The organism is Roseburia sp. AF25-13LB (assembly GCF_003478915.1).
GTDB classification, from domain to species: domain Bacteria; phylum Bacillota; class Clostridia; order Lachnospirales; family Lachnospiraceae; genus Roseburia_C; species Roseburia_C amylophila.
This window is the reverse complement of the sequence record NZ_QUFO01000006.1, coordinates 57,991-115,661: the sequence shown is the minus strand read 5'-3', so window position 1 is coordinate 115,661 and position 57,671 is coordinate 57,991. Positions and strand designations below refer to the sequence as shown.

Sequence of the window (57,671 nt, the reverse complement as noted above, 5' to 3'; positions counted from 1 at the left end):
CGACACGTTTTACATATTTCTTTAATTCTTTGATATAATCTGCTTTGGTATTCAGGCAGTCATTTACTACTACATCCGGCTTCCATCCCTGCACGAATTCCATGAATTCTTCGTCACTCTTAATGGTATGTACCGGCATATTTGCTTCCTGCAGTTTCTTCAGTCCCGGCTCATGCTGCTCTTTTGTTACAAAGAGAAGCTCCTGTCCGGTCAGATTATATGCCAGTGTCAGACAATGATAAATATGTCCCATTCCTAACTCTTTGTATCCGTCTGCCCGAAGAATAATCCGTTTCTTTTTCAGTTCATGCTCACACAATACCCAGTCGGAAGCTGCATCAATATCCACCGCCTCACGCTCCGGCATCTCATAGACAGAAACCTTCTTTCCAATACGGCTGTTTACCTCCATACATTCTCTTCTTGTAATCAGAAATGCACCTGTCTCAAGATAGTTCGGCGGTAACTGCTGACGGTTCAGACGTTTCTCATAATTCGGCACATAGCAGCCATCCTTCTTCGCCCAGATAAATGTGGCTTATTTACTACACTGATATAAGTATCATCGGAAGAAGCCAAAAAGCTTTCCAACGCCTTGTCCAAGGTATCAGAAGAAAGTAACGGTGATGTTACCTGTAAGGTAATTACCACATCATACTGAATCCCTTTCTTCTTTTCCATAGTGCAGACTGCATCATAGATAACCGGGTCTAATGTCACGGCATCCTTTGCCAGTTCACTATCTCTGGTCATGGTCTCTACACCATAAGAAGAAGCTATTTTCAAAATCTCTTCATCATCAGATGAAACTACAACATCATCAATGCTTGGACAATTCTTTGCATTATGAATTGCATAATAAATAAGTGGTTTTCCATTCATCAAACGGACATTTTTCCGTGGTATTCCTTTTGAGCCGCCACGAGCCGGTATTACTGCCAAGACCATTGTCCTTCCTCTCTTTCCAATCTAATATTTTGATATATTACCCCAACAGTTCTTTCTTCAAGTTACTCAATGCATTAGACTTCCATATCATCTCCGTTGGGACTTTTTGTTCTTCCTTGTTCATGATTTCATTTAGCACAGAATTTCCATCATCAGCAAGTTTAGCATAACCAGCTTCAATAATGTCTTTCATTGTTTCATACCGATATGCCTTATATATAATTGTTTTCACACCAAATGCCATTCCTTCATAAATAGCTGTGCTAAATACCCCTATTTGATGCGTGGATATTGAGAAATAGTAATACAGATCTTTTTCATTATTATCAACCACTTCTATTTCAGAATCAACCAACTCTGGATATATTTTTTTCCAACTTATATATTCATTTGGATGTAGCTTATAAATAATTCTTGCAGAAATTCCCTTTTTTCTAACTAATTTTTTTAATTCTATTGCTAATTTAACCAATGCTTCTCCTACTGGGCCTTGAGAAAGAATTAAAATAGTTGGAAAATACTTTATTGTTTTCATTGTAGTAACACATTCCTCAAGATGGGGATTTCCTATCGCCACCATTTTCCCAGGATAACACGTTGTCTGGTTCCAATATTCTCCAAATGTAAGCACTTCATCAGGAATAAAATCATCTTTTTGGGGAATATTATACTGTATATTCATTATAATATGTAAAATAGCCCGTTAGACTTCTATTAATACAATCTATAACCTCTGCGTCAGTTAAATCTGTACCCAACTTCTTATTTAGAATAGCCACCTGCCTTTTTACTATGTTTTTTCTTCTTCATAAAAAAATGTCTTTTTTTCAAATTTATCAAACGCTTAATTTCCATATAATCAGAATAGGCAAGACATCTTCTCCCTATATCTTTTCTAAATCTTACTAGAGGGTGCCTAAACAAAGAATTCACTAAAACGTAAAGCCCACTCTTGCTTTTCTTTAAATGACATTTCCAAATTATGATCCGGATGTGCTTGTCCTATATGTTCTCCCCTTTTTATTTTTAATGTCCAAAACTCCTTTCTGCATCCGCAAACATCTCTATTATATTCATTTTCATTCTGCTTTAAAACTTCTTGTAACACATCTCATACTTTTTAAAAGCCTCTAATTTAATTAATAATATTGCTGTTTGAATAGTATCTAATCTTGAATTTACACCAATTCTTATATTATCATATTTCCTTTTCAATGTACACTTAATGAACGTAATCCTTGTGCGCCATCTTCTAATATCTTCATTCCATATGGATTAGCTATATTTCTTAATTCTATATGATCAGCTGGTTGACCAAACAAATCCATTGCTACAATCACTTTTTCAACAGTTTTAATCGTATTATATCACATAAAATACTGCGAAAACTGAAAATACAATGATTAATGTATTGGAAAACCTTTCGATTTTGCAATGAGTTTTTCATTTAAGGAATTTAAAAAACCTGCCATCAGTGTAGCGTAAAAAGAAGATAAAATATGAAAGAAGAGGCAATCGAGCTTAATCATTTAGCAGAATGCCGGTGAAGAGATAAAAGAATGATATAAACTTGTAACTGCAGATAATGACCATAACGGCGTAGGAGAAGCCATTCAATACGCACAATATGTCGGAATAATACGATGGAAAATAATTGCACTGACAAAAGCCGCAGCGTTATAATTTTAAGGAAGAAGCAGTGGCAAAGGAGGAGCAATTATGGACAAGCAACGGTATATGATTTCAGATGCTGCAGCACTTGTAAATGTAGAATCCCATGTACTTAGATACTGGGAAGAAGAGTTAGAACTTACGGTACCCCGCAACGAAATGGGACACCGTTATTATACAAAAGAAAATATTGAGCAATTCATGAAGATAAAAGAATGGAAAGAGCAGGGATATCAGTTAAAAGCAATCAAGCTTCTGATACATAATAGTGGCAGGGAAGATGCACCGGAGCTTTTGGCGGCAGCAGCATCGGAGCCGGCAAAGCAGACCCTTTCCACGGAGGTAGAGGACAACACAAGGCGGCTGGAACAGTTTCAGCATATGATGTCGCAGATTGTAAAGGGTGCGATTGCAGAAAATAATCAGGCACTTGGCAAAGAAGTCAGTGAGCGGGTAAGAGATTATGTACTGAAAGAAATGAATTATCTAATGCGTGAGCAGGATGAGGCAGAAGAGGAACGCTATAAGAAACTGGACGAGCTGATTCGCCAGAGCCTGAAGGCAAAGGGAAAGAAAGAGAAGAAGCTGTTTCATAAGAAACAGGAATGGAAACCGAATGAAGTATAGCCTTCACAAATGAGGGCATAACTACGAGATTCTCGCTTTGCGAGTTTCCCGCATAAAAAAAGAAGCTGTGTGGCAAAACCAACAGCTTCTTTTGAATTAAGTACGAAAATTATTCCTGGCTGATAGCTCCTGTAGGGCAAGCACCTGCACAAGTTCCACACTCGATGCAAGTATCAGCAGCGATTTCGTATTTTCCATCTCCTGCAGAGATAGCTCCAACTGGGCATTCGCCTTCGCAAGTACCGCAGCTTACACATGAATCAGAAATTACATATGCCATTTTATCGTCCTCCTTTAAAAATAATAAACAATGTATAGGCTAGAATTCTAGCTTGCAATTATTTTAATACAAAAAATTATGATTTACAATACCTCTTCCGCATGTACTAAAGAAAAAGCAATCGTGTATATAATTACGGACAAAAGGGAAAACTAATTGCATATTTTATCGGGAGGGATTATAATAACACCATTGATAACAAGAAGGAGGAAAAAAATATGGCACAGATTAATAAGGATACCATGATTGGTGAATTACTTCAGATCGATGAGAATATTGCACCGATTCTTTTAAACATAGGAATGCATTGTTTAGGATGCCCATCTTCACAGATGGAGACAATTGAACAGGCAGCAATGGTTCATGGAATCGAGCCACAGTCTTTAGTTGATGAAATCAATGATTTCCTTGCAAAAGACGCTAAATAAGAAATAAATATAATGAGAAAGACCAGAACAGTCCGATAATCGAATGCCGTAAGGCTTGAAAATATTGTGCGTTCTGGTCTTTTTTTGTAGTCGTGCATCCGTAAGAAGCTGTCAGTGACAGGTTCTGCAGATTATAATAATACAGAAATAGTGTGATAGAAAAAGTGAGTTTTGAAGTTAAAATATACAGGTAAGATTGTATAAAATATACAAATATTTATAATTCGTTTTGATAATAATTCATATTGACAGAAAAAATGAAAAATACTAAGCTTTTAATAGTTATTGAAAACAAGAGGAGAGGGAGTTATGATGACAAGAAAATTCTTAGTTGCGGTTATCGCTATATTTGATATTCAAAGTCTTGGATATCAAATTTTCCAGAATAAAATCATATAGAGAAATGTAAGCAGAGGATTCCGGTTCTTTAAGTAAAGAAAAGAGAATTCTATTTTGTGATATTTAAATTTATTTCCAAAATATTGGAAATTGACAAATGATGCAAGTCCGTTTGCTGTTTCTGTAAAAAATGAATCACAGGCGCGCAGCACATTCTCATACCATAACAATATCTGGAAGGTACACATCTTAAAGAATGGAAAGAACTTATATATATTGCAGGTGGGGTTAGCCCCACCTGTAAAAGGAGTAGATATGAAAATAAATAACTGCAAAAAAGTTATTAAAACAATTGCCTTTTATACAGTAGTAATAATATGCATAGCAATTTTATGGAAACAGGCTCATCTGCCATATGAACGGACAAAATATCAGAGTGTAGCGGAAAATACAACAGAAAGGGAACAGAGTTCAGTATCTTTTCCGGAAGAATATAAAAAAACAGTGAACGATAGTTTTGTGTTTGATGCAAAGATAATTACAGGGGAAAATATTGATTATGAAAATTTATATGCATCAACAGCAAGCATTGTTTATCCGGATGCGGATAAGTGGAAAACAATGTTCTTAAAGGATAATTTAAACTATGAAGAAAGCTGTTTTGAAACAGAAAGCCGAAATGGGGACAGGTTGAATGCCGAAGTTTACGATAATGAATCAGAAGGATTTTTACGTTTAGATGCCGAACAGGGACTTTACTGGAAAGAACCGTTAATGAGATATTTAGTGCAGGTACTGCATATGAATGGTGAATATGGAGCAAAGGATCCCATGGATAATGAGCGTGTGTTTCGGGACGCAGATGATTTGACTGGTTTTAGCAGAGAAGAAGCATGGGAAAATGCATGTGAACAAATGAGCATGCTTGGAATAGAAAAAAGCAGTCTGCAATATGATGAAAGCTATTGTATGCACGCAGAAGATTTAAAAGAGCAGACGCAAATATTACAAAAGGATGGCAGTTTATCTGCACAGGATGCAAAAGAAAGCTGGTCAAAGGACGAGGAGGGTTATCTATTCTATTTCTCTCAGACTTTACAGGGAATTGAAATTTTTCGGTATGAAAATATCCGGGATTATCCGGGAATGTATGGCGATATGCAGGTGTATGTAATGAAAGATGGATTAGGGGAACTTCAGATTCCTGTTTTATATTCCTGCAAATTAGAAAAAAAGAAGTTATCACTGGTTTCTTTTGATAAAATTGCAGAGGTTTTAGAAAAGAACTATGGAAGTGTTATTACGGAAGACCCATTAACTGTTCGTAAATGTCAGCTTGTAATGTATCCATTACAAAAGAAAAAAGGGGTATATGATATGGTACCGGTATGGATATGCCAAATTGGAAAATATCAGGGAGAAGGACGAAATGAATCATTTAATTATATTCCAATTAATGCTGTCACAGGAGAAGAGATGGTTGAACTGGAGGTAGAGTAGTAATATGCTGAAAAAATATTTAAAAATGGATTTATACAGGGTATTTACTTCAGCACCATTTTGGCTTGGAGTGATAGGGGTATATATTACGATGAATCTAATGGCGAAGGTTGGACAACCGGCAATAGATGTTATTAGCAGATATAAAGTTATGAAATTTCAGAGTGTTACAATTGCAATATTTGCATTTAGCAGCTTTGCATATGGAAATGCATTAAGAGAAGATCAGGAACATCATTTTTGGCAGAATGAAATTTTGCGTGGAGATTTAAAGAGTTATATATGGTCAAAAGTATTAAGCGGATTTCTGGCAGCAGATATTACTGTTTTCGCAGGACAGTTACTCTTTTTTCAGCAGGATAGTTTTTGGCATCCCCTGCTGATGTTAGAGGATGAATTTTTTACAGCAAATGGTGTCGATTTGCGTGGGAATTGTTTTGGATGGTTTGCAATGCATGGAATGCCAATATTATATTTGGTTTTTTCTGCAATTATATTTGGATTGTTAGGAGGCATTCTGTGTCTGGTATCCATGCTGCTGTCTCTATTGGCTAAGAATCAGATGTTTGCAATCTGCATTCCTATGGCTGGTTATTATTTTATAGTTACATATCTTGGCGTATTATTTCCACAAGGTGGTATTTGGGATTGGAATTCTCTGTTTATGTTTTCTACAGATGTATTTGGAAATGCATGGATAAGTCTTGGATACATATTCTTAATGACAATACTTTGTGTTATCGTATTGGGTAATTTGATTGCAGCCAGAGTAACAAAAGAGATAAGGGGGGAAAGTATGTGAATTTGCAGTCAAAAATACAGAATCTTTATTGTAGAATGAAGTCCATGCGTTTTTTGACATTACTTATCATTTGGGGATTTATGGTAGATGATATGTTAAGACTCTACCGGAATCTTGCAATGGAATTGAACGTAAAAGACAGTTTTGCAATATTACCTTTTATTCAAAATGATGATTTCTTTATGAAGGTTGTACTTTTAAGTGTATTATGTTTTTATTCGAATGCTCCATTTATGGAGAGAAATGAATTATATTTTGTACAGCGTATAGGAAAAAAGCGGTGGGGAAGTCGAAATATTTTTTATATTTTCGGAAGCAGTATTTTATTAGCTGTAATACTGGTATTATTAAGCATTTTATTGAACTTTCCGGCAGTTGATTTTAGCAATTCATGGGGAAGTCTGTACAGGACGGTTTCTGTTTATGGTATGGAAAAATATCAGATTCCGCTGATTGTGGATACAAAAGTAATGTCAGCATTTACACCCTACCAGATGATGGGGCATGTAATTTTAATGGATATATTAGCATTTGCAGTAATTGGAATGCTATTATATACATTAAGTCTTTATGTTAGAAGAGTAGGTGCATATATAGTCACTATTCTGCTTATTTTCTTTTCTACAATGGTAAACTATCTGGATGCCGGTGCAAAATTAGGACTTATATATTTTTCACCATTTTCATGGGAAAATGTGGGAAATTGGAGATATGGATATGATTTGAGTAAACCAAATTTTGTATATATCTATGTAGGTTATTTTCTGATTCTGTTTCTGCTGGTGGTTGCAGGTCAGAGACAGATTCAGAGAATAGACTGGATAAGCAGGGAGGAATAGCTATGGCAGAGGTTATTAAAGTAGAACATATTGAGAAATCTTTTAAAAAGCATAAAGTATTAAAGGATGTATCATTGACTTGTGAAAGTGGAAAAATATATGGAATTGTAGGGTATAATGGTTCAGGAAAATCAGTACTTTTTAAGTGCATTAGTGGATTTTATCTTGTAGAAAAAGGAACAATAACAGTTCGTGGGAAAATGGTTGGAAAAGATATGGATGTGGTTCAAAATTTGGGAACAATTATTGAAGAACCGGCATTTATAAAGCAGTACAGCGGACTTAAAAATCTTGAACTGTTATATATGATTAATCATAAGAAAAATCGGGAATATGTAAAAGAAAGTATGAGAAAAGTCGGACTTGATCCGGAGCTAAAGAAACCGGTAGGAAAATATTCTCTGGGTATGAAGCAGCGTCTTGCAATTGCACAGGCAACCATGGAGAACCAGGATATTCTTATTTTAGATGAACCGATGAATGGGTTAGATAAAGATGGGGTTGAACAAATGAGAAAATTGTTTCTTTCTTTTAAAGAAGAGGGAAAAACTTTATTGCTGGCAAGCCATAACAGGGAAGACATCGAATTGCTATGTGATGAAGTATATGAAATGGAACATGGAAGGTTACATAAAATAGAAGAATAGAGAATAAGAAAAAGGAATTGCTTCTGTCTCATGTGATATGAGGCAGAAAGGCAGTTCCCTTTTCATTTACGCGTACGCGGAAAATATACAAAATGTGTTTCCCACAGTTGTGCGGTCAGATTACTGCAGGGCATATATCTTCTGACCTAGATACCAGCAAGTACCTGTAATGCCTGCTCTTTGATCAGAGGCAGGAAATGCTCATCGAAGTAAGCCTGCGAAGCACGGCTGTATTTCTCGGTGGAAGCGTATTCCGATAAGATGTTGCAGACCTTATTGAAATCTTCCGGAGAATGGTGTCCCTTGTGCAGTACCAGATAAAAGGCACTCTTATTCGGATTCTTGTAAAGGAAATTCCGGTCGTTATAAAAGCCATTTAAAATACGGGCAAGATTGCTGATTTTCTCTAAGCTGTCGAAGACGAACAGCCGGGTAATATCTACCACCGGTTCTACGACAGGCTTCGGAGCAGGAGCGGCAGCCTTCTTGACAGGAGCTTCTGCCGGGGCAGCAGCCTTCACTGACTTGGCAAGTTCGCTCTTCTGCTTCTCCTGAAGCTGTTTGAAGAAGCCTAAAATATCATCGGCTCCGGCTGCAGGAGTGTTCTTTGCATCTGTAAAATCCGGATATTCATTTTCATCCGGCTCTGAAAATTTGGAAAACCGGGTGTCTAACTCTTCCGGGTATTCTACCTTGGTAATAATAAGCAATACTGTATCTTGTGTCAGGGGAACGGCTTCTATCATAAGAGGCATATCCTCGGCTTCAAATCCAAATTCATAATTCGCCTGCTGCATCATGTCACGAAACAGGGACTTTGCTTTCTCCGTGCCATATGCTAACTCACTCAGCTTCAGATGGCGGTCATCTAAGTCTGCTCTGGTAAGTGTGCAGCGAATCTGGTTATCATTCACTTTTTCAATTTTCATAAAAATCACTTCCTTATCTATAGAAAATTGTATGAAGTTTACGCCTATATTATAATGGAATGCAAAATACTTGTAAACCCGGTAAAAAATATTAAAGTTTTCTAAAAAGTCTAAAAAAACAGATTTTCTATTGCAAAGCATAATTGCTTTGTGCTATAAACTATTCCAAGAGATGCGTTCCGGTTCCTTTGAAAGAAGGAAGGGGCGGAACATATAGAAACACAAATTTTGTTTGACAGATACGAGCTGTTGTCGGAGTTAGGAAGCGGCGCAGCAGGAAAGGTGTATCTTGCCAGACATCTGAAGTTGGAGACATATCGTGCAATAAAGTGTATTTCAAAGACACGTTCTATGCCGTCTTCAATTCTTTCTGAAGCGAACATTCTCGCTAAGTTACGACATCCCGGAATTCCAATTGTATATGATATAGAGGAAGACGAAGCCTTTTATTATATCATTGAGGAATATGTTGAAGGGGAATCGTTAGAGAAGTTGCTTTGGAATACGTCAGTTTCCCAGGAGTATATGATACAGATTGGCATACAGCTTTGCGGAATCGTTTCATTCCTGCACAGCCAGAAACCATTTCCGGTATTACATCAGGATTTAAAACCGTCACACATTATAGTATGTGGGAATCAGGTAAAATTAATCGATTTTGGAATTGCATCATATATTACCAGTCGTGGAAAAAATTATCAGAACTATGGAACAAAAGGTTTTGCGGCACCGGAGCAGTACGGGGAATATGAACTGCATACGGCAAGCGATATTTATGCAATCGGGGCTATTTTTTCACTTTATATTAAGAAGCATTCCCACAAAAGCAGCCCGGCATTCCGGCATATCGCACAAAAAGCCACAAGAAAAAATCCAAACAAGCGTTACAAAAGCGCCGGGGAATTACAACAGGCACTGACCCGTGCGTTAAAGCAGAAGGGGAATCGGAAAGAGCATCTCTTAAAAAGCATATCTGTTGTGGGGGCAGAATCCGGAGTCGGAACCACCCATATAGCCATTGCACTGACTTCATTTTTTAATGCGGGGGGCGCAAATGCCCTGTATCGGGAAATTCAGTCCGAAAAGAGGGAAAAGATAAGTAATGTGGTGGAACAAATTGGGCGGAGCCGTGAGGCAGAGTGCGAAGAAGATATCGTCATCTGCCGGAATTTCCGGGGAAGTGAGTCTATCGGCAGCGGGGAAGATACACTCATTTTCGATTATGGAGCTGCAGTGGAAGAAGCCTGCATGGAAGAGGCTGAGATTACAGTACTCGTAGTGAATCTGTCTTTGTGGAAGCGGGAGGCTTCCATGAAAGCCTGGCAAACGTTACGTTGTGTACCAAATCTTAAAATTATCTGTAATCACAGTAGCCCCATGGAGGCGAGAGAATTTGCAGCTTTCATCGGAAGAGAAGTGTACTGTTATCCGAGGGACACAATGCCATTTGATGGTGGCAGAGAAAAGGAAGCATTCTTCACACAAATGCTTTCGAAAGAAGGGAGAAGATAACAAACCATGGAAGAAAGAAAAAGTATCGGAATATTTGGTGTGCAGCAGGGCGTGGGTGTGACGCATCTGTGCACTGCGCTGACCCATTACTGTGCGGACTGCCTGAAAAGTCACACGGCATTGGTGGAATTAAGTGGAAATCACGAATTGGAAGAACTGCAGAAACAGCAGCAGGGTAAATGGGGGCGGCCGGACAGAAAACACTATTTTGCAAATGCGGGAAGTGATAATATGCCGGAATATATCCGACAGGGCTATGAATATTACATCATAGACGGTGGAAGTGAGTTTTACAGGATTCGTCGGGAATTCTTGCGCTGTGACCGGAAGCTGATTCTGGTTTCCTTAAGTCCATGGAAACGAAAGGAATTAGAGTATTTTATGTCCGTCATATGGGAAGAGGAAAAGTATTTGGATAACGTGACGTTTCTGGCACAGTTTGGGATGAAAAAAGATAAAAAAGATTTTCAGAAACAATACCGCATACCAATCCATACCCTTCCTTTTATGGAGGACCCGCTTCATTTAAAAGAAGCAGAGCGCCTGTTTTTAAAAACTTTAGTTTAACATATCACGAACGCTTATCCTTTTGGAAAAGGAAAGTAGAAAGCAGGCATGTAAATTTAACAGAAACCAAAAACAAAAAAAGATGAATAAATAGAAATATATGCTTTTGATGTGAGAAGGTTACCCTGAATGCTTACTCACACCGCTGCAGAATGCAGCACAATGTAAAGAAAAAGAAAGGTAAGAGGCACAGACAAAAATTATAGTCTGTGCCTCTTTTTACGCGGGAAATTCGCAAAGCGTGTTTCCAGGTGGTTTTTACTTGAAATTTTCCCACCAATGACGTATGCTTATGGCAAAGAAAACAAAAATGGAAAACCATAAGAAAATAGAACAGTAAAGTACAGGAGGACGCAGGCTTGGAGAGAACGCAGCGAACGAACAGACCGACAAATGGAAATAGAAATAGAAACAGGAACTGCAGACGGAACAGAAAAAACACGAAATTAGCACCGGTTATTGTGGTAATCGTATTGATATTACTGGTGTTGCTGATTGCCGTAGGAACGAAAATCATTCAGAAATATATTCCGAGTAAAGAGCATCAGGATATGACAGAATATTATCATTTACAGGCGGATGATGATATTTCGCTGGTGGTGGATCATGAAGTGTTAGAGACACCAGGCAAATATATAGACGGCGAAGTATATGTGGATTATGAAACGGTACATGACCGCTTCAATGACCGTTTTTACTGGGATGCCAATGAAAATGTATTGCTTTATACACTGCCTGATAATCTCGTTACCGTGGCAGCAGGCAGCAATACTTATCAGGTAGGGAAGGAAAACCAGAGTGCAGATTATACAATTGTCCGGAATGACAGCAATACCATGTATCTTGCACTTGATTTCGTAGAGCAGTATACCAATATTACCCACGAAGTATATGAAGGCCCGAATCGTACCGTAATCAATACCGTGTGGGGGGATGTGGATACAGCACCGGCGAAGAAGGCAACACAGCTTCGTTTAAAGGGCGGTATCAAGAGTCCGATCGTGAAAGACTTAGAAAAAGGTGAGACCCTGACAATTTTGGATGCAGGTGACAGCTGGACCAAAGCCATGACAGAAGATGGTGTTATCGGATACCTTAAGAATAAGTTCGTAGGAAAAGTAACCACTGAAACCTTGAACAATGATTTTACAGAGCCGGAATTTACCCATATTTCCAAGGACTTTACCATAGAAATGGCATGGCATCAGGTGACAACAAAGGATGCCAACAGCACCATTGCAACGGTATTGCAGAATACCAAAGGAATCAATGTAATCGCACCGACCTGGTTCTACTTAAATGATAATAACGGTAACATTGCAAACCTTGCATCGCTGGATTATGTAAACTACTGCCATCAGAATAATATTGAGGTCTGGGGACTGGTAAGCAATCTTGAAAATAAAGAAGTGGACACAGCTGCTGTTCTGACCCATACCTCTACCAGACAGTATCTGGTCAATCAGATTATTTCAGCAGCAATCCAGTACGATTTGGATGGAATCAATCTGGATTTTGAATCCTTAAACAGTGAAGCAGTAGGAGACAGCTATATCCAGTTTATCCGCGAACTTTCCTTAAAATGTGCAAACAACGGCGTGGTATTATCCGTGGACAACTATGTGCCGAGTGCTTATACCGCATTTTATGACCGGGAAGAACAGGCAAATTTTGCTGATTATGTAGTGATTATGGGATATGATGAGCATTATGCCGGTTCAGATGAAGGATCTGTTGCATCCATTGGATTTGTAACCAACGGAGTAGCCGATACCTTAAAGGAAGTACCTGCAGACCAGATCATTCTGGGATGTCCGTTCTATACAAGAATATGGGCAGAGACACCAAAGGCAGATGATGAAGAAGATACAACAGCTGCAGCAGCAGAGGATTATGTACCATATGATTTGACCAGCGAAGCTGTTGGTATGGATACGGTACAGAAACGTCTGGAATTAAATGGAGCAACGCCGACCTGGTCGGAAGAAGATGGGCAGAATTATGCAGAATATGTAAATGATGGGGTTACCTATAAAGTCTGGATAGAAGACGCAACTTCTCTTGAGAAGAAGTTAGAAGTCATGAAGTCAAATAAACTTGCGGGAATATCTTTCTGGAAGCTTGGCTTTGAGACAGACAGCATCTGGGATACCATTATAAAATATACAAATAACTAAAGTGTAAAACCGCAAAGGAGAGGCCCGTGAAAAAGTTGTTATGGATATTTCCGAAGAATTCTCCAAGGATGGCGACAAAGTAGTGGAAGCCGGACAGGAACTGAAACGGATTGTAGTAGAGATTACCGAAGAAATTGCGAAGTTTAAAGTAGATTAACAGATAAAACAGGATAATTGAGCCGGCACTTTCATATTTATTATAAAGAAAAAAATTAGGAAGTGTGGTTTGAAAAAAAGAATGGAATTATATATGGCAGTTCTTCTACTGGTGGCAGTATGCCTGTTATCAAAAGAAGGAGCAGTGCTGGTAAGCAGCATGCGGGCAGCAGAAGAAAAGCCATGTATCGTTGTGGACGCAGGCCATGGCGGTGATGACCCGGGCAAAATCGGGATTCACGGCGAACTGGAAAAGGACATTAACCTTGCCATTGCAAAGAAGGTAAAAGCCCGTCTGGAAAAAGAAAATATAACAGTGATTCTGACCCGGGAGACAGACGAAAGTCTTGATAAAGGGGAGAGCGGCAGCAAAAAGGTGGCAGATATGCGTAACCGCTGCCGGCTGATTGATGAGGCGAAGCCGTTATTTACCATAAGTGTCCATCAGAACAGTTATACGGAAGAGTCCATAAGCGGAGCTCAGTGCTTCTATTTTGGACAGTCCGAGGAGGGCAGAAAAATTGCCGGGATTATGCAGGAAAGCCTGCGGTCGCATCTGGATACGGAAAATAAGCGGGAAGCAAAAGCCAATGAGAGTTATTATCTCCTGAAAAAAACGGCATATCCTACGGTAATCGTAGAATGCGGCTTCTTAAGTAATTCTGAGGAGGCCGCGAAATTATCTACCGGGGAATATCAGGAGGCAGTGGCAGAAGCTATTGCAGATGGAATTCTAGACTGTCTGGGCAATGAAACAGCAGATACAGAAGAAGCCGGCATGAGTAATGAGACTGCAGATACAGAAAAACAGAAAGTGAAACAGCATTGAAATGCATCAGAAATAAAGAAAGATTACAAAAAAGATTCCAGCCATAATGGTCTGGAATCTTTTGCGTTCTTATATTTTTTCCGGGTTTAGCCCATCACAGAAAAATGATAGAGTGTCTTGGAACGGAAATTCTCGCCTGCTTTTAAAACAACAGAAGGGAAATGTTCGATATTAATTGCATTTGGATAATGCTGTGTCTCTAAACATACTGCGGAATATGGCGGATAATCTTTGCCATCAATTCCTTTCTGATGAAGGGTATAACAAGGGACATAGAGCTGTACACCCGGCTGGTCGGTAAAGCAGGTCATCCGTATGCCGCTTTCCTTAGACTGTAAAACAGCCGCCTCTCTTAAGCCATCCCCGTTGATTACAAAGTTATGGTCGTAAGTACCACCTAATTTTAACTGGGCATTGTCACAGTGAATGCCGTCACCGATTTTCTTCATCTCACGGAAATCAAATGGGCTTCCCTCCACAGAGAGAAATGCACCGGTAGGACACTGTGTGTCATCCAGTTCTGTAATCGCATCTGCATCAATGCGTAATTCCTGATCTAATACGGTACCGTTTCCTTCCCCATTCAGATTGAAATAACCATGGCTGGTAACAGAGAATACAGTATCCTGATCACAGGCTGCATCGTAAACAATAGATAATTCATTGTCTTCAGACCATCCGTAGGTAACGGAAACTGTAAGGTTACCCGGATAACCTTCTTCTCCATCCGGAGAAATGCGGGTAAAAGTAACTTTATCATCTGTAATTTTTCCGGTCCATACACGCTGACCAAATCCCGTAGGACCACCATGCAGGTGGTTTGGCCCATTATTAATGGCAAGATTGTATTCTTTATCATTTAAGGTAAAGTGCCCTTTGGCGATACGGTTGGCGCATCGACCGACAACAGCTCCCAGGCTGGCATCATCAGCAAGATACTCATCGGCATTCATTAAGCCTAAAATTACATCGGTCAGTTTTCCCTCTTTATTCGGAACCATAATCTTAATAATACGACATCCATAATCCGAAAGTGTAACGGAAGCACCGGATGCATTTTCAATAGTATAAAGGGAAATCGGCTTATTATCTTTGGTCATGCCAAATTCGCTTTTTGTAATTTTCATCTGGAAACTCCTTTCCATAATATTCTAGTGAACATACTGATTATGCCACACTTAGGGCTACATAGCAAGTAGGAAGTGCGGTTTTCGGGTGTTTTCGATTTTCGATGGAAATGGATTTTGAAAACAATTCCAGTTCTTGAACACATAAAGGGAACGTGATATAATAGGCGTTATGAAAACAGAAGTGATAAAAATAGATCAGAATAATATGGATACAGAAGCACTGGAACGTGCAGCCGCAATTATCCGGGATGGAGGGCTGGTGGCATTTCCAACTGAGACGGTATATGGACTGGGCGCAGATGCACTGAGTGCAGAGGCATCGAAGAAAATTTATGCGGCAAAGGGAAGACCATCTGATAATCCTTTGATTGTCCATGTGGCAGAATTTTCAGACATGGAGAAAATCGCACAGGAGATGCCGGAAGAAGCAAAGAAACTTGCAGATGCATTCTGGCCGGGCCCGCTGACCATGATTGTGCGCAAGAATGATAAGGTTCCATATGAAACTACAGGGGGGATGGATACGGTGGCAGTCCGCATGCCAAATCACCCGGTTGCACTGGAACTGATCAGGAGAAGCGGTGGATATATTGCGGCACCGAGTGCCAATACATCCGGTAAACCGAGTCCGACTCTGGCAGAGCATGTAGCATTTGATATGGATGGCAGAATTCCGATGATACTGGATGGGGGTCCTGTGGGAATTGGAATTGAATCCACGATTGTTGATCTGACAGAAGACATACCAATGATTTTAAGACCGGGCTATATTACACCGAAAATGTTAGAAAAGGTAATCGGGGAAGTGAAAATGGATCCTGGAATTATTGCTTCGGATTCGCTGCAGAAGCCGAAAGCACCGGGAATGAAATATAAGCATTATGCACCGAAAGCAGATTTGATTCTGGTAGATGGAGAAGAAGAGAAGGTAGTAGCAAAGATTAATGCTTTGACAAAGGAAGCGGTTCTACTGGGGAAGAAGGTAGGAATCATCGGAACAGACGAAACGATAGACCGTTATCCGGAAGGCGAAGTGGTAAGTATTGGTGCACGCAGTGATGAGGATGCAATTGCAAAGCATTTGTATAAACTGTTGCGGGACTTTGATGAGAAAGAAGTAGATATTATTTACTCTGAGAGTTTTGCAACTCCGCGTATTGGGCAGGCAATTATGAATCGTCTGCTGAAGGCTGCAGGACATCAGGTGATTACAGTTTAGAGGAGGTTTTTATGAAGCCATACAATCGCATTGTATTCGTGGCAGAAAGCGGAACATGCAGGGCACCCATGGCGGCCGGTATTTTTCGGGAATATTCCCTGAATCATCCGGTAGAAGTGCTGGTGAGAGGCCTTGTGGTATTATTCCCGGAACCACTGAATCAGAAGGCAGAAGCTGTTATGATAAGCAATGGCATTAACATGGAAGGTTTTATGTCAAGCCAGATTACAGCAGGGGATTTTGGCGAAGATACATTGGTGCTTACAATGGAAGCACAGCAGAGACAGAAATTATTGGAAATGTTTCCGGAGGCGAAGGAAGAAAATGTCCAGGTACTGACGGAGTTAGTAGGGGATGAACTGGAAATCTTAGATCCTTACGGCGGCACACTTCAGTCATACGGGCTTTGCTTTGAGACCATGAATAAGAGTATAAAAAAATTAGTGAAATTATTAAACGAAGGAGAATGATATGTCAAAAGTATTTGTAATGGATCATCCACTGATTCAGCATAAAATCGGCTGGATAAGAAGAAAAGAAACGGGTTCTAAGGAGTTCCGTACATTAATCAGCGAAATCGCTATGTTAATGTGCTACGAGGCAACCAGGGATTTGAAACTTACCGATATCGAAATCGAGACTCCAATCTGCAGGACAACTGTAAAAGAGTTAAAAGGAAAGAAACTGGCAGTGATACCAATCTTGCGTGCAGGTCTTGGAATGGTAGACGGAATGCTTGCAATGATTCCTGCAGCAAAAGTCGGACACATCGGACTTTACCGTGACCCACAGACATTAAAACCGGTAGAATATTACTGCAAGCTTCCGGAGGATTGCGATGAGCGTGAAGTATTTGTTGTAGATCCGATGCTGGCAACCGGTGGTTCTTCTATAGCAGCCATCCAGATGTTAAAAGACAGAGGTGTAAAGAACATCCGCTTTATGTGTATCATTGCAGCGCCAGAGGGCGTAAAGGCAATGCAAGAAGCACATCCGGACGTAGACATTTATATCGGAGCATTAGATGAGAAATTGAATGAGCACTGCTATATTGTACCAGGACTTGGTGATGCAGGAGACAGAATATTCGGAACAAAATAAGTTCGAAGATATATGAAATGTGAAGGGTTCTTAAGTTGAAAGGCTTGAGAACCTTTTTTACATTACTGTCTGGCGCAGTCCACATCCTTCACTTTGAATACGGCATAAAGCCTGCAAGGGACACTAAGAATTTCGAAAAAGATACAGTCTATTCCGGCAACCGGTGCAAATTCACATCCATGTTCATCTGCACCTCACCGGCACATCCCTGTGCCGGTGTTGCCTAGAAACAGGCGAAATTCCAAGTGCCCCTAACAGCCTTTATCATGTATCCCAAGTGAAGGAAGCGGGCTTCGCCCCGGCAAGTACTTTATTCAGCTAAGAACTGTGTCATTTCCGTAAAAATCTCACAGAAACCGTATAAAACCATAAAAAAATATGGTAAAATAGCAACAGAAAAACCGCAGCAAGGAGGAAATAAAATGAGCCAGAAACGGGAAGACTATATTAGTTGGGATGAATATTTTATGGGCGTGGCAATGTTATCCGGAATGCGCTCCAAGGACCCGAATACACAGGTGGGAGCCTGCATTGTCAGTGAGGATAACAAGATCCTTTCCATGGGATACAACGGACTGCCGAAGGGCTGCTCCGATGATGAATTTCCGTGGGTGAGAGAAGGAGCACCCCTGGAAAATAAATATTTCTATACTACCCACAGCGAATTAAATGCAATTTTAAATTACCGTGGCGGTTCGTTGGAGGGAGCGAAAATGTATGTGTCCCTGTTCCCTTGTAATGAGTGCGCCAAGGCAATCATTCAGGCTGGAATCAAGACTATCGTATATGACAGTGACAAGTATCAGAATACACCGGCAGTTATTGCTTCCAAAAGGATGTTAGATGCGGCAGGCGTGCGCTACTATCAGTACACCCACACCAACCGGGAAATAAATATTACCTTGTAACGACTGGAGAAATAACGAACAATGGCAGAGGTTTACAACCAATTGAACAAATGACGAAGGTGCAGGAAAAACCCACTGGTAATATTTGTTAAAATTATGTAAAATTGTAAAATGATAAAGCTGATTTATAGACATTTTTCATAAAATGTTTATAGACAATTTATGAAAAAATGATATAATGAGCTTAGTATTTGCAGAGCGTTTCACGAAAATGTAAGGGAAGGAGCTATTCATGAAGAACAGAAATAAAATGTATGATTCCTTGATTTTAATCATGCAGTTCGGTATCAACATGATAGTTCCTATTTTTTTGTGTATTGGACTCGGGGTTTTTATTTATCAAAGATATGGACATCCGTGGCTGGTGATTCTGCTCTTTTTCCTTGGTGCGGCAGCGGGATTCCAAAATTGTTACCGGATGGCACAGAGGCTTTGGCAGAAAAAAGACACGGGAAAGGTTAAATCAGATGTTAAAAAGGATAAATGATGCATTACCGGAATTGATTCTGGGAATCCTTATATACGAAATTGTGGTGGAATTTACCGGTATCTGGTTTGTAAAGGACAAATTGGGATATTCCATCGGCCTTCTGATTGGAGCAGCAACCGCAATCGGAATGGCAGTCCATATGGCAGTGGTTCTGCGGGACAGTATGGATATGGCAGAATCCGGAAGGACAAGACGGATCGCATTGCAGTATGTGCTGCGGTATCTCGTAGTTGTAGCAGTCTTTTTTGTTACGGCATACTTTGAAATAGGCAATGTGATGGTAGCATTTGTGGGAGTAATGGGATTGAAGGTTGGAGCTTACGTTCAACCCTTTACACATAAAGTAATTTTAAAACTTTTAGGGAGAGGTGATGAATCTTCTTAGGGTGAAGAAAAATATAATATAAGGAGGTGAAAGCGTGGATAACGGAATTTTAGCAGCGGGTGCCCAGGATATAGATTTTATGATTCATGGACTGTTTTCCTATAAGATTTTCGGACATGAGGTATGGATTACTACTTCTCATGTATGTATTCTGATAATCATGCTGATACTGATTGCCTTTTCATTTATTGTAAAGCATAAGATGAAAGCGGCAACGGAGGTACCGGGCGGATTTCAGAATGTAGTAGAACTTATGGTGGAAAAATTAGATGGCGTGGTTGACGGTGTCATGGGGAAAAATGCACCGAAGCTGGTGAATTACATCAGCACCATTTTTATCTTTATTCTCATGAGTAATATATCTGGATTATTCGGGCTAAGACCGCCTACCGCAGATTATGGAACGACACTGGCGTTGGGACTTATCACCTTTTCGCTGATCCATATCTGCCAGATAAAGTACCAGAAACCAAAGAAAATCTGGGAAGATATGTGTTCGCCGTTACCACCATGGCTGCCACTGTGGCTGCCAATCAATATCATCAGCGAGATTGCCGTGCCGATTTCCCTGTCACTTCGTTTGTTTGCAAACGTATTATCAGGAACCGTAATGATGGCATTGGTCTATGGACTGTTGTCCAAGATTGCAATTGTCTGGCCGGCAGCGCTTCATGTGTACTTTGATTTGTTCTCAGGAGCAATTCAGACGTATGTATTCTGTATGTTGACTATGACATATGTGAACCAGCAGATGGAAACAGAATAGAACAGTATAAGGAGGATTTATAATTATGAACATTACAGGACAGGATTTAATTTTAGCATGCTCAGCAATTGGTGCAGGACTTGCAGTTATCGCAGGTATCGGACCTGGTATTGGACAGGGTATTGCAGCAGGACACGCAGCAGCAGCTGTAGGCCGTAACCCGGGAGCAAAAGGAGATATTATGTCAACCATGCTTCTTGGACAGGCAGTAGCAGAGACTACCGGTCTTTATGGTCTGTTGATTGCAATGCTTCTGCTTTTCGTAAAACCACTGGTATAAAGTGCGAAGAAATGATTACGAAAAGAAAGGAGGCACAGCAGGAAGAAAATGACCAGATTATTTAATCTTGATTTTCAGTTATTGCATGATACCATCCTTATGGCGATATCCGTTTTCGTATTGTTTACCGTAATGTCTTATAACCTTTTCGAGCCGGTTCGTAAGATGTTAAAGGGACGTCAGGAGAAGATAAAGACGGAACTGGAATCTGCGGCAAGCGACCAGGCAGAAGCAGCAGAATTAAGACAGCAGTATGAAGAGAAGCTTAAGAACGTCGATAAAGAGGCGGAGGTTATCTTAAGTGAAGCCAGAACCAAAGCCCTGCGCAATGAGAACCGCATCATTGGCGAGGCAAAGGAAGAGGCTGCGCGGATTATCCGGCGTGCCAATGAAGAGGCAGAACTGGAGAAAAAACGCGTGATGGATGAGATGAAACAGGAAATGATAGAAATTGCATCTATGATGGCAGGCAAAGTGGTAGCCGCATCCATTGATACAACAATACAGGATGCCCTCGTGGAAGAAACCTTGAAAGAGATGGGTGATACAACATGGCAAAATTAGTTTCCAAAACATACGCAGATGCATTGTTTGAACTCGCCGTGGAAAAGGGATGTGAAGATGCCTGGTTAGAAGATGCGAAAGCACTTCTTGAGATTCTCCATGAGAATGAGGAACTGGCAAAATTGATGAATCATCCACAGATTGTAAAAGAAGAGAAGCTTCAGATTATTGAAAACATATTCAAGGGAAAGACCGCGGACGAGATCGTGGGATTGATGTGCCAGCTGATAGAAAAAGACCACTTTAAAGATATGGAAAGCGTATTTGCATGTTTTGTGGATTCCGTAAAAGAATATAAAAATATCGGAACGGCATATGTCATTTCTGCGATAGAGCTGTCAATGCAGCAGAAAGACGAAATCGTAAAGAAACTATTAGAAACCACACATTATGTAGAAATTGAAATGAATTATGAGGTGGATGCATCACTCATTGGAGGAATGGTCATCCGCATAAAAGACAGGGTAGTGGACAGCAGTATCAAAACCAGGCTGCAGAAGCTAACCAGTGAATTATCCAAAATACAGTTGAAAGTAGGTGAAACCGCTTCATGAAATTGAAACCAGAAGAAATCAGTTCCGTTATCAAAGAGCAGATCGAGCGGTATGCATCCCAGTTGGAAGTGGCAGACGTAGGAACTGTCATTCAGGTGGCAGATGGAATTGCACGAATTCACGGCCTTGAAAATGCAATGCAGGGAGAACTTTTGGAATTCCCGGGCGAAGTATATGGAATGGTGCTGAACTTAGAGGAAGATAATGTAGGTGCGGTTCTGTTAGGAGATAAGCGTTCCATCAACGAAGGTGATACCGTAAAGACCACCGGACGTGTAGTAGAGGTTCCGGTCGGAGATGCATTACTGGGACGAGTAGTAAATGCGCTGGGTCAGCCGATTGATGGAAAAGGACCGATTGAGACGGAGAAATACCGCCAGATTGAACGTGTGGCATCCGGTGTTATTTCCAGAAAATCTGTAGATACACCATTACAGACCGGTATTAAGGCAATCGATTCCATGGTGCCGATTGGACGTGGACAGCGTGAGCTTATCATCGGAGATAAGCAGACCGGTAAGACGGCAATTGCAATTGATACCATCATTAACCAGAAGGGACAGGGCGTAAAATGTATTTACGTTGCCATCGGTCAGAAAGCATCTACCGTAGCATCCCTGGTAAAAACATTAGAAGAATTCGGTGCATTAAGCTATACCACAGTTGTTGTATCAACAGCAAGTGAGCTGGCACCATTACAGTATATTGCACCGTATGCAGGATGTGCAATTGGTGAAGAGTGGATGGAGAACGGAGAGGATGTATTAATCGTTTATGACGATTTGAGTAAACATGCTGCTGCATACCGTACCCTTTCCTTGCTGCTTAAGAGACCACCAGGACGTGAGGCTTATCCGGGAGACGTATTCTATCTGCATTCCAGATTATTAGAGCGTGCAGCAAGACTTTCCGATGCTTTGGGTGGAGGTTCCCTGACTGCACTGCCGATTATCGAGACACAGGCGGGAGACGTATCCGCATACATTCCGACCAACGTAATTTCCATTACAGACGGTCAGATTTATCTGGAAACAGATATGTTTAACGCTGGTTTCCGTCCGGCAATCAATGCAGGACTTTCCGTATCCCGGGTTGGTGGAGCTGCGCAGATTAAGGCAATCAAGAAGATTGCAGCACCAATCCGAGTAGAGCTGGCACAGTATCGTGAGCTGGCAGCATTTGCACAGTTTGGTTCCGAGCTGGATGCTGATACCAAAGAGAAATTAGCACAGGGTGAAAGAATCCGTGAAATGTTGAAACAGCCACAGTATCAGCCGATGCCGGTGGAAAAACAGGTAGCAATTATCTATGCTGCAACCAAGAAATATTTACTGGATATTCCGGTGGATGAGATTCTGTCATTTGAAAAAGCATTGTTAGAACTGATTGATACCAAGTATCCGGAGATTTTTGAATCCATTCGTGAAACAAAACAGTTAGACGAAGAAACAGAGCAGAAATTAATTACAGCAATTGAAGCATGTAAGAAAGATTTCAAATAGGCATGTAATATGGTAAAAGGCGGTGAGAGACTATGGCGTCCATGCGTGATATAAAGCGGCGCAAAAGCAGTATTTCCAGCACACAGCAGATTACAAAGGCCATGAAGCTTGTTTCTACCGTAAAACTGCAGAAAGCGAAGGGACATGCAGAACAGGCAAATCCGTATTTTAATTATATGTATCAGACCGTAACTTCCATGCTGGCAAAGAGCGGTTCCATCAATCACCCGTACCTTACCGGGAAAGATTCCGAGCAGAAGGCAGTGATTGTAATTACCTCGAACCGTGGACTGGCAGGAGGCTATAATGCGAATGTCGTAAAGCTGATTACAGAGAGTGACCTTCCAAAGGACAGGCTTTCCATTTATGCAGTTGGTAATAAGGGAAGAGAGTCCTTAGAACATAAGGGATATTCCATTGTAAAGGGACTTCCGGAGCTGATAGAGGCACCGACTTATGATGAGGCGTCCGCATTGGCAAGGGAAGTGCTGGCAGCCTATGAAAAAGGTGAAGTTGGCGAAATTTACCTTGCTTATACACATTTTAAGAATACGGTGGTACATGAGCCGAAATTAATCAAGCTTCTTCCGGTGGATATCGAAGATATGCCGGAGCAGGAAGAAGACAATGTGCTGATGAATTATGAACCAAACCAGGAGGAGGCGCTTAATTTAATCATACCAAAGTATGTAACGAGCCTTCTTTATGGAGCACTGGTAGAAGCAGTAGCCAGTGAAAATGGTGCAAGAATGCAGGCAATGGATTCTGCAACCAGCAACGCAGAGGATATGATTAGTGACCTGTCACTGAAGTATAATCGTGCCCGTCAGGGTTCTATTACACAGGAGCTGACAGAGATTATAGCCGGAGCATCGGCAATTTCCTGATCATATTCATAAGAATAGAGAATAAGGAGTGATAGAAAAAGATGGCAGAAACAAATATTGGAAAAATCACTCAGATAATAGGTGCTGTATTGGATATTAAATTTACCGAAGGAAAGCTTCCGGCAATCAATGAAGCAATCCGTATTACCAGAAAAAATGGTGAAGTTCTGGTAGTAGAGGTATCACAGCATTTAGGAGATGATGTCGTACGTTGTATTGCCATGGGACCTACCGACGGATTAATCCGTGGTATGGATGCAGAAGCAACCGGTGCACCGATTTCCGTGCCGGTAGGCGAGCATACCTTAGGCAGAATGTTTAACGTATTAGGCGAGCCAATTGACAATGAGGCTCCACCACAGGATGTGGAATATATGCCGATTCACCGGAAAGCACCAAGCTTTGATGAACAGGCAACTTCTACAGAAATGTTAGAGACAGGAATCAAGGTTGTTGACCTTCTCTGCCCTTACCAGAAGGGTGGAAAAATCGGACTTTTCGGTGGTGCAGGAGTAGGAAAAACCGTATTGATTCAGGAGCTGATTCATAATATCGCAACCGAGCATGGTGGATATTCCGTATTTACCGGTGTAGGTGAGCGTACCCGTGAGGGAAATGACCTTTATTATGAAATGAAGGAATCCGGAGTTATTGATAAGACCACCATGGTATTCGGTCAGATGAACGAGCCGCCTGGAGCACGTATGCGTGTAGGTCTTACCGGACTTACCATGGCGGAGTATTTCCGTGATAAAGGTGGAAAGGATGTACTGTTATTCATTGATAACATTTTCCGTTTCACACAGGCAGGTTCTGAGGTATCCGCACTGTTAGGACGTATGCCTTCCGCAGTAGGATATCAGCCGACCTTACAGACTGAGATGGGTGCATTGCAGGAGCGTATCACTTCTACCAAGAATGGTTCCATTACATCCGTTCAGGCAGTCTATGTACCGGCGGATGACCTTACTGATCCGGCTCCGGCAACTACATTTGCCCATCTGGATGCCACTACTGTACTGGATCGTTCTATCGTAGAGCTTGGTATTTATCCGGCAGTAGACCCACTTGGTTCTACATCCAGAATCCTTGACCCTCGTATCGTAGGACAGGAGCATTTTGAGGTAGCCCGTGGAGTACAGGAGATTCTTCAGAAATATAAAGAATTACAGGATATTATTGCAATCCTTGGTATGGATGAGCTGTCAGAAGAGGACAAGCTGGTAGTAAGCCGTGCAAGAAAAGTACAGCGTTTCTTGTCACAGCCATTCTTCGTAGCAACCCAGTTTACCGGTCTTGATGGAAAATATGTACCGGTAGCCGAGACCATCCGCGGCTTCCGTGAAATCTTAGAAGGAAAGCATGATGATGTACCGGAGAGCTATTTCCTGAATGCCGGAAGTATTGACGAAGTACGTGCCCGTATGAAGTAAGGGGTGAAGCCATGGCAGACGAGAAGAAAGCATTTGAGGTAGAAATCATTACCCCGGAGAGAATCTTTTATACCGGGGAAGCAACCATGATAGAATTCAATACAACAGAAGGAGAAATCGGTGTCTATCCGGACCACATTCCGCTGACAACGGTGCTTGCTCCCGGTGTTGTGACCATTACCAATGGCGAAGATGTAAAAGAAGCTGCGGTTCATGCAGGCTTTGCAGAGATTTTGGGCGATAAGGTAACACTGCTGGCAGAGATTGCCGAGTGGCCGGATGAAATCGATGAGAAGCGTGCCGAGGCAGCAAAAGAGCGTGCCGAAGCCCGTATTGCAGCTAAGGCTGCAGATACAGATATGCTTCGTGCGGAATTTGCATTGCGTAAGGCGTTGGTGCGAATTGAAGTGAAACACTAAAAACGGTGTATACAAAAGATAAAATATGATGTAAGGAAGATACCCTCTTTACCGTAGAAACCGGCAGAGAGGGTATTTTTTACTTTACAGGAAATTACTTTCCTGTAAAGTAAAAAACGCTCCGCGAGGATGCACACTGCGGCGTATAAGGTAGATGTCGCAAGCGACCGCCGCAGGCGCGAGAATGTGCCGAGGCACATTCTTTGTTTCCCTTACAGGAAACTGTTTTCTAGTAGAGTGAAAAAGGGGGATATGTTTTAAGAAAGGTTTCTACATAGTTTATAATAATTTAAGAAAATATTTATACCATACCATAGGGGAAAGCTATATAATGAATTTCAAACAGAATGAAAAGGATGAAGAAACAGTTTATGAGTGAAAACAGAATGCCGGAAGAAAAACGTATCCTGCGGGGATTATCAAAGGAAGAAGTAGAAGAACGCTTTATAGAAGGATTTGTAAATAAAACAGACATCAGCACGGAGAAGAGTGCAAAGGAAATCGTAAAGTCCAATGTATTTACGTACTTTAACTTTATTTTCTTAGTCATTACGATTCTGCTTTGTGTGGTCGGTTCTTTCCGGAACCTGACTTTCCTGCCAATCATCATCGGAAATACGCTGATTGGAATTATTCAGGAATTGCGGGCGAAGAAAGTCTTGGATAAGATGAGCCTTCTGAATGCACCCCATGCCATTGTTATTCGGGATGGAGAGCAGAAGAAAATTTTATCGGAGCAGCTGGTGAAGGATGATGTCATTTTACTGACTGCAGGAACCCAGATTTGTGCAGACGCCGTTGTTCTGGAAGGCACGATTCAGGTAAATGAATCATTGCTGACCGGAGAAGCCGATGAAATTGAGAAAACACCGGGAAGCAGGCTGATGTCCGGAAGCTTTGTGGTATCCGGAGAATGTTATGCGAGACTGGAGAAGGTAGGAAAGCATTCTTACATTTCCAGGCTGACTGCAGAAGCAAAAGCGATGGGAAATGAAGAACAGTCCGAGATGATTCGCTCTATTAACCAGTTGGTAAAATGGATTGGTATTGTGATTATTCCGATTGGAATCATTTTATTCTGGCAGGGCTATATCGTAAATGGAGAGACTTTCCAGAAGAGCATCGTTTCCATGGTGGCAGCAATTATCGGAATGATACCGGAGGGATTATATCTTCTGACGACCATTGCCCTGGCACTTGGAACCATGCGTCTGGCAAAGCGGCATGTACTGCTCCATGACATGAAGAGTATCGAAGCACTGGCAAGAGTTGATGTGCTCTGTGTCGATAAAACCGGAACCATAACGGAAGCAGGTATGGAAGTGGCAAAAATTGTTCCGGCGAAGGATGCGGAAAATACGTTTCTTCAGTCTCTGCTTCGGGATTATGCGTCAGCAGTGCCGGATAATAATGCTACTATGGAAGCAATTCGTGATTATCTGGAGCGGAAGGGCAAAGATAAGGATAGAGATAGTGATACCGATACCGACAGCAATAAAGATAAAACAGTGGAAGTACAGACCTTTATGGCTGCCCGGCGGAAAGCACTGGAGGTTATGCCGTTTACTTCTGCAACAAAATACAGTGGCGTTGTATTTGAGGATGGAAAATATCTTCTGGGTGCGCCGGAATTTGTCATGGGAAATGCCTTTGAAGAAATTGCAGATGAAATCAGGGAATATACGAAAAAAGGTTATCGTGTGCTTTTGCTGGCAAAATATCCGGGCAGTGATATCAAGGGAACCCTGACCGAAAAACCGGAGCCGCTGGGTTATGTGATTCTTTCCAATCCAATTCGTGAAAATGCGAAGAAGACCTTTGGTTATTTTAAGACTCAGGGTGTAGCAGTGAAAGTAATTTCCGGTGATAACCCGGAGACCGTATCCGAAGTGGCACGATGTGCCGGAATCGAGCATGCGGAGAAATATGTGGATGCAGGCACACTGGATACCGATGAGAAAATTTATGATGCGGCAGACCGCTATACCGTATTTGGACGGGTAACTCCGAAACAGAAGCAGAAGCTGGTACATGCATTGCAGGATGCGGGACATACCGTAGCAATGACCGGCGATGGAGTTAACGATATTCTGGCAATGAAGGATGCGGATTGCAGCGTGGCGATGGCGTCCGGAAGTGAAGCAGCAGCGCAGGCGGCACAGGTAGTTCTTTTAGATTCCGATTTTGCCCATATGCCGGATGTGGTATCAGAAGGACGGCAGGTAGTAAACAATGTGCAGCGTTCTGCCAGCCTGTTTCTGGTAAAAAATATATTCTCTCTGTTAATGGCAATCTTTGCAGTGGTATCGACAATTACTTATCCGTTAGAGCCGGCACAGATTTCCCTCATTAGTATGTTTACCATTGGGGCACCGGGATTCTTACTGGCATTGGAGCCAAACCGCAACCGTATTGAAGGACGGTTTTTACGGAAAGTATTATTAAAAGCATTTCCGGCAGGACTGACTGATGTATTAATCGTTGGTTCGCTGGTAGTCTGCGGAGAAGTATTTTCTATACCTGCTTCCGATGTGGCAACTGCATCCACCATGCTTTTATGTGTTGTAGGATTTATGATTCTGATTAAAATCAGCCATCCGATGAATAAGTTTAAATATGGAATTTTAATTTTTAATATCGCCGGGCTGCTTTTCTGCGGCATCTGCTTAAACCAGTTATTTGCCATGAGCCAGATGTCTAAAATCAGTATTCTTCTGATGATTGTATTTGCTTTTGCTGCAGAGTCACTGCTCCGTTACCTGACAATCGGGGTGGAAGGAATTGCAAAATTCATCAGTTCACAGGCACATCACGGTGCTCCACAGAAGTAGAGAATACAATTAGTGTTTTGGTTCGTCCGAAATGCTGCAGTTCGTTGATGAAGTGGTCAAGCTGGATGGTAGTCTGAAACATGACTTCCACCAGCATGGCATAATCACCGGTGACACAATTACATTCAATCACATTGGGAATTCTATCGATGAAAGGGTAGAATTCCTTTTTTTGTGCCGGTTCCACCTCGAGATTAATGAAAGCCTTAATGTGATAGCCAAAGAGCATGGGATTTACAGTGGCATGATAGCCGGTTAAAATACCTCGTTTTTCCAATCGCTCAATCCGGGCAGAAACCGCCGGGGAAGATAAAAAGACTTCCTTTGCAATATCCTTGACCGGAGTGCGGGCATTTTCCTGTAAGATTCGGATGATGCTTTTGTCAATGTTGTCTAATTCTTTTTCCATAGAGGCTCCTTTCGTTTCCTGAAAAATACAGTTGATGTAAAAAATGAATTTATCTGCAAATATAATGCTGAAAAATGACAAATGAAATAGCAGGTAAAGTAATATATAAAATTTTGTAGCCGGTGAATATCAAATGGCAGGCAGCTGCAGAAAATATCCTCCTGCCTCTGCGGGCAGATATATTTATGACACGGTTAGAGGCACTTGGCATTTTGTAGAAACATAGGCAACGCTGGTGCATGGACGCACCAGCGAGGCACAGATGAACATGGATGTGAATTTGTGCCGGTTGCCGGTTATTTTTCTATTCCTATCAAAATGCCTTAGTGCCCCTTGCCGTGGAATACATATCTGCGCAGAGGCAGGAGAATATTTTGCTGTATACACTGTCTGGATTTTACACATACAAGTATGTTGGCTTATTTTCAAGTATTATATCATACCTCTATTTTGTTGAAAAGACAGATACTTAAGAAAATAAAGAAAACAACAAACAATATTAAAATAATTAATAAAAAACAAGCAAAAAACAAATATAAAGCACGTTTTAACTTAAAACTATTTACCTTCTGGTCAAAGAGTGCTAGTCTTTGACAGAACCAAAAAACAAAAAATAAAAATTGAAAACAAACCCTTGTGACAATGGCGTCAGGACAGGATAAGACTGTCTTGACGCTATTTGCGTTACTAGGTAGGGCTAAAAAATAAGAAAGAGAGAGGGAAACATCATGACAGAAGAAATGCGTATGGAATCCGATTCAATTGGAACAATGGAAGTGCCAAAGGAGGCTTATTATGGCGTACAGGCTTTGCGGGCAAAACAGAATTTTCCGATTACAGGACAGAGTCTGCATCCTGTATTTATCCGCAACCTTGCAAAAGTAAAGAAGGCAGCGGCACAGAGTAATCGGAATGCGCTGGCTCTTCCGGCAGATAAGGCAGAAGCAATTATAAGAGCCTGTGATGAAGTGATTCGTGGATGTTTTGCCGATGAATTTATTGTAGATGCTATTCAGGGTGGCGCCGGAACCAGTGCCAATATGAACATGAACGAGGTGCTGGCAAACCGTGCCAATGAATGGATGGGAGGAAGAAAAGGTGATTACAGCCGGATTCATCCGAATGACCATGTGAATATGTCCCAGTCCACCAATGATGTGATTCCAACAGCCGGAAAACTTACGGTGCTGGAACTGTTAAAACCGTTGCTGGCAGAACTGGATGGACTGGAGAGGGAGCTTCGGATTAAAGCAGCAGAATTTGATGGAATCTTAAAAATGGGAAGAACGCAGCTTCAGGATGCAGTGCCGATGCGCCTCGGACAGACCTTTCATGCCTATGCAACCATGGTAAAACGTAATTATGAGCGGCTGAAAGAAGTAAGATGTGAAATGTTTACTGTAAATCTGGGGGGAACCGCAATTGGAACTGCCATCAATGTTTCTCCGGCATATTTATCTAACGTGGTGCCGACACTGGCAAAGATAACCGGTTATCCACTGAAGCAGGCAGAGGATTTATTTGATGCTACAGAGAATCTGGATGGATTCGTGATGGTATCCGGTGCACTGAAAGCATGCGCCGTAGACCTTTCAAAAATGTGTAACGATTTAAGACTGTTATCCTCCGGACCAAGAACCGGGTTTGGTGAAATTAATCTTCCGGCAAGACAGAATGGTTCTTCTATTATGCCGGGCAAAGTAAATCCGGTTATTCCGGAAGTGGTAAGCCAGGTAGCGTTCCATGTCATTGGAAATGACACAGCAATTACCATGGCGGCAGAGGCAGGACAGATGGAACTGAATGCTTTTGAGCCGGTGGTATTTTACAGCCTTTTTGATTCCATCGATACTTTAAAAGAAGCGGTTGAGACACTGACAAAAAATTGTATACATGGAATCACAGCCAATGAGGCACACTGCCGCAGTCTGGTAGACAAGAGTGTTGGGATTTCCACAGCACTTTGCCCGTATCTTGGATATAAGGAATCTGCCGACATCGCAAAGACAGCACTCCGGGAGAACAAGAGTGTAAGAGAAATTGTTCTGGAACGGAAACTGATGAGCGAAGCAGATTTAGAGCATGTGCTGAATCCGGAAATGATGACAGAAGTACATTTTGAACAGAGAAAAGCAATGTAGCCAATATAAAAATAACAGAAGCAGCGTCACGATTGAGGAAAAGCGAAAGTTTTATTCCACGAAACCGGATGCTGCTTTTTTTCTGGTGGAATAATAGAAGAAAATTCAAACCTGCATGCAGATTTAATGAGTGCTGCAATGATTTTAAGAACGTACAAAGATACAAAACAGTCTGCGTTTTATTGAAAAAAGCGGCGGATTATATTATGATATGAAGTATAAAAAGTGTGTAAATAATAAGTAAAAACAAGTAGGAGGAAAACGTATGGAAGCGTCCAAAGTATATTATACCAGTTTTAAAACCAGCGGCTCAGAAAATTTGTTGCAGAAACTGCGTCGCCTTTGTATTACAGCTGGAATGAAAAATATTGATTTTGAAGATAAATATGCAGCAATTAAGATTCATTTCGGAGAGTTAGGAAATCTTGCATTTCTGCGTCCGAATTATGCCAAAGTAGTGGTGGATCTTGTAAAAGAATGTGGAGGAAAAGCATTTCTTACGGATTGCAATACCCTTTATGTAGGCAGCAGAAAGAATGCACTGGATCATATGGATACAGCATATGAAAACGGATTTACACCATTTTCCACCGGATGCCATGTGATTATCGCAGATGGGCTGAAAGGAACGGACGAAGCACTGGTTCCGGTAGATGGGGAATATGTGAAGGAAGCCAAAATCGGAAGAGCCGTGATGGATGCAGATGTATTTATTTCCCTGACACATTTTAAAGGACATGAGGGAGCCGGATTTGGCGGTGCTTTAAAAAATATCGGAATGGGCTGTGGGTCCCGTGCCGGAAAAATGGAAATGCATTGCTCCGGCAAACCGGCGGTAGACCAGAGCCTGTGTGTAGGTTGTGGAGCCTGTGTAAGAATCTGTGCCCATGATGCACCACATATCACAGATGGCAAGGCAGGTATTGATGAAAATAAATGTGTGGGCTGTGGCAGATGTATCGGCGTATGTCCAAAAGACGCAGTCAACCCAACCAACTGGGATGCATCCAATCTTTTGAATTACCGGATTGCAGAGTATTCCAAGGCAGTCTGCCAGAACCGCCCGTGTTTCCATATTTCGCTGGTATGTGATGTGTCACCGAACTGCGACTGCCATGCAGAAAATGATATTCCTATTATCCCGGATGTAGGAATGTTTGCATCCTTCGATCCGGTAGCACTGGACATGGCATGTGCAGATGCCTGCAATAAGCAGCCGGTAGTACACGGCAGTGTATTGGAAGAACAGATGCAGCATGTTCATGAGAAAGACCATTTTCATATGGTGCATCCGGATACCAACTGGGAATCCTGTGTAGAGCATGCAGAAAAAATCGGACTTGGAACCCGGAACTACGAGTTAGTCCGTATTTAAACGAATTTCGATACGGAAGAGATTTTATGTATTGTTTTCGGTTTCTGGATTTATCCAACGATTTCCAAAAGCAGGCGTATTCTGCTTAAAAGAAAATCTAATGGATAAATCCAGAAAACAAAATTACAATACCCTAAAAATTTCTTTCGCATCTAAAATAGAAAAAAAGGAGAACAATATGAGGGGACAAAAAATAAGAGCAAAGCTACAAGCACTATTACTGGCAGCATGCATGGGGGTATGCAGTCTGCAGGTAACAACAGCATCCGCAACAGAAGAAAAGCCGAAGTCGGTGGATATCGTATTTACCCATGATACCCACTCCCATTTGAACAGCTTCCGTACGGTAGTAGATGGAGAAAATGTGGAAGCAGGCGGATTTGCACGAATCAAAACAGTCATTGATGAGAAGAAGGAAGAAAATCCGGATACACTGGTGGTAGACGGTGGTGATTTTTCCATGGGAACACTGTTCCAGACAGTTTATGAAGAAGAGGCATCTGAGCTTCGGATGTTAGGCTATCTTGGCTATGATGCAACGACCTTTGGAAACCATGAATTTGATTATCGAAGCAAAGGCTTAGCGCAGATGCTTGATACAGCGGCAGCCAGCGGTGATGTAGTGCCGTCCCTGCTGGTCTGTAATGTTGACTGGTCAGAGATGAATGATGAGAGACAGCTTTTAAAAGATGCCTTTGATCATTATGGTGTAAAGGATTATGAAGTCATCGAGAAGGGCGGTGTAAAAATCGCATTGCTTGGAGTATTCGGCAAGGATTCCCTTTCCTGTGCACCAACCTGTGCGCTTGAGTTTAAAGATCCGATCGAGGCGGTGAGGGAGACTGTGGCAGCCATAAAGGAAAAAGAAGATGTGGATATGATTGTCTGCCTCTCCCACAGTGGAACCAGTGAAGACCCGAAGAAATCTGAGGATGAACTTCTTGCAAAGGCAGTGCCGGAGCTGGATGTTATCATCAGCGGACATACCCATACCACATTGGAAGAGCCGATTATCGAAGGAAATACAGCTATTGTATCTGCCGGAGAATATGGCATTAATGTAGGAAGTATGCACCTTTCCCAGAATGCCGAAGGACGCTGGGAGGTAGAGGATTATAATCTGATTCCGATTCGCCCGGATATTGAGGCAGATGAGGCGGCCCAGGAGAAGATAGATGCTTTTGAAGCCAATATTGATGATACTTACCTGAAACAGTTTGGATACACTGCTTCTGAAGTATTGTGTGAAAATGATTATGAATTTGCGTCAGTAGATGATTTATATACGAAGCATACGGAACATAATCTGGGAGATATTATGGCGGATGCCTATATTTACGGGGCAACCCATACGAAGGATTATGATGGAGAAGAAATTGATGTGGCAGTCGTTCCAAGCGGAACTGTCCGTGATACCTATGTGCCGGGGGATATTACGGTAACAGATGTCTTTAACTCCTTCTCCCTTGGAATCGGGGCAGATGGTGTGCCGGGTTACCCGCTGATTAAGGTATACCTGACCGGAAAAGAATTAAAGACGGTAGCAGAGATTGATGCTTCCATTTCCGATTATATGACAACGGCAAGACTTTACTGCTCCGGACTGAATATGACCTATAATCCCAACCGTCTGATATTAAACCGGGTAACAGATGTATATCTGACGAAGAATGATAAGAGAGAAGAAATTGAAGATGACAAATTATACTGCGTCGTAGCTGACCTTTACAGCGGCCAGATGCTTAGTGCAGTAACGGATATGTCATATGGACTGCTTTCCATTGTGCCAAAGAATGCAGATGGAAGTAAAGTAGAAGATTTTGAAGACTGCATTATTTATGATGGTGACCAGGAATTAAAGGCATGGGTATCCATTGCCCGCTATATGGAATCCTTTGAAGAAGGAGAAAATGGTATTGCAGAGATGCCGGAATATTATAACGGACTTCATGACCGCAAGGTGGTAGATGATGATAAGAGCCTTGGCGCAAGACTGAAAAATCCGAATAAATATGCAGCAATGATTGTGGGAGTTGTTCTTGTGGTACTCCTTGTTCTGATTTTCATAATCGTATTGATTGTCAAAGTCATACGCCGCATCCGCAGAAGAAAATTGAAAAAAAGTTAACACATGAGTGGAAGTGTGGTATGCTATAGAACAGATGAAAAAAGTTTGGAGTAGTTAGAGAGTGCGAGATAAGTTTGACTTAAAAGAATTGACAAATGAAATACCTTTGGGAGAGTTCTTAAAATATGATGAGCCGATGCTGGTATCAAGAACTAATGCGGTAAGTGGAAAATTGCTGCTGGCTTCGGAAATGTCGAGATTTGACACGGTAGGTTATGATTGTGCAGCTGTCTGTATCAATGATATGTATGCCATGGGAGCAAAACCGCTTCTTTTTTATGACAATATTTCCTGTGCCCGTCCCAAGTTTGAATATATCCGGGACATGGAAGAGGGTATGGAAAATGGCTGCCGGCAGGGAAATGTGACTTATGCCGGAAGTGAAATTAAGGAGCTTTCCGATATTTTCTCTTATGACCAGTATGATCTGGTTGGCTTTATTGCCGGAGTTGTAGAGAAAAAGAAGAAAATAGGAATAGCACAGGTGAAAGCTGGAGATGTTATTATTGGACTTCCATCCAATGGACTTCATAATAACGGCTATGTGGCAGCCCGGAGAAAACTATATCTGACGAAGACTTCTATGGAAATCTATTATGAATCATTAGGTTCTACGTTAGGAGATCTGCTTCTGGCACCGACCCGTATGTACCGGGATGCCATGGAAGCATTGCTTCAGAGTGAGATAGAAATCAAATCCTGCGTACAGGTGGCTCATGGAGGTATTGATAAGGCAGTACATACTCTGATGCATAATGCTGCCGGTGCAGTGATAAAGCAGCGGGAAGAAGATATTCCACCACTTTACGATATGCTGCATAAAGATGGTAATATCAGCAAAGAGCAGATGAGAAATATTTTTAATATGGGAATCGGGATGCTGATACTGGTGGCAGAAGAAGATACAGACCGGGTGGTAGAACTGTTAGAAGCAGCGGGAGAAGAACCGGTGGAATTAGGTCTTGCAGAGACAGGCTCGGACATTGTACGATATATATAGCCAAGGTGAAGGGAGAATATCATGAGTACACAGGACAAACTGGAGAGGGTATTACGGGATATACATGTATTAATATCCAGAAGTGAACTTTATGACAATACCGGTGAGAAGATTATTGTTGAGAAGAAGAAAATGTTTGAATATCTCAATCATCTGAATGCCTGTATTTACGAGATGATGGATGAATATGAAGTGACACAGCAGAGCAGGGACAAGGCAGAACGGGAGGCACGCAAAAAAGGCGATGCCATGATTTTTAAAGCAAGCCGGAATGCTGAAGATGTCTATGCAGCCGCTGTGTTGTATACCGATGATGCCCTTCAGCGGGTACAGCATATTATGCAGGATACAACAGATGCCCTTCAGGATATTCTGAAGAAAGCCCAGGATGATATGAAGACCCAGAAGGTGGTTATCCGGGAGAACCAGTCAGAGCTTAAGAGCCAGCTTCAGGATATGGTAGATACCGAAAAGTATCTGAAGTTAATCGAAGAACGTAATCACGAACTGGAAAAGGAACGTGAAAAGGAGAAGAAAGAGCCGAGGGAAGAAAAGAAATCCCCATATCAGGCAATCAAGCCGGAAATCCGGATTAATCCTGAATACTTTAAGAAAGCCGGAATTCCTTTAGAGGATGAAGAACCGGAGGAAGATGCAGCCGAAGGAAAGAAAGAGATTCCGGAAGTTACGGTGGATCTGGATGCAGAGTACTTCAAGTGGAAAGCAAAAGAAAAAGATAACAAAAAGAAATAGAACTACGTAAACCAAATTGCAGGAAGGACTTTAGAGAAGTTCCTCCCTGCAATTTTTTAATTTGTCATATGTGGCAAGAATATCCACATTTCCTTTTTCCAATTGTTTTTTAATAATCTCAATATAGATGACGCCTTTGTTTATTAATTTTTCATCACCGCTGTTGATACAGGATTCCAGATAAGCAAAGAGTGGATTCTGAGTTTCGCAGTTGGCGGCAAGCTCAGCGAGTACTTCTTTGCTGGTAGATAACTCTACCAGATTAATTGGCTCGGTCTGGATAATAAACCCGCCGGATAATTCCTCCGAATAAAAGGTATCGTCTTCTTTGGCAGTATGAATAAAAGGAAGCAGGCTGGATTTACGCAGGGTGCTGACCTGATGCAGATTGGCAAGTTCTCGTATCATGCGGTAGAGAATGAAACCGGCAGCAATTCCATAGAGAATGAGAAAATACATCTCACTGGTGAGCACCGCAAGCTTCCGGTAACCGATAATGCCAATGACAATCAGGGCAAGCAGGCAGGCACAGGGGCGGAACCACAGGCTGCTGATTAATGCTTTCCGGAAGGAGGATAAATCTTTTTCCTTTAAAGGAATAAAGGTATAATGCTTCTTCATAAACAATCCTTTCAAAAATAATCAATCATAAAACAGATATTTTCACAACAAAATGCTATGAAAGATACGAATCTAATATAGTATAACACAATTTTAAATGTTTTTTAAGAAAAGTACGCTTTTCCTATTAAGAAAAATCTGATACGCTATAGATAATTATGAGGTAGTTTATGTGTTCGCAGTATGAAGTATTCAAAAATCAGTAAAGATAGAGCATGAGGACAGGAGGACGAAATGAATATACTGGTATGTGATGATGATAAAGAAATTGTAGAAGCAATCGAGATTTACCTGCAACAGGAAGGCTATCATGTCTTGAAAGCATATGATGGAGAACAGGCACTGGATATGCTTAAGAAAAATGAGGTGCATCTTCTGATTATTGATGTCATGATGCCGAAACTGGATGGTATCCGGGCAACTTTAAAGATTCGGGAGGAAAGCAGCATTCCAATTATTATTTTATCAGCAAAATCCGAGGATTCTGATAAAATCTTAGGACTTAACATCGGTGCTGATGATTATGTGACCAAGCCATTTAACCCGCTGGAACTGGTAGCAAGAGTAAAATCACAGCTTCGCCGTTATACCCAGCTTGGCAATGTCAGCGAAAGCAATGAGACAGTATATCAGGTTGGCGGTCTTATGATTAATGATGATTTGAAAGAAGTCACCGTGGATGGTGAATTAGTGAAGCTTACTCCGATTGAATATAATATTCTTCTGCTTCTGGTAAAGAATCAGGGTAAAGTATTTTCTATTGAACAAATTTATGAAAATATCTGGAATGAAGATGCAATTGGTGCAGATAACACCGTTGCTGTTCATATCCGTCATATCCGTGAAAAAATTGAAATTAATCCGAAGGAGCCAAGATACTTAAAAGTAGTATGGGGCGTTGGATATAAAGTTGAGAAGAATTAACGAAGGAAAGCAAATATGAAGAACAGACACTATGGAAATGTATGGAAAAATACCATTATTCTCCTGCAGTTACTGTTTTCTGTCCTGCTGCTGATGTCCGTCTTTATGGTAGCGGCATTAAACGGAAAGCACATGATAGACATGGATAATCTGACGAATCAGAGCTATGTGGATTCCAGTTACTACAGCTATGTCTATGAGCAGAAGGTAACGGAACTGACTAATTTCTTAATGACCCGGAAAAATTTTGAGACCAACGGGGAATACGATTCGGAGAAACCGGTCAATGTTATCAAATACGCAAGAAGCGGCATTATCCGTAACGACGCAGAAGAAAGCTATACCATGACACTGGTGCGGAATGGTGCCTCGGCATACTGGATGTATGATGACAGCAGTATCTCCAACGCAGAAGAATATGACGGGGAAAATGACAAGGCACAGTTTGAAAATTATACCTTAAGTGATCTGGTGGCATGGTCGAAGGAAGGCTATGTACAGTATTCTGATAAAATTGAGGAAAAATATCTGCCACAGAGCGGTATTTCCATTGCCCAGGGCGTACAGGAGGGCAGGCTTACGGAAGAGGAAGGCCAGGAGCTGTATCAGGCACTGGCAAAGACCTTGGACCGTATCGGACAGGAAGAAACTGCCTACCGGAAAGCGCTGAATGAATTTGATGATTCTGAGACGAATTTATCTTATGTCTTTATTGAAAATGAGCAGGTTATCTACACAAATATGTTAGAGGATACGGAAGAAGATATTACCTCTTATGTATTTGGAGACAAAGCACATAATCTTTTGGATTATGGAAAAGAAAAGGGAAGCTATCTCTACTGTAATGATAAGGATTTGAAATTCCGCAGTAATGTAAAGGGAATGGAAGATTATTATTACAAATACATTGACGGAACCATGTCCGGCATAGGAAATAATGCAGTCTTTCTGGTGGCAGTAGATACCACATTCCCAAATGAAGATGGATTTACAAAAGCAAAATCGGAATTTATGACGCTACATCCCTGGGGCATGATTTCGATTGTAACCATTGTGGTAAGTCTTTTGGGCTGGATTGTAACACTGGTTTATCTGACTCTTGCAGCAGGACGTAATCATAAGGATGATAAGATTCATTTAAACTGGATTGACCATATTAAGACAGAATTTTTCTTTTTGATATTTATTGTATTTTCTGTACTGATATTGGTTTTAAGTTTTTCTGCGGCATCCTATGAGTGGGATATTCCGGGAATGCTTGTGGTAGTAGGCGTGATTTCCTTTATCTATGACGGCGTGTTCCAGATTTTCTATACCAGTGTTATAAGGCGTATGAAAGCCGGCGTGTTCTGGGAATACAGCTTTACCAACTGGGTATATGTCAGCACTTTGCGAGTACTTGGAACATGGAAAGCATCGGTGCGTGTCATTGTTACCTTTGTATTTAATGCGTTGTTATTTTTGTTTTTGGCGTATCAGTTCTTTACAAGAAGACATTTGTTAGGTGGAATTCTTCTGGCACTTCAGATTATTGTTATCGGTGTAATCTATCTCCGGGATGTAGTACAGAAGCAGGAAATCATGAAGGGAATCAGACAGATTACGGAAGGAGATTTATCCTATAAGATTCCGTTAGAGAATCTTCACAGCGACAGCAGAAAGCTGGCAGAGGCAGTAAACAGCATTGGAGACAGCCTGCATCTTGTGGTGGAAGAGAATACCAAAAACGAGCGTATGAAGGCAGACTTAATCACCAATGTATCCCATGATATCAAGACACCGCTGACTTCTATTTTGAATTATGTAAACCTTATGAAAATGGAGAAGCCGGAAAGTGAGCGGATGCAGAATTATCTGAATGTACTGGAAGAAAAATCCCAGCGGTTAAGGCAGCTTACAGAAGATCTGGTAGAGGCATCGCGAATCAGCTCCGGAAATATTACACTTCAGATGACAAGAATTAATTTTGTGGAACTGATTTACCAGACTGCTGGTGAATTTAATGAGAAATTCGAAGCCAAGGATTTGACCACAATTACAAAGCTGCCGAAGGAATCCGTTGTCATTATGGCAGACGGCAGACGAATCTGGCGTGTGGTAGAGAACCTTTATAACAATGTGGCAAAATATGCCATGGCACATACCAGAGTCTATGTGACCATGGAGACATCGGAGCAGAAGGTAATCTTCTCTATTAAAAATATTTCCGAGCAGCCACTGCATGGAAGTGCGGCAGAGCTGACGGAGCGTTTTGCAAGAGGAGACGAATCCAGAACCACGGAAGGAAGCGGACTGGGACTTTCCATTGCCCAGAATCTTACCACGATTATGGGCGGAACCTTTGAAGTAACTCTGGACGGTGATTTATTCTCTGTTACCATTACCTTTCCACTGGCATAATAAGGAACCTTGCAAACCGTGGGGAATCCTTGAAAAGGGTTGATTTTTAACAGACGTTTCTTTATAATAACGAATTAGAAAAAGAGTATCGGCGGTGGCTTTTTCCCCGCCGATTTCTTCCTATATAGGAAGAGGTATAAAATAGTAATCAGTTCAGAAAACAGGAGGAAACATTCATGAAGTTACATGAGACAGGGGCATATCTCGTAAACGGATGTACCGTAGTAGAAGACAATAGCGAAGCATCCGCAGCTATTGCATCCATGACAGGCACTGCGGTAAGCAAAGAAGAAGCAGCAAAAAATACCATTGCATACGGTATTTTAAAGGACCACAACACATCTGGCAGCATGGAGAAGCTGAAAATCAAATTTGATAAGCTGACTTCCCATGACATTACATATGTTGGAATTATCCAGACAGCCAGAGCATCCGGACTGGAAAAGTTTCCAATTCCTTATGTACTGACCAACTGTCATAACAGCCTTTGTGCAGTCGGTGGAACCATCAACGAAGATGACCACATGTTTGGACTGACCTGTGCAAAGAAATACGGCGGAATCTATGTACCACCTCATCAGGCAGTTATTCACCAGTTTGCCCGTGAAATGCTTGCAGGCGGCGGAAAAATGATTCTTGGTTCTGATTCCCATACCCGTTACGGAGCACTGGGAACCATGGCAATGGGCGAAGGTGGACCGGAGCTTGTAAAACAGCTTTTAGAGCAGACTTATGATATCAATATGCCGGGCGTTGTAGCCGTATATTTAACCGGAGAACCGGTAAAAGGCGTTGGACCGCAGGATATCGCACTGGCAATCATTGGTGAAGTATTTGCCAATGGCTATGTAAAGAATAAAGTAATGGAATTTGTAGGACCTGGTGTTGCAAACTTAAGCGTAGATTACCGCATCGGCGTAGACGTAATGACCACAGAGACTACCTGTCTTTCCTCTATCTGGGCAACTGATGAGAAAGTGAAAGAATTTTATGATATTCACGGAAGAGTAGAAGAATACAAAGAATTAAATCCGGGACAGGTTGCTTACTATGATGGCATGATTGAAATTGACTTAAGCACCATTCGTCCAATGATTGCAATGCCATTCCACCCGAGCAACACTTACACCATTGAAGAACTGAATGCAAATCTTATGGACATTCTGGATGACTGCGAGAAGAAAGCACAGGTAAGCTTCAATGGAGCAGTAGACTTAAATCTTAAGGATAAAGTCCGCAATGGAAAACTATATGTAGACCAGGGAATCATCGCAGGCTGTGCCGGTGGTGGATTTGAAAATATCTGTGATGCAGCAGACATCTTAGCGGGAAGCAGCATCGGACCGGATGAATTTACCTTAAGCGTATATCCGGCAAGTACCCCGATTTACATGGAACTGGTGAAAAACGGAGCTGTAGCAAAATTAATGGAGACAGGAGCAATCGTTAAGACTGCATTCTGCGGACCATGTTTCGGAGCAGGAGATACACCTGCTAACAATGCATTCTCCATCCGGCATTCTACCAGAAACTTCCCGAACCGTGAAGGCTCCAAGGTACAGAACGGCCAGATTGCATCCGTAGCATTGATGGATGCCCGTTCTATTGCAGCAACCGCAGCAAACAAGGGATATTTAACCGCAGCAACTGATGTGGATGTAAACTTCAGCAAGCCAAAATATTTCTTTGATAAGACCATATATGAGAACCGTGTCTTTGACAGCCATGGTGTAGCAGATCCATCCGTAGAAATCCAGATGGGACCAAACATTAAAGACTGGCCGAAGATGGTAGCATTAACCGATAACCTCATCTTAAAAGTAGTATCCGAGATTCATGATCCGGTAACTACAACCGATGAGCTGATTCCTTCCGGAGAGACATCTTCTTATCGTTCTAATCCGCTGGGACTGGCAGAGTTCACACTTTCCAGAAAAGACCCTGCATACGTTGGACGTGCCAAAGAAGTACAGAAGGCAGAAGCAGCAAGAGAAGCAGGCGAAGAACCATACGCAGTGCTGCCGGAATTAAAGGCAGCTGTAGATGCAATCCGTACACAGTTCCCGGATATCAATGAAGAGAATACCGGAATCGGAAGTACCATTTTTGCAGTAAAACCAGGCGACGGTTCTGCCCGTGAGCAGGCAGCATCCTGCCAGAAAGTATTAGGCGGCTGGGCAAACATTGCCAACGAATATGCAACCAAGCGTTATCGTTCCAACCTGATTAACTGGGGTATGCTTCCATTTATTATCAAAGAAGGAGAACTGCCATTTGCCAACGGAGACTATCTCTTTGTACCGGAAATCCGCAAAGCAGTAGAAGAAAAAGCTCCGGAAGTAAAAGCATATGCTGTAAAAGACGGACAGTTAGCTGAGTTCTCATTAACCTTGGGTGACCTTACAGACGAAGAGAGAGAGATTATCCGTAAAGGATGCCTCATTAACTATAACCGGAAATAATATCCGGAAAAAGAAGGAGAACGGAATGGAAGAAGATAAGAAAAGGAGCGGGAAAACAGAACATGGGATGCGCTGGTACATCAGTCTTGCAGTGCTGATATTTGTACTGTTCTGCTGCTGCACAATGTTTTTCTTTATGATATACCGGTACAATGGTGTCTCAAAGGGCTGGGACACTATAATGAAGGTATTGCAGCCGATTACCTTCGGACTTGTGATTGCATACCTTATCAATCCGATTATGAAATCCTTTGAAAAGCATTTGCTGCATTTCTTAGAACCAAGAGTGCAGAAAGAGAAGAAGTGCAGGAAGATTGCAAGGAGTATCGCAACCGGTGGAGCCGTAGTTGTCTTTGTATTAATTGTAATCCTGTTATTTGCCATGATGATTCCGCAGTTAATCAGCAGTATTTCCGGAATGGTAAATTCCCTGCCAAAGCAGGTGGATTCATTTATTGACTGGTTCAATGGACTGACAAATTCAGATAATGAAATCATACAGTCCTTAGAAACGAACATGATGGATATGGTAACGTACCTTGAAAACTGGGTAAAGGAGTCTTTCCTGCCAAACATCCAGACCTACATTACATCTATTACCAGTGGTGTAATCAATATGGTTAAGGTGCTGATGAATGCAGTCATCGGACTTATCGTATCCGTTTATGTGCTGATGACGAAGGAGAAATTTATCGGTCAGTCCAAAAAGATTGTATATGCCATTTTCAAACCGGTGCGGGGCAATGTAATTATTGACACATTCCGGAAGAGTAATGAAATATTCGGTGGATTTATTTCCGGTAAATTATTGGATTCCGCCATTATCGGTGTATTATGTTATATCTGTCTTCTGATTATGAAGATGCCATATACCCTGCTGGTTTCCGTATTCGTGGGATTGACCAACATTATTCCGTTTTTTGGCCCTTTTATCGGAGCAATACCGAGCGTTATTATCATCGCACTGGCAGATCCGATTAAGGGAATCTATTTCCTGATATTTATATTTATTTTGCAGCAGGTAGATGGAAATATTATCGGACCGAAGATTTTAGGAGATTCCACCGGACTGAATTCCTTCTGGGTGGTATTTGCCATCATGGTAGGCGGCGGACTCTTTGGAATCGGTGGAATGATTCTTGGTGTTCCGACCTTCGCAGTCATCTATTATATTATTGATAAGACCGTGGATTACTGTCTGCGGAAGCGAAAGCTGCCGGAGGATACGGACGAATATATCCGCCTGGAAAAAGTCGATGAAAAGACCAATGAAATCGTACTTTTGAAGGAGCCGGTAGAGGAAGCCTCTGAGAAAAAGGAACTTCATATTCCATCCTTAAAGAAAAAAGAGAAAAAGTAAATTCTGGTAAAGAAATAAGTAATCCGGAGAATGATAGCAGATAAAATGTTATGATTCTTCGGATTTTTTACTTTACAGGAAATTGTTTTCCTGTAAAGTAAAAAACGCTCCGCGAGGATGCGCACTGCGGCGTATAAGGTAGATGTCGCAAGCGACCGCCGCAGGTGCGAGAATGTGCCAAGGCACATTCTTTGTTAAACATGAAAAAGTCCGTCGTGCCGGTTCGATTATTTTTGACAGAAGGCACCCCTTATGGTACACTTAAAACAATAATTGGGGTCAGTATACCCTGACGAAAAAAGATGAATTTAAGTTTACTTGAAATAGATATTGAGGTGACATATTTTGGATAAATATGAATACAAATTAAAACTAGATGAAATAAAAAATCTGATGGCGAAGAAGCAGTATACAGAAGCTGCTGAAATTGCTGACAGTATCAACTGGCGAAAGGTCCGTAATGTCAACGCACTGATGAAAGCCGGAGATATTTATGCACAGATTGGTCGTTATGATGAAGCAAAAGAGATTCTCCTGATGGCATATGACCGTTCTCCGATCGGACGAATGATTATCTATAAGCTGGCAGAGATTGCCATCAAAACGAAGGAATTTGATGAAGCACAGGAATATTATGATGAGTTTGTAGAGATTGCACCCCATGATAATTTGAAATATATTCTCCGCTATGAGATGAATAAAGCAAAGGGTGCAGGTCTGGATGTCTTAATTCAGATTCTCGAAGAATTAAAGGAACAGGAATATACCGAGAAATGGGCATTTGAACTGGCATATTTATATCATCAGGCAGGACGCAGCGAAGAATGTATCAATGCCTGTGATGAACTGATTCTCTGGTTTGGCGATGGTCCATATGTAGAGAAAGCACTGGAATTAAAGATGCTTTATCAGCCATTAAATCGGGCACAGGAGGACAAGTACCGCCAGTTTAAACAGCGGAAGGACGGAATCGTGGAAGTGCGGCCGGAGGATTATCTGGAATCCGGTGAGATTATCAAGGAGCCGGTACAGATTAAACCGGTAACCACCAATGCAGAGAAATTTAATACGGTAAACCTGCAGGAAGAATTAGCCCGCAGCATGCAGCAGATTATGAATGCCACAGAGAAAGAAGAAGTGGCAGATACCATGCAGGGCATCAAGAAAATTGTAGAAGAGATTCCTTATTTACAGCTCCCACAGGATGAAGAAGCACAGAAAGAGCGTTTTGCGGATATCCCAACCGATGAAGAAATCGATGGCTCCCTGAAAATTAATTTCCAGGAGATGTTAGGCGAAGATTATGATGGTCAGATGCGTATGGTAGTTCCGGAGAAGAGTGCATTAGAAGCACAGATTACCGGACAGATGAGCATACAGGATATTTTAGAGGAGTGGGAGAAGACCAAGCGTGCCGCAGAGAAAGCATTACAGGAAGCGGAGCAGCAGAAGTTAGAATCTGCCAAGGCAAAGGCATTAGCAGAAGCCGGAGATATCATGGAGCGTCTTGCAGATGTAATTCCACAGCTGGATGCAGGACTTACCTCCAAAGAATTATTAGAAAAAGAATACTTAGGCAAGCTGCCGGAGGAAGAAGCCGGACAACTTGTTGCCAATATGAATGATATTTTGCAGCAGCAGATTGATTCTATCAGCCAGGCAAATGCGAAAATCGATGAATTCTTAGCGGCCGGTGTATCGGGACAGAACGGAGAGCCGGCTGCAGGTGCAGCAGATGCGATGGAAATTCCGGAAGGAGAAGGTATTGCAGTTGCCGATGAAGAAGAGCCGGCTGGCACAGAAGAAATGACAGAACTTTCGCCGGAAGAAGAACTCCCAGAGATTGCACTGCCGGACGATATAGCAGAAGAAGTGGCAGCAACAGAATCAGAAGAAGTCTTACCGAAGATACAGTTAGAACCGGAAGCTGAGACAGAGGATGCAATGCCGGAGGAGAAACTTCCGGAGATTGCAGAGCCGGATTTAGATGAGGATAACATCGGAGAGAGAAAACCGATTACCCATCTTTCCAAGGAACAGAAAGCTATCTTTACTTATTTTGTTCCGGTATCCGGAATGGAGCCGCAGATTTGTCAGGCAATGGAAGGATCCATTGAACATTTAGAAAAGGGAATCAAAGGTGGCAACATCCTGATTCAGGGAGCAAGAGGAAGCGGTAAGACCGTACTTGCCACCGCACTGGTGAAGGCAATCCAGAATGAAATCGGAAAGCCGGGCAAGCGTGTCGGAAAGATAGATGCCGTTTCATTAAATCAGAAAAATATCCCGGAGCTTTTAAAGAAAGTTGCCGGTGGATGTCTTATTATAGAAAAAATCGGAGGAATCAGCCGGGAAACAGCCGTGAAATTATCACTGGCATTAGAAGCAGATGATACCGGAATTCTTGTAATCGCAGAAGATACAAGAGAGGGAATCACCAAAGCAATGGGAAGAGATGAGTCCTTTGCCAGACGATTTACCGAGAAGATTACGCTTCCGATATTTACCAGTGACGAGCTGGTATCCTTTGCAAAATCGTATGCCCACGAACTGACCTATGAAATAGATGAGATGGCGGTTCTTGCTCTATACAACAGAATTAGTAACATTCAACGCTTAGACAGAGCGACCACGCTGACCGAGGTGAAAGAAATCGTGGACGAAGCAATTGCCAATTCCGAGAAATTCAGCATTAAGAAAGTATTTTTTTCAAAGAAATACAAGGATGATGATTATGTCATTCTCCATGAAAAGGATTTCGAAGAATAGGAAAGAAAGAAACGAGGTGTAGTATAAATGGGGAACTTCACAGAACTGGACATGTATTTATTTGGCCAGGCAACACACTATGATATTTACAAGAAACTGGGAGCTCATCCGGCAGAGATAAGGAAGAAAAAGGGGATTCTTTTCGATGTCTGGGCACCACATGCTGCAGAAGTCTATGTCATTGGAACTTTTAATGACTGGAATGAGACAGCAAATCCGATGCGGCGGTTAGAACCGGCGGGAATAGGAATTTTTGAAGCATTTATTCCAAAGGCAGAGCTGGGAGACTTATACAAATATCTGATTATCACACCAGATGGCCGGAAATTGTATAAAGCAGATCCATATGCCAACTATGCAGAGGTACGTCCTGGAACAGCATCCCGTATTGCAGACATTGAGCATTTCAAATGGACTGACGATAAGTGGATGGACAAACGGAAACAGACAGAAGATGTGTATGCAGAGCCAATGGCGATTTACGAGGTACATCTGGGTTCCTGGATGCGCCATCCGGGAAGAGAGGATGATGGATATTATTCCTATCGTGAAATGGCAGAGGCACTGACGAAGTATGTTAAAGGCATGGGATATTCCCATGTAGAATTAATGGGAATTTCCGAATACCCATACGATGGTTCCTGGGGTTATCAGGTAACCGGCTACTATGCACCGACTTCACGGTATGGAACGCCGGAGGATTTTGCTTATCTGGTAAACTACCTGCATAAGCATGGCATCGGCGTTATCTTAGACTGGGTACCGGCACATTTCCCGAAGGATGCCCACGGACTGGCTGACTTTGATGGCTGCCCGTTATATGAATATGCCGACCCGCGGATGGGCGAGCATCCGGAGTGGGGAACCAAGATTTTCAATTATGGAAAATCAGAAGTAAAGAACTTCTTAATTGGAAGTGCCTTAATGTGGATTGAACATTATCACATTGATGGACTCCGTGTAGATGCGGTGGCATCCATGTTATATCTTGACTATGGCAAGAAGGACGGACAGTGGATTGCCAATAAATATGGCGAGAACAAGAACTTAGAAGCCATCGAATTCTTCCGCCATATCAATACCTTAATCACCGGAAGAAATCATGGTACTGTCATGATTGCAGAGGAATCTACTGCATGGCCGATGGTAACCGGACCGGCAGACAAGGGTGGATTGAATTTCACATACAAATGGAATATGGGATGGATGCATGATTTCTTAGATTATATGTCCTTAGACCCATATTTCCGTAAAAATAATCATCACAAGATGACTTTCGCCATGAGTTATAACAACTCTGAAAAATACATTCTGGTGCTGTCTCATGATGAAGTGGTGCATCTGAAGAAATCCATGTGGGAGAAGATGCCGGGTGATGAGGAAGACAAGTTCCGCAATTTAAAGAGTGCATACTCCTTTATGATGGGACATCCGGGCAAGAAGCTCCTCTTTATGGGACAGGATTTCGGACAGCTTCGTGAGTGGAGCGAAGAGCGTGAATTAGACTGGTATCTTATGGAAGAACCACGTCACAGACAGTTAAATGAATACTTCCGTGAACTGCTTCATATTTACCGGAAATATCCGGCAATGTATGAGCAGGACAGTGACTGGAACGGATTTGAATGGATTAATGCAAATGATGCAGACCGAAGCATCTACAGCTTCGTCCGCAAGAGCAAGAATGGCAAGAACTCTCTTCTCTTTGTCTGCAACATGACACCGGTAGCCAGAGATGATTACCGTGTAGGTGTACCAAAGAAAGGTACTTACCATCTGCTGTTAAACAGCAATGAAGTCCGTTTCGGCGGTACAGAAGCAGATAAGAGCAGACCGGCAAGCTACAAGGCAGTGAAGTCGGAATGCGATGGCAAAGCGTATTCCATTTCCTATCCATTGCCGCCATTTGGTGTCGCAGTGTTCCGGGTAATGTAGAGGACAGAAAATCACAAGACAAAGCAGCACGTTAACCAGATTGGTTAACGTGCTTTTTTGCTTTACAGGAAATTACTTTCCTGTAAAGCAAAAAGTGAAGCCCAAAATTATAAAAAGATAATAAATTTCATAAATAAATGATGAAAAAATACAGATTGTGAAAAATATTTTCCAGTTGTTTTCAGTGGCTTGTTTCTGCGGTTTAAGTGCCTTAAGATGAAGGTAAATAAAATACAGCAGAAAGGAGAAGAACGTGTATAATCATTTATTTCAGCCAATTTCTATTAATGGAATGATATTAAAAAATAGAATTGTGGCAACACCGACAGGTGATGATTTTGAAGAAAAAGCATTGGGCGGTGCAGCACTTGTAATTGCGGGACATGCAATAGTAGAACCGGGACGTTCCAGTTTTGCAAGTCCGGAAGAACCGTATCCATTTGCCAAGTATGAAAGAGAAGACACCAGAAAGAAAGTGCTGAAGATTCACAAAGGCGGAGCGAAAGCTTCTATCGAAATCTTTCATGCCGGACAGGATGCAAGAACGGTGGATTATGCGAAAGGACCGTCTGGATTTATCCGCCCGGATGGAGTGGAAGTAAAGGAAATGGATGAAGCGTTGATGGAAGAAACGTTGCAGTGGTATGCCGAGACCGCAGCAAGTGCAAGAAAAATTGGTTTCGATTCCATTTTTCTTCACTTCGGACATGGCTGGCTTCCAGCACAGTTTCTTTCCCCACATTACAATCACCGGACAGATTCCTACGGCGGAAGCATCGAAAACCGCAGCCGTTTTCCACTTCGGATATTAGAAACCGTCCGGAAAGCAGTTGGAAAAGATTATCCGATTGATATGCGTGTCAGTGCTTATGAATGGATTGAAGATTCCATAAGCTTTGAGGATGTGATGTACTTCCTGAAGCAGGCAGAGCAGTATGTGGATACCGTTCAGATTTCATCTGGAATTGATAAAGTGTTTGAAGCAAATGTGCATTGCATCACAACCAATCTGGAAGAAGAAATGCCGAATCTCAAATGGGCAAAAATTGCAAAGCAGGAGCTTAAGATTCCGGTTTCTGTGGTCAGCGCCGTTATGACGCCGGAAATGGCAGATGAAATTATTGCAAAGGGTTACGTGGATATGGTGGCATTTGGAAGAACACTTCTGGCAGACCCGAACTGGCCGAAGAAAGCACTGGAGGGGCATCCGGAAGACATTGTTCCGTGTCTCAGATGCTCCAACTGTTATCACATTTCCACAGACCACTGGAATGTAGGCTGCTCCGTAAATCCAAGATATCATAATGAGGAATTTGTTCCATCGGGACTGGATTTGCCGGAAGCAAAAGAGAAAAAGCATGTGGTAATCGTTGGCGGAGGACCGGCAGGCATGAAAGCTGCCATGACAGCATATGACCGGGGACATCAGGTTACATTACTGGAAAAGGAAAGTGAACTGGGCGGCATGCTTCGTTTCATTGAAAAGGAAGCACACAAGGAAGAAATTAAGCGGCTGTTAAATTACTATCGGACTCAGATGGCAAAAAGAAAGATAGAGGTTCGTCTGAACACAGAAGCAACACCGGAGTCTATAAAAGAGCTTCAGCCGGATTCATTGATAGTTGCCCTTGGTGCCGTAGAGAGGATTCTTCCGATTCCGGGAATTGATAATCCCAAGGTACAGCTTGCAACAAAAGCGATTATGCATCCGGAACAGCTAGGACAGGAGATAGTAATCCTCGGTGGAGGAAGTATTGGATGCGAGATAGGATTAGAGCTTGCCGAGCAGGGAAAGAATGTTTCCATTCTGGAACTGACCGATACACTGGCAGCAAATGCCAACTCTTTATACCGGGAAGCATTACGTCAGAAGTTTTTGCAGTATGAGAATCTTCACAGCTTGTTAAAATGCGGTTGCAGCAGAATCGAAGAGGATGTTGTTGTTTATAAGGATGAAAAGGGAGAAGAGAAGAGTATTTCCTATGACAACCTGATTCTTTCTACCGGACTTTCGGCACAGAAAAAGCTTGTAGAAGCATTTTACGGAATTTGTAAAGATACCATAGCAATTGGGGACTGTATCAGTCCATCGAACATTATGAATGCAAATTTTGAAGGGTTTGCAGCAGGATTAAATATATAAGAAAAATGTGAATTACACAAAAGAAAGGGGTAATACGAATGAAAGACTACTCAGAATTAATTCAGGCGGTTATCGCCGGCGTGGGTGGCACAGATAATATTGAAAGTTGTATTCACTGTGCAACAAGACTCCGTTTTACATTAAAGGATGGAGCAAAATTTGATCAGGCCTCCTTAAAGAAAGTAAAAGGTGTACTGGGAACCTTAATCGGCTCCGGATATTATCAGGTATTAATCGGACCAAATGTAGGTGATGTTTATGCACAGCTTGCAGAAGTTCCGGCACTGAAATCCAAATTAAAAGCAGAAAATCCAGCAGAAGCTGTGGATGACGGGAAGAAGAAAGTCGGACTTTTAGACAGATTTACAAAAATGATGTCCGATGTATATGCACCGTATATTCCGATTCTGGCAACCGGTGGTATCGCATCCGGATTAATTGGATTACTGGCAAACCTTGGCGTAGTAGACAGCACAGGTCTTACTTACCAGACCTTTTATTCTATTTTTTATTCGCTGATTTATTTCTTCCCGATTCTGTTGGCATTTACAGCAGGAAAGCATTTTAAATGTAATCCATATGTAGCCGTAACACTGGGTGCATCCATTATGTATCCTGGCGTAGCAGACCTTCTGGTAACCGGTGAGAAAGCTTCCTTATTGGGAATTAACTTTACCACATATAATTTCAGCGGTTCCTTTATCCCGATTTTACTGGCAATATTCTGCATGAGTTATTTTGAAAAATGGCTGAAAAAGATTTTGCCACAGGTAGTGCAGTTTATCCTTGTTCCATTCTTATGTTTGATTGTATTTGTTCCACTTAGCATTCTTGTATTTGGACCACTGGGCGGACTTGTTGCAAACGGAATTAATGCTGTATACGGTGTAGTAAGCGCAAGCAAGATTCTTGTAGGCATTGTATTTGGTGGATTATTCTCCTTGGTAATCCTTCTTGGTATGCACTGGGCAGTTACTCCGATTCTCCTTGGAATTATGGCAGAGCAGGGCTTTGAGCCGGCACTGGCAGCAGGTGGAATGGGCAACTATGCAGCACTTGGAATCTGCCTTGCAGTAGCAGTATTTGCAAAAAATGCAGGAGACAAGACAACTGCCGGTTCAGCAGCATTTACCAATGCACTTTGTGGTATTACAGAACCTGGACTTTACGGTATCATTTTAAGAAGCAAATGGTTACTTGGAACAATGATTGTTTCCGGTGCAGCAGCAGGATTAGTTCTTGGAATCGGCGGTGTTGCAGCAACAAACTTCTCCTTCTCAGGACTTCTTGCTTTCAGTGGCTGGTTTGGATGTGTCAACTTCCCGATGTACTGCGTAGGAATTATTGTATCCATTGTTTTAGGATTCGGAATTACAGCATTCCTGCTTAAGAGCGGAAAGGTAAAAGAATATGACTAGAATATAATTGATGCGGGAAACCCGCAAAGCATATTTTAGGTAATTTACAATATCTTCCCTTTTTTTCGGTGGATTCTCTGCTAAAATAAATGTAAAATTATTTGGCAAAAGCTGCCGGAAGAAAGGGAAGTGCTATGATTATAGAAAAACTGATGAAGCAGGCAGACTTTACAGATGTTGAAAAAAGTATTGCAGCTTATTTGATGAAAAATGGGTTTGATGTAAAAAATATGTCCATTCAGTCCTTGGCGCGTGCGACTTTTTCGTCGCCGTCTACTATTACAAGATTTTGTAGAAAGCTGGGACTGGATGGATATAAAAAATTTCAGATTCTGTTTTATTCAGAATATGAAGCATTTGCAAATCAGGGCGTAGTAGATGCAAACTATCCTTTTTCGGGAAATGACTCTTTTGAACAGATAGCAAGGAAACTTGCAAAATTAAATAATGAGACTATAAGAAAAACAGTGTCTGGATTTGATTATAACCAGCTGCACCGCATTGTACAGCGGATGAGCAGAGCTGATATGATTAATGTTTTCAGTGTTGGAACATCTGCCACAGTAGCACTGGAATTTCAACAGAAAATGCTGCGTTTTGGTAAAATAGTAAACTTGACGATGAGTTCCTGTTTCCTGCCGGGCTATGCGCTGACAGCAACGGAGCACACCGTCAATCTTGCAATTTCCCAGTCTGGTGAAAACCGGGATGTGGTAGAAAGCTTAAAGCTTCTGAAAAAGAATAAACGGTACTGCGTAGGAATTACGGCAACTCCAGACAGCTCCGTGGCGAAAATGTGTCAGGAAGTCGTCCTGGTGGACATCCAGGAGCAGGGCTCTTATGAAGAGAAAATAGATACGTTTGCGGTATATAGCGCATTCCATTTTATATTGGATTGCATGTTTTCATTTTTGTATCAGCTTGATTATGAAAGCAATGAAAAGGAGACAAAGGAAAAGGCGTATTTCATAAAAGAAAGCAAAGAGCAGTAGAAAGACGAGGATGTTGTCTATAGTTATGTAAACCAACCAGGCTTGGCAGCATAGAAGTGAAAAAAGAAAAGAAAGGCGGGAAATAGAGATGTTTTCCATTTTTAAAAATAAAGAAAATTCTGCAGAAGAGAACCAGACACCGGTTCTGAAAGCATATCTGTCGGGAAAAGTAATTCCGATTGAAGAAGTAAAGGATGAGGTATTTTCCTCAAAGGCGTTAGGTGATGGACTGGCAATTGAGCCGGAAGGAAATATTGTTACCGCTCCATGTGCCGCAACAGTATCTTTATTAATGGATGATTCCAGGCATGCGGTTGGATTAACCTTATCAAACGGAGCAGAAGTCCTGATTCATGAAGGAATCGATACCGTAAATATGCAGGGCGATGGTTTCCGCTACTTTGTAAAACAGGGACAGAAAGTAAAAGCGGGAGACAAGCTCTTAGAATTTGACCCGGAGAAAATCAAAGCCCAGGGATATGAGAAAACCTGCATTCTGGTATTTACCAACGGAGATGAGTACCCGGATATGAAGTTTCATACCGGAATGGATGCAGTACAGAACGAGACGGTAATCGTAGAATTTTAAGATTGGAAATTTGTAATTAAAAAACATAGAAACTTCACATATTATAATGTTAGGACTTGTACTTAGTTTTTCAACTTTAAGCGGATGCGGAAACAATACAGCAACCCACACGGAGGTTTCTACGGAGGCAGAGGAAAGCGATACCTTATATGGCGAGGTCAGTAGCGTCAGTGATGATTCCACTACGATAGAGGTTGGAGCATACAGTTTCGATGACGGAACGCTTACACTGAGCGGAGAAGAAAAGACCATAACCGTAACGGATGATACAACCATCAGCCGTCAGGGAATGGGTGGCGCACTGGGAAATGGCGAAACACCGGAGAAGCCATCTCAGGAGATGAGCCTTTCGGATTTGACAAAGCCGGAAGAGCTGTAAATCAAAAGTAATTTATAGAAAAATAGTAATAAAATAAAAAGTGTATAAAACCAGATAGTTCTTTCTTTCATAAGAAAATGGCTATCTGGTTTTTCGCTACCTACTTAAGTTTTTCACTCAATCAGCCGACATAATAAAATAGCAGGACATTTGATAAGACCGTGAAAATGGAGGAATTTCATGCGGATAGAACAGAATCAGAAAACAGATGCAAATGTTGTAATGATAGGAACTGCCAGACAGGAGAATGTGGCAGCTGCGAAGAAGGATGCATCCATCGTAAGAATAGAAAAAGACAGAAAGGCAGACCGTCTGTTAGAGCAGCCGACTTATGGCAAGCCGGAAAAAGAGGAAAGTGCCTTAGAGGAGATTAAGGAGCAGGCATCCAATCTGGACGCGACCCAGATGAAAAATGAGATGCTTTTTGCATCAGACCATACTACGGGAAAAGATGTAAAAGCAATGGAAGAGGATGGATTTTCCCTGACAGATACGGAGATTCCAACTGTAGTAACCGAGACCGATAAGATGAAGATGCGTCTGGCAAAATCAGGAGAGGACATCAGCTATTTCGGGGACGGACTCAGTGATGCCCAGATTGAAGCGATGGCAGGAAGCACTGCAATGGCACAGCATATAGAATCAGCCCTGAATACCGTAAATATCCCGGTGACGGAGAATAATGTAAAAGATATTACAGAGACTGCCAATATGATGGAAGAACTTCATACACCGGATGAAGGAAGCATGAAATATATGCTGGATAATGAGCTGCCGGTTACCACTGCAAATTTATATAAAGCAGAATTTTCCGGGAGTGCAACCTATGCCGGAATGCAGCAGATGACAGACCTTGATTATGATGCGTTAAAGCAGCAGATAGAAGCCGTAATATCCGAAAGCGGTATGGATGTCAATGAGCAGAATATGGCAGATGGCAGATGGCTCATTGAAAATGGTATTCCACTGACTGCAGAGAATTTAGAGAAGTTATCCACATTGCAGCAGTTACAGCTTCCGCTTGGTGAGGAAGAAATTGTAGCGGTATCGGCAGAGGCAATTTCCGATGGAATCCGTCCGCAGGATGTCGTACTTTCCGGAAATGATTTCAAGGATCAGGCGCAGGATGCATTGGACGTCATTACCAATGTAACGGATGAGGAACTTGCCTATGTGGTAAATTCCGGAGAACCACTTACTATTGAGAATCTGAAAAAAGCTGCGGATGAGATAAAGAACAAGGACACAAAAGTTTCAGCGGCAGCGGATAAAACAGCTTATACGAAAAGCGGCTTAGACCTTCTGACTGCAAGAAGACAGTTAGAGGAAACCAGACTGAAAATGACCAGTGAAGCGAACCTTTCTTTACTGAAAAAAGGAATTTCCATTGATACCATGGAATTGTCCCAGCTGGTGGAAGAACTGAAAACACAGGAAAATGAATATTACAGCAGACTCCTTTCCGGGGATGGCATTGCACCAAAGGAAGCGGATGTGGCATTGTTCCGGAATGTCATGGACACATCTGAAGCATTAAAAGCGATGCCGGCATATGCTCTTGGAATCCATCCGGTAGATGAAACAACATTGCAGAGTCTCTATGAAGATGGAGCTGCCTTAAAGGATACCTTTGAAAAGGCAGGAGAACGATATGAGACTATGATGACCGCACCTCGTCAGGACATGGGAGATTCCATTTCCAAGGCATTCCGCAATGTGGATGATATTTTAAAGGATTTAGACCTGGAAACAAGCTATGGAAATCAGCGTGCCGTCAGAATCTTAGCTTATAACCAGATGGAGCTGACACCGGAAAATATTGCGGAAATGAAAGCTGCGGATGAAGAAGTGCAGCGGGCATTTGACCATTTAAAACCGGCAGTTGTTCGTACCATGATAAAAGAAGGCATGAATCCACTGGATATGAGCTTTGAAGAGATAAATACCGTATCTGAGCAGATTCAGGAAGAACAGGGCATTACCGAAGAGGAAAAATTCAGTAAATACCTTTATAAATTAGAGCAGAATAAGGAAATCAGCGAAGAAGAACGAAGTGCTTATATCGGTGTATACCGGCTGATCCGTCAGGTAGAAAAGACAGACGGCGCAGCAATCGGAGCCTTGCTGCAGCAGGGCGGAGATATTACATTGCGTGGACTTCTGACCCAGGTTCGTTCCGCAAAGCATAGTGCCATGGATTATCAGGTAGATGATGATTTTGGAGGCGTACAGACCAAAGAAGGAGCCGGCATTTCCATTACGGAACAGATTGAGGGAGCGTACCAGAAGAATAGGCTTTCTGATGTGAAAGATGGACTGGTACCGGAGAAGATTGCACCATTTATGGAAGATGAAAAATGGCTTTCCATGACACCGGAAGAACTTGCAGATGCCATGAAAGAAGTGGAGCAGGAAGAAGAAACAGAGGCAGCTTACCGGAAGGAACAGGTACAGGAGCTGTCCCGGGCAGCAGCGGCACCACAGGAAGTCTATGAGTGGTTAGAACAGCTTGATATGCCGGCAACCGTCAACCGGGTGCTTGCAGCGGCAGATTATATGAATAACCGGAATCAGGTATTTAACCGTCTGTTTAAGATGGCAGACCGGAGCGAAAATCTGTCAGAGGAACTGGAAAATATCAAAGAAAAAATATTTTCTGATTTTGCAGAGGCAGTTAAGACACCGAAGGAAATGGCAGAGGCTCAGCGGAAGCTGGCAGATACCGCAGAGAATGTCATGAAGACCATGATGATGTCGGAGGATAATCTTACAAGCCTTGATTTGCAGGAACTGAAAATGATGCATACCCAGATTGCATTGGGAAGTGCGGCAGCAAAGAAAGAAGAATATGCAGTTCCGGTGCTGGTACAGGGCGAGACCTGTAACGTTTCACTTAAGATTGTCCGTGGTGAAGAAAAGAAAGGTCTGGTGGATATTGTTTTTGAGACAGACCGGTTGGGAAGAGTGGCAGCGCAGCTTCGTGCCGGCAAGGAAAAGATTTCCGGTTATATTGCAGCAGAATCCAAAGAGACAACGGCATTATTTGAAAGCTATGCGAAAGAGTGGGAAAATCTTTTTGCACAGGAGCCGGGACAGGAAGTCAGCATCAGCTATATGACCGGAGAAATAAAGAAAGACGGAATCCGTCACAAC

At 41.9% G+C, this 57,671-nt stretch carries 52 protein-coding genes (2 of these 52 only partly in view); 42 read left to right on the top strand and 10 right to left on the bottom strand.

Going from position 1 to position 57,671, the window contains the following annotated elements; genetic code table 11:
• From DWY37_RS10215 to DWY37_RS16405, 5 genes are all read right to left on the bottom strand, one after another.
• Positions 1-502, bottom strand: partial view of a hypothetical protein gene (locus DWY37_RS10215; RefSeq protein ID WP_199650051.1) — the beginning only. Its footprint begins 686 nt before the window's first position; only the first 502 of its 1,188 coding nucleotides appear in the window; its start codon is at positions 500-502; the stop codon falls past the left edge of the window.
• Positions 478-948 (bottom strand): acylneuraminate cytidylyltransferase family protein, encoded by a 471-nt coding sequence (locus DWY37_RS15990; RefSeq protein ID WP_199650049.1) that lies wholly within the window; start codon positions 946-948, stop codon positions 478-480. The genes DWY37_RS10215 and DWY37_RS15990 overlap by 25 nt, the downstream gene beginning before the upstream one ends.
• Before the next feature lie 37 nt (positions 949-985).
• Positions 986-1,630 (bottom strand): hypothetical protein, encoded by a 645-nt coding sequence (locus tag DWY37_RS10210; protein ID WP_118544499.1) that lies wholly within the window; start codon positions 1,628-1,630, stop codon positions 986-988.
• Positions 1,631-1,864: 234 nt separating this feature from the next.
• The gene (locus DWY37_RS10205) at positions 1,865-2,056 is read right to left on the bottom strand and encodes a hypothetical protein (RefSeq protein WP_117842360.1); all 192 of its coding nucleotides are present in this window, start codon (positions 2,054-2,056) and stop codon (positions 1,865-1,867) included.
• Between the two features lie 103 nt (positions 2,057-2,159).
• Complete coding sequence (locus DWY37_RS16405; protein WP_334294170.1) at positions 2,160-2,276, bottom strand: hypothetical protein; 117 nt, start codon at positions 2,274-2,276, stop codon at positions 2,160-2,162.
• A 391-nt stretch (positions 2,277-2,667) separates the two neighbouring features.
• Here DWY37_RS16405 and DWY37_RS10195 point away from each other — a divergent pair, with 391 nt between their 5' ends.
• Positions 2,668-3,246 (top strand): MerR family transcriptional regulator, encoded by a 579-nt coding sequence (locus DWY37_RS10195; RefSeq protein WP_118542524.1) that lies wholly within the window; start codon positions 2,668-2,670, stop codon positions 3,244-3,246.
• A 109-nt stretch (positions 3,247-3,355) separates the two neighbouring features.
• On the opposite strand, the gene DWY37_RS10190 is transcribed toward DWY37_RS10195, so the two are convergent.
• A complete protein-coding gene (locus tag DWY37_RS10190) occupies positions 3,356-3,526 on the bottom strand; it encodes a DUF362 domain-containing protein (RefSeq protein WP_022242564.1) in 171 nt (56 codons plus the stop codon).
• Positions 3,527-3,744: 218 nt separating this feature from the next.
• Between DWY37_RS10190 and DWY37_RS10185 the strand changes: the two genes are divergently transcribed.
• The 5 genes from DWY37_RS10185 to DWY37_RS10165 all read left to right on the top strand — a co-directional run bounded on the left by DWY37_RS10185 (position 3,745) and on the right by DWY37_RS10165 (position 8,081).
• Complete coding sequence (locus DWY37_RS10185; protein ID WP_118057756.1) at positions 3,745-3,954, top strand: DUF1858 domain-containing protein; 210 nt, start codon at positions 3,745-3,747, stop codon at positions 3,952-3,954.
• A gap of 654 nt (positions 3,955-4,608) precedes the next feature.
• Complete coding sequence (locus DWY37_RS10180; RefSeq protein WP_147403588.1) at positions 4,609-5,793, top strand: hypothetical protein; 1,185 nt, start codon at positions 4,609-4,611, stop codon at positions 5,791-5,793.
• Positions 5,794-5,797: 4 nt separating this feature from the next.
• Entirely contained in the window at positions 5,798-6,595 is a 798-nt protein-coding gene (locus DWY37_RS10175) for a hypothetical protein (protein WP_117947278.1), read from the top strand.
• Positions 6,592-7,434, top strand: a complete 843-nt coding sequence (locus DWY37_RS10170; RefSeq protein ID WP_117842364.1) for a hypothetical protein — start codon at positions 6,592-6,594, stop codon at positions 7,432-7,434. The genes DWY37_RS10175 and DWY37_RS10170 overlap by 4 nt, the downstream gene beginning before the upstream one ends.
• A gap of 2 nt (positions 7,435-7,436) precedes the next feature.
• Positions 7,437-8,081: an ATP-binding cassette domain-containing protein gene (locus DWY37_RS10165; RefSeq protein ID WP_118087991.1), complete on the top strand. Its 645-nt coding sequence runs from the start codon at positions 7,437-7,439 to the stop codon at positions 8,079-8,081.
• Positions 8,082-8,227: 146 nt separating this feature from the next.
• On the opposite strand, the gene DWY37_RS10160 is transcribed toward DWY37_RS10165, so the two are convergent.
• A complete protein-coding gene (locus DWY37_RS10160; protein WP_118087992.1) occupies positions 8,228-9,010 on the bottom strand; it encodes an adaptor protein MecA in 783 nt (260 codons plus the stop codon).
• A 228-nt stretch (positions 9,011-9,238) separates the two neighbouring features.
• On the opposite strand from DWY37_RS10160, the gene DWY37_RS10155 reads away from it, so the two are divergent.
• The 4 genes from DWY37_RS10155 (at position 9,239) to DWY37_RS10140 (ending at position 14,251) form a co-directional block, all read left to right on the top strand.
• On the top strand, positions 9,239-10,522 hold the full coding sequence (locus DWY37_RS10155; RefSeq protein WP_158564747.1) for a serine/threonine protein kinase: 1,284 nt from the start codon (positions 9,239-9,241) through the stop codon (positions 10,520-10,522).
• Positions 10,523-10,528: 6 nt separating this feature from the next.
• A complete protein-coding gene (locus tag DWY37_RS10150; RefSeq protein WP_118087993.1) occupies positions 10,529-11,089 on the top strand; it encodes a hypothetical protein in 561 nt (186 codons plus the stop codon).
• A 359-nt stretch (positions 11,090-11,448) separates the two neighbouring features.
• Entirely contained in the window at positions 11,449-13,266 is a 1,818-nt protein-coding gene (locus tag DWY37_RS10145) for a glycosyl hydrolase family 18 protein (RefSeq protein WP_199650048.1), read from the top strand.
• Positions 13,267-13,492: 226 nt separating this feature from the next.
• Positions 13,493-14,251 (top strand): N-acetylmuramoyl-L-alanine amidase, encoded by a 759-nt coding sequence (locus DWY37_RS10140; protein WP_117841858.1) that lies wholly within the window; start codon positions 13,493-13,495, stop codon positions 14,249-14,251.
• A gap of 86 nt (positions 14,252-14,337) precedes the next feature.
• Here DWY37_RS10140 and DWY37_RS10135 read toward each other — a convergent pair whose 3' ends face one another.
• On the bottom strand, positions 14,338-15,378 hold the full coding sequence (locus DWY37_RS10135) for an aldose epimerase family protein (RefSeq protein WP_118173597.1): 1,041 nt from the start codon (positions 15,376-15,378) through the stop codon (positions 14,338-14,340).
• Positions 15,379-15,550: 172 nt separating this feature from the next.
• On the opposite strand from DWY37_RS10135, the gene DWY37_RS10130 reads away from it, so the two are divergent.
• The 15 genes from DWY37_RS10130 (at position 15,551) to DWY37_RS10060 (ending at position 28,720) form a co-directional block, all read left to right on the top strand.
• Positions 15,551-16,600, top strand: a complete 1,050-nt coding sequence (locus tag DWY37_RS10130; RefSeq protein WP_117698872.1) for an L-threonylcarbamoyladenylate synthase — start codon at positions 15,551-15,553, stop codon at positions 16,598-16,600.
• An 11-nt stretch (positions 16,601-16,611) separates the two neighbouring features.
• The gene (locus tag DWY37_RS10125) at positions 16,612-17,070 is read left to right on the top strand and encodes an arsenate reductase/protein-tyrosine-phosphatase family protein (RefSeq protein WP_117698873.1); all 459 of its coding nucleotides are present in this window, start codon (positions 16,612-16,614) and stop codon (positions 17,068-17,070) included.
• A 1-nt stretch (position 17,071) separates the two neighbouring features.
• On the top strand, positions 17,072-17,701 hold the full coding sequence (upp, locus tag DWY37_RS10120) for a uracil phosphoribosyltransferase (RefSeq protein ID WP_117698874.1): 630 nt from the start codon (positions 17,072-17,074) through the stop codon (positions 17,699-17,701).
• A 422-nt stretch (positions 17,702-18,123) separates the two neighbouring features.
• The gene (locus DWY37_RS10115) at positions 18,124-18,609 is read left to right on the top strand and encodes a deoxycytidylate deaminase (RefSeq protein WP_022242836.1); all 486 of its coding nucleotides are present in this window, start codon (positions 18,124-18,126) and stop codon (positions 18,607-18,609) included.
• A 232-nt stretch (positions 18,610-18,841) separates the two neighbouring features.
• Positions 18,842-19,096 (top strand): AtpZ/AtpI family protein, encoded by a 255-nt coding sequence (locus DWY37_RS10110; RefSeq protein ID WP_118540777.1) that lies wholly within the window; start codon positions 18,842-18,844, stop codon positions 19,094-19,096.
• Entirely contained in the window at positions 19,077-19,484 is a 408-nt protein-coding gene (locus tag DWY37_RS10105) for a hypothetical protein (protein WP_117698876.1), read from the top strand. Before DWY37_RS10110 ends, DWY37_RS10105 begins: the two co-directional genes overlap by 20 nt.
• 79 nt (positions 19,485-19,563) lie before the next feature.
• Complete coding sequence (gene atpB / locus DWY37_RS10100) at positions 19,564-20,250, top strand: F0F1 ATP synthase subunit A (RefSeq protein WP_117698891.1); 687 nt, start codon at positions 19,564-19,566, stop codon at positions 20,248-20,250.
• 25 nt (positions 20,251-20,275) lie between these two features.
• Positions 20,276-20,530: an ATP synthase F0 subunit C gene (gene atpE, locus DWY37_RS10095; protein WP_007890533.1), complete on the top strand. Its 255-nt coding sequence runs from the start codon at positions 20,276-20,278 to the stop codon at positions 20,528-20,530.
• Between the two features lie 48 nt (positions 20,531-20,578).
• Positions 20,579-21,094, top strand: a complete 516-nt coding sequence (gene atpF, locus DWY37_RS10090) for a F0F1 ATP synthase subunit B (protein WP_117698877.1) — start codon at positions 20,579-20,581, stop codon at positions 21,092-21,094.
• Positions 21,082-21,648: an ATP synthase F1 subunit delta gene (gene atpH / locus DWY37_RS10085; RefSeq protein WP_117698878.1), complete on the top strand. Its 567-nt coding sequence runs from the start codon at positions 21,082-21,084 to the stop codon at positions 21,646-21,648. Before atpF ends, atpH begins: the two co-directional genes overlap by 13 nt.
• Positions 21,645-23,150, top strand: a complete 1,506-nt coding sequence (gene atpA, locus DWY37_RS10080; protein ID WP_117698879.1) for a F0F1 ATP synthase subunit alpha — start codon at positions 21,645-21,647, stop codon at positions 23,148-23,150. The genes atpH and atpA overlap by 4 nt, the downstream gene beginning before the upstream one ends.
• A gap of 32 nt (positions 23,151-23,182) precedes the next feature.
• The gene (gene atpG / locus DWY37_RS10075; protein ID WP_117698880.1) at positions 23,183-24,037 is read left to right on the top strand and encodes an ATP synthase F1 subunit gamma; all 855 of its coding nucleotides are present in this window, start codon (positions 23,183-23,185) and stop codon (positions 24,035-24,037) included.
• Positions 24,038-24,078: 41 nt separating this feature from the next.
• On the top strand, positions 24,079-25,470 hold the full coding sequence (gene atpD, locus DWY37_RS10070) for a F0F1 ATP synthase subunit beta (protein ID WP_117698881.1): 1,392 nt from the start codon (positions 24,079-24,081) through the stop codon (positions 25,468-25,470).
• A gap of 11 nt (positions 25,471-25,481) precedes the next feature.
• The gene (gene atpC / locus DWY37_RS10065) at positions 25,482-25,889 is read left to right on the top strand and encodes an ATP synthase F1 subunit epsilon (protein ID WP_022242845.1); all 408 of its coding nucleotides are present in this window, start codon (positions 25,482-25,484) and stop codon (positions 25,887-25,889) included.
• 371 nt (positions 25,890-26,260) lie between these two features.
• A complete protein-coding gene (locus tag DWY37_RS10060; protein WP_243092121.1) occupies positions 26,261-28,720 on the top strand; it encodes a cation-translocating P-type ATPase in 2,460 nt (819 codons plus the stop codon).
• Here DWY37_RS10060 and DWY37_RS10055 read toward each other — a convergent pair.
• Positions 28,683-29,129 carry an Lrp/AsnC family transcriptional regulator gene (locus DWY37_RS10055; protein ID WP_022242847.1) on the bottom strand — a complete coding sequence of 149 codons (447 nt, stop codon included), beginning with the start codon at positions 29,127-29,129 and terminating at the stop codon, positions 28,683-28,685. The genes DWY37_RS10060 and DWY37_RS10055 overlap by 38 nt on opposite strands.
• Positions 29,130-29,857: 728 nt before the next feature.
• Here DWY37_RS10055 and DWY37_RS10050 point away from each other — a divergent pair.
• The 5 genes from DWY37_RS10050 to DWY37_RS10030 all read left to right on the top strand — a co-directional run bounded on the left by DWY37_RS10050 (position 29,858) and on the right by DWY37_RS10030 (position 36,526).
• Positions 29,858-31,270: an aspartate ammonia-lyase gene (locus tag DWY37_RS10050; RefSeq protein WP_118540775.1), complete on the top strand. Its 1,413-nt coding sequence runs from the start codon at positions 29,858-29,860 to the stop codon at positions 31,268-31,270.
• A gap of 265 nt (positions 31,271-31,535) precedes the next feature.
• Entirely contained in the window at positions 31,536-32,645 is a 1,110-nt protein-coding gene (locus DWY37_RS10045) for a DUF362 domain-containing protein (protein ID WP_118540773.1), read from the top strand.
• A 178-nt stretch (positions 32,646-32,823) separates the two neighbouring features.
• Positions 32,824-34,773 (top strand): bifunctional metallophosphatase/5'-nucleotidase, encoded by a 1,950-nt coding sequence (locus DWY37_RS10040; RefSeq protein WP_118087999.1) that lies wholly within the window; start codon positions 32,824-32,826, stop codon positions 34,771-34,773.
• 61 nt (positions 34,774-34,834) lie between these two features.
• Positions 34,835-35,773: a phosphoribosylformylglycinamidine cyclo-ligase gene (gene purM, locus DWY37_RS10035; protein ID WP_118088000.1), complete on the top strand. Its 939-nt coding sequence runs from the start codon at positions 34,835-34,837 to the stop codon at positions 35,771-35,773.
• A gap of 21 nt (positions 35,774-35,794) precedes the next feature.
• The gene (locus DWY37_RS10030; RefSeq protein WP_118088001.1) at positions 35,795-36,526 is read left to right on the top strand and encodes a hypothetical protein; all 732 of its coding nucleotides are present in this window, start codon (positions 35,795-35,797) and stop codon (positions 36,524-36,526) included.
• 30 nt (positions 36,527-36,556) lie between these two features.
• On the opposite strand, the gene DWY37_RS10025 is transcribed toward DWY37_RS10030, so the two are convergent.
• Complete coding sequence (locus DWY37_RS10025; protein WP_022242853.1) at positions 36,557-37,147, bottom strand: hypothetical protein; 591 nt, start codon at positions 37,145-37,147, stop codon at positions 36,557-36,559.
• A gap of 234 nt (positions 37,148-37,381) precedes the next feature.
• Between DWY37_RS10025 and DWY37_RS10020 the strand changes: the two genes are divergently transcribed.
• From DWY37_RS10020 to DWY37_RS09965, 12 genes are all read left to right on the top strand, one after another.
• Positions 37,382-38,071 carry a response regulator transcription factor gene (locus tag DWY37_RS10020; RefSeq protein ID WP_022242854.1) on the top strand — a complete coding sequence of 230 codons (690 nt, stop codon included), beginning with the start codon at positions 37,382-37,384 and terminating at the stop codon, positions 38,069-38,071.
• Positions 38,072-38,086: 15 nt separating this feature from the next.
• Positions 38,087-40,471: a sensor histidine kinase gene (locus DWY37_RS10015; protein WP_118540769.1), complete on the top strand. Its 2,385-nt coding sequence runs from the start codon at positions 38,087-38,089 to the stop codon at positions 40,469-40,471.
• Positions 40,472-40,647: 176 nt separating this feature from the next.
• Positions 40,648-42,933, top strand: coding sequence for a hydratase (locus DWY37_RS10010; protein ID WP_118540767.1), 2,286 nt, complete (start codon positions 40,648-40,650; stop codon positions 42,931-42,933).
• 25 nt (positions 42,934-42,958) lie between these two features.
• Positions 42,959-44,293 (top strand): AI-2E family transporter, encoded by a 1,335-nt coding sequence (locus DWY37_RS10005; RefSeq protein ID WP_117698778.1) that lies wholly within the window; start codon positions 42,959-42,961, stop codon positions 44,291-44,293.
• Between the two features lie 345 nt (positions 44,294-44,638).
• Positions 44,639-47,062, top strand: a complete 2,424-nt coding sequence (locus tag DWY37_RS10000; RefSeq protein ID WP_117698779.1) for a tetratricopeptide repeat protein — start codon at positions 44,639-44,641, stop codon at positions 47,060-47,062.
• A 27-nt stretch (positions 47,063-47,089) separates the two neighbouring features.
• Positions 47,090-48,997 carry a 1,4-alpha-glucan branching protein GlgB gene (glgB, locus tag DWY37_RS09995; RefSeq protein ID WP_117698780.1) on the top strand — a complete coding sequence of 636 codons (1,908 nt, stop codon included), beginning with the start codon at positions 47,090-47,092 and terminating at the stop codon, positions 48,995-48,997.
• A gap of 253 nt (positions 48,998-49,250) precedes the next feature.
• Positions 49,251-51,140 carry an oxidoreductase gene (locus DWY37_RS09990; RefSeq protein WP_199534337.1) on the top strand — a complete coding sequence of 630 codons (1,890 nt, stop codon included), beginning with the start codon at positions 49,251-49,253 and terminating at the stop codon, positions 51,138-51,140.
• 38 nt (positions 51,141-51,178) lie between these two features.
• Positions 51,179-52,558, top strand: coding sequence for a PTS transporter subunit EIIC (locus DWY37_RS09985; RefSeq protein WP_117698781.1), 1,380 nt, complete (start codon positions 51,179-51,181; stop codon positions 52,556-52,558).
• 134 nt (positions 52,559-52,692) lie between these two features.
• Positions 52,693-53,550, top strand: a complete 858-nt coding sequence (locus DWY37_RS09980; RefSeq protein WP_118544497.1) for a MurR/RpiR family transcriptional regulator — start codon at positions 52,693-52,695, stop codon at positions 53,548-53,550.
• A gap of 88 nt (positions 53,551-53,638) precedes the next feature.
• Positions 53,639-54,139: a PTS sugar transporter subunit IIA gene (locus tag DWY37_RS09975; RefSeq protein ID WP_117841876.1), complete on the top strand. Its 501-nt coding sequence runs from the start codon at positions 53,639-53,641 to the stop codon at positions 54,137-54,139.
• 46 nt (positions 54,140-54,185) lie between these two features.
• Positions 54,186-54,518 (top strand): hypothetical protein, encoded by a 333-nt coding sequence (locus tag DWY37_RS09970; protein ID WP_118177332.1) that lies wholly within the window; start codon positions 54,186-54,188, stop codon positions 54,516-54,518.
• 180 nt (positions 54,519-54,698) lie between these two features.
• Positions 54,699-57,671: the 5' portion of a DUF6240 domain-containing protein gene (locus tag DWY37_RS09965; RefSeq protein ID WP_118544496.1), read on the top strand. It continues 129 nt past the right edge of the window; only the first 2,973 of its 3,102 coding nucleotides appear in the window; the start codon lies at positions 54,699-54,701; the stop codon falls past the right edge of the window.

Coding starts and splice junctions, on each gene's coding strand:
- DWY37_RS15990 (WP_199650049.1), bottom strand. CDS start 948: ATGGTCTTGGCAGTAATACCGGCTCGTGGCGGCTCAAAAGGAATACCA.
- DWY37_RS10210 (WP_118544499.1), bottom strand. CDS start 1,630: ATGAATATACAGTATAATATTCCCCAAAAAGATGATTTTATTCCTGAT.
- DWY37_RS16405 (WP_334294170.1), bottom strand. CDS start 2,276: ATGGATTTGTTTGGTCAACCAGCTGATCATATAGAATTAAGAAATATA.
- DWY37_RS10195 (WP_118542524.1), top strand. CDS start 2,668: ATGGACAAGCAACGGTATATGATTTCAGATGCTGCAGCACTTGTAAAT.
- DWY37_RS10190 (WP_022242564.1), bottom strand. CDS start 3,526: ATGGCATATGTAATTTCTGATTCATGTGTAAGCTGCGGTACTTGCGAA.
- DWY37_RS10185 (WP_118057756.1), top strand. CDS start 3,745: ATGGCACAGATTAATAAGGATACCATGATTGGTGAATTACTTCAGATC.
- DWY37_RS10180 (WP_147403588.1), top strand. CDS start 4,609: ATGAAAATAAATAACTGCAAAAAAGTTATTAAAACAATTGCCTTTTAT.
- DWY37_RS10175 (WP_117947278.1), top strand. CDS start 5,798: ATGCTGAAAAAATATTTAAAAATGGATTTATACAGGGTATTTACTTCA.
- DWY37_RS10165 (WP_118087991.1), top strand. CDS start 7,437: ATGGCAGAGGTTATTAAAGTAGAACATATTGAGAAATCTTTTAAAAAG.
- DWY37_RS10160 (WP_118087992.1), bottom strand. CDS start 9,010: ATGAAAATTGAAAAAGTGAATGATAACCAGATTCGCTGCACACTTACC.
- DWY37_RS10150 (WP_118087993.1), top strand. CDS start 10,529: ATGGAAGAAAGAAAAAGTATCGGAATATTTGGTGTGCAGCAGGGCGTG.
- DWY37_RS10135 (WP_118173597.1), bottom strand. CDS start 15,378: ATGAAAATTACAAAAAGCGAATTTGGCATGACCAAAGATAATAAGCCG.
- DWY37_RS10130 (WP_117698872.1), top strand. CDS start 15,551: ATGAAAACAGAAGTGATAAAAATAGATCAGAATAATATGGATACAGAA.
- DWY37_RS10125 (WP_117698873.1), top strand. CDS start 16,612: ATGAAGCCATACAATCGCATTGTATTCGTGGCAGAAAGCGGAACATGC.
- upp (WP_117698874.1), top strand. CDS start 17,072: ATGTCAAAAGTATTTGTAATGGATCATCCACTGATTCAGCATAAAATC.
- DWY37_RS10115 (WP_022242836.1), top strand. CDS start 18,124: ATGAGCCAGAAACGGGAAGACTATATTAGTTGGGATGAATATTTTATG.
- DWY37_RS10110 (WP_118540777.1), top strand. CDS start 18,842: ATGAAGAACAGAAATAAAATGTATGATTCCTTGATTTTAATCATGCAG.
- DWY37_RS10105 (WP_117698876.1), top strand. CDS start 19,077: ATGTTAAAAAGGATAAATGATGCATTACCGGAATTGATTCTGGGAATC.
- atpB (WP_117698891.1), top strand. CDS start 19,564: ATGATTCATGGACTGTTTTCCTATAAGATTTTCGGACATGAGGTATGG.
- atpE (WP_007890533.1), top strand. CDS start 20,276: ATGAACATTACAGGACAGGATTTAATTTTAGCATGCTCAGCAATTGGT.
- atpF (WP_117698877.1), top strand. CDS start 20,579: ATGACCAGATTATTTAATCTTGATTTTCAGTTATTGCATGATACCATC.
- atpH (WP_117698878.1), top strand. CDS start 21,082: ATGGCAAAATTAGTTTCCAAAACATACGCAGATGCATTGTTTGAACTC.
- atpA (WP_117698879.1), top strand. CDS start 21,645: ATGAAATTGAAACCAGAAGAAATCAGTTCCGTTATCAAAGAGCAGATC.
- atpG (WP_117698880.1), top strand. CDS start 23,183: ATGGCGTCCATGCGTGATATAAAGCGGCGCAAAAGCAGTATTTCCAGC.
- atpD (WP_117698881.1), top strand. CDS start 24,079: ATGGCAGAAACAAATATTGGAAAAATCACTCAGATAATAGGTGCTGTA.
- atpC (WP_022242845.1), top strand. CDS start 25,482: ATGGCAGACGAGAAGAAAGCATTTGAGGTAGAAATCATTACCCCGGAG.
- DWY37_RS10060 (WP_243092121.1), top strand. CDS start 26,261: ATGAGTGAAAACAGAATGCCGGAAGAAAAACGTATCCTGCGGGGATTA.
- DWY37_RS10055 (WP_022242847.1), bottom strand. CDS start 29,129: ATGGAAAAAGAATTAGACAACATTGACAAAAGCATCATCCGAATCTTA.
- DWY37_RS10050 (WP_118540775.1), top strand. CDS start 29,858: ATGACAGAAGAAATGCGTATGGAATCCGATTCAATTGGAACAATGGAA.
- DWY37_RS10045 (WP_118540773.1), top strand. CDS start 31,536: ATGGAAGCGTCCAAAGTATATTATACCAGTTTTAAAACCAGCGGCTCA.
- DWY37_RS10040 (WP_118087999.1), top strand. CDS start 32,824: ATGAGGGGACAAAAAATAAGAGCAAAGCTACAAGCACTATTACTGGCA.
- DWY37_RS10030 (WP_118088001.1), top strand. CDS start 35,795: ATGAGTACACAGGACAAACTGGAGAGGGTATTACGGGATATACATGTA.
- DWY37_RS10025 (WP_022242853.1), bottom strand. CDS start 37,147: ATGAAGAAGCATTATACCTTTATTCCTTTAAAGGAAAAAGATTTATCC.
- DWY37_RS10020 (WP_022242854.1), top strand. CDS start 37,382: ATGAATATACTGGTATGTGATGATGATAAAGAAATTGTAGAAGCAATC.
- DWY37_RS10015 (WP_118540769.1), top strand. CDS start 38,087: ATGAAGAACAGACACTATGGAAATGTATGGAAAAATACCATTATTCTC.
- DWY37_RS10010 (WP_118540767.1), top strand. CDS start 40,648: ATGAAGTTACATGAGACAGGGGCATATCTCGTAAACGGATGTACCGTA.
- DWY37_RS10005 (WP_117698778.1), top strand. CDS start 42,959: ATGGAAGAAGATAAGAAAAGGAGCGGGAAAACAGAACATGGGATGCGC.
- glgB (WP_117698780.1), top strand. CDS start 47,090: ATGGGGAACTTCACAGAACTGGACATGTATTTATTTGGCCAGGCAACA.
- DWY37_RS09985 (WP_117698781.1), top strand. CDS start 51,179: ATGAAAGACTACTCAGAATTAATTCAGGCGGTTATCGCCGGCGTGGGT.
- DWY37_RS09980 (WP_118544497.1), top strand. CDS start 52,693: ATGATTATAGAAAAACTGATGAAGCAGGCAGACTTTACAGATGTTGAA.
- DWY37_RS09975 (WP_117841876.1), top strand. CDS start 53,639: ATGTTTTCCATTTTTAAAAATAAAGAAAATTCTGCAGAAGAGAACCAG.
- DWY37_RS09970 (WP_118177332.1), top strand. CDS start 54,186: ATGTTAGGACTTGTACTTAGTTTTTCAACTTTAAGCGGATGCGGAAAC.